Raw genomic sequence first — 56,225 nt, 5'->3', positions numbered from 1 at the left:
TCGATCCTTCACCGCGTTTCGGGCAACGGCCTTGCGGTCGCAGGCTTGCTCGTCCTGCTCTGGTTCGTCGGTGCCATCGCGGGCGGGCCGGAAAGCTACGCCGCGTTCCTCGAACACGCCGATAGCTGGTACGGCATGATCGTCCTGATCGGCATCAGCTGGGCGTTCTTCAATCACATGGCCAGCGGCATCCGCCACCTCGTGCTCGACGTGGGCGCCGGGTTCGAAGTGGATCGCAACAATGCGTGGTCGATCATCACCATCCTGATCGGCATTACGCTGACCGCGGCCTTCTGGGCCGTGATCCTGCTGGTCTGAGGGGAGCATTCACGATGGGTAACGGAACGCACATCGGTCAGGTTCGCGGCCTCGGCTCTGCCAAGCACGGCGCGCATCACTGGCTGGTTCAACGCTTTACCGCGATCGGCAACCTCGTGCTGGTCCTGTGGTTCGTGTTCAGCCTTGCCACGCTGCCGGACTATTCGTTCAGCACCGTTCACGCATGGCTGTCGGGCCCGATCGCCGCGACCGCGATGGTGCTGCTGATCGTCTCTACCTTCTGGCACGCGCGTCTGGGCATGCAGGTGATGATCGAGGACTATGTCCACGGTGCCAACCGCTTTGCCGCGATCGTGCTGCTGAACCTCATCTTCTTCGCCGCCGGTGTCTTCGGCGTCGTTTCCGTAATCCGCATCGCGCTGGGAGCCTGACCCCATGGCTGAAGCCAACACACAGCCCGCCTACAAGATCATCGACCACACCTACGACACCGTGGTGGTCGGCGCGGGCGGTTCGGGCCTGCGCGCCACGATGGGCAGCGCAGAGGCCGGTCTGAAGACGGCCTGCATCACCAAGGTCTTTCCCACCCGTTCGCACACCGTTGCGGCACAGGGCGGCATCGCGGCCAGCCTTGGCAACAACACGCCCGATCACTGGACGTGGCACATGTACGACACCGTCAAGGGGTCGGACTGGCTGGGCGACCAGGACGCGATCGAATACATGGTCCGCGAAGCGCCGCAGGCAGTGATCGAGCTGGAGCATGCGGGCGTTCCGTTTTCGCGTAACCCCGAAGGCACGATCTATCAGCGCCCGTTCGGCGGCCACATGCAGAACATGGGCGAAGGCCCGCCGGTGCAGCGCACCTGCGCCGCCGCCGACCGTACCGGCCACGCCATGCTGCACGCATTGTATCAGCAGTCGCTGAAGTACGACGCGGACTTTTACATAGAGTACTTCGCCATCGACCTCATCATGGTCAATGGCGAGTGCAAGGGCGTGATCGCCATGTGCATGGACGACGGCTCGATCCACCGCTTCCGCGCCCACGCGGTCGTGCTGGCGACCGGCGGCTATGGCCGGTGCTATTACACCGCGACCAGCGCCCATACCTGCACCGGCGACGGTGGCGGCATGGTGCTGCGCGCAGGGCTGCCGCTGCAGGACATGGAATTCGTGCAGTTCCACCCGACCGGCATCTACGGCGCGGGCGTGCTGATCACCGAAGGTGCGCGCGGCGAGGGCGGGTACCTAACCAATTCCGAGGGCGAGCGTTTCATGGAGCGCTATGCTCCGTCGGCGAAGGACCTTGCATCGCGTGACGTCGTGTCGCGTTCGATGGCGCTGGAAATCCGCGAAGGCCGCGGTGTGGGCGCAGAGAACGACCACATCTTCCTGCATCTCGATCACATCGATCCCAAGGTGCTGGCCGAACGCCTGCCGGGCATTACGGAAAGCGGCAAGATCTTCGCCGGTGTCGACCTGACGCGCCAGCCGCTGCCGGTCGTGCCGACCGTCCACTACAACATGGGCGGCATTCCCTGTAACTATCACGGTCAGGTCGTGACCATCGGCGCCGATGGCGATCCCGAAACGGTCGTCCCTGGTCTTTATGCCGTGGGCGAAGCGGCCTGCGTCTCGGTCCACGGCGCGAACCGCCTTGGCTCGAACTCGCTGATCGACCTTGTGGTCTTCGGCCGCGCTACCGGGCACCACCTGAAAGACAACATCAAGCCGCAGTCGGCCCACGACAACCTGCCCAAGGACAGCGCGGATTTCGCGCTGTCGCGGCTCGATCATTTCCGCAACGCCAGCGGCGGTTCGCCCACCGCAGAGGTGCGCGGCGAGATGCAGCGCGCGATGTCGGCCCACGCGGCGGTGTTCCGCACCGACGAATCGATGGCCGAGGGCAAGGAAAAGCTGGGCGCGATCTACAAGCGGATGGAAGACATCCACGTGTCGGACAAGTCGCTGATCTGGAACAGCGACCTGATCGAGACGCTGGAACTGGACAACCTGATCTCTCAGGCGTCGGTCACCATGCATTCCGCCTACAACCGCAAGGAAAGCCGCGGCGCCCACGCGCACGAAGATTTCCCCGAGCGCAACGATGCCGAGTGGATGAAGCACACGGCAACCTGGTTCGACGGCTGGGGCGGCAAAGGCGGCGCGATCAAGATCGACTATCGCCCGGTGCACGAATTCACGCTGACCGACGATGTCGAGTACATCAAGCCGAAGAAGCGCGTATACTAGGGCATCGCGGGGCGGCGTGAAGCACGCGGTCGCCCTTATGCTTGGACTGCTGGCGGCCTGTGCGGTGCCCGATCCGTCGGCACCGCCCGCGCGGCTGGGGCTCGATCCGTTCTACCGACAATATCGCGATGCCGAGGGCATCCCGGTCGTCGCGTCTGAAAAACCGCCCGCCGCCGCGCTGGATCGCGCGCGGGACATCATCGACGGTATGCTGGCCCACCGGCCCGACTTGCGCGATGCGCTGATCGCGCGGGGTTATCGCGTCGCGGTGATCGCCGAGGACGAGGCGCTGCTCGACCTGCCGGAGCATCGCCACTGGACCAAGCCACCGCCAGACGATCCGCGCCTGACCCGCTGCGAAAAGCTGCACTACGAAGAACGGATCGGGCAATTGTCCGACCGGGAGTATTGGGATCAGCGCGCCCGCGCCATCGCCGGGCCGACCACGACCGCCGCTGCCGAGGACCTGCTCGGGTTGCGGTCGTCACGCTGGTATGGCGAGACAATCTTCGTCCACGAGTTCGCGCACAACGTCCTGCTGGCGGCCAAGGTCGCGGACCCCGCGCTCTACGCCCAGGTCGAACAGGCCTATGTCCATGCCCGCGAAACCGGGCTGTGGAAGGACGAATACACCGCGACGACCATCGACGAATACTGGGCCGAAGGATCGCAGTTCTGGTTCAATTCCAACCGGCTGCAAGTCTTTTCCGGACAACGCATCCTGTCCGACGATGACCTGAAAGCCTATGATCCCGCGCTATATGCCGCGCTGGCCAGCGCCTATGGCACCGTCCATCGGCTGAGCGCCGATCCGTTTTACATGGCGGAGGCGCGCATCCCGCCCGGCCCGATCCCCGAAAATACGGCGGAAGTGTGCTGATCGGCACACGCGCCCAAGGTCTTAACGCGATGGAAGGCGGCCTGGTTTATCCGTAGAACGGTGCTGGCGGTGCGTGGGCCGCCTTAGGGGGGAAATCGTCGATGCCATTCGAACATCGCCCGGACGGATCGCTGCGGCTCAACATGGAACAGCCGCTGTATCAGGTGATCGTCGTTATTCTGGTCTGCTTCGGGATCGGATTCATGTTCCTCTATGGCGCAGCGACCAACGTTGCGACCGAGGTCGTCGTGAAGGGCTATGACACCGGTTGGAATATTCCGGTCATCGCATGGCGCATCGGCTTCGTTGCCGGCGCGGTTGTCGCCCTCGGTGCAGGATTTTTCATCCTGCTTGGCCTTGTGCGCGGCGGCACCCCGCATGTGCGTTTGGAAAAGAGCCGGCTGGTCGTCGCGGGGCGCGGCATGGTAAGCGACCGTGCGCTGCGCTGGGACGAGATCGTGGGCATAAAGCGGTTCCGCATCATGCATGGCGATGCGATCACGGTGAAGGCGAAATCGGGCAAGACGATCCAGCTATCCGAACACGTCTTTCCGCATGGCAACGATTTTACAGTCCTGTGCGGCCAGATCGAAAGCCGCGTGCGACAAGCCCAAGCCTGACCCGCGACTTAGCGCCGATACCGCAGCCGCGACCGATCCAGCTGGTCCACGTGCGTCACTCCCATCAGGCGCATGCCGCGTTCGATCTCGTCCTGCATCAGCGTCAGCGCGCGTTCCACCCCGGGCTGCCCCGCAGCGGCCAAGGCGTATAGATAGAGCCGTCCGCCCGAAGCCGCCGTTGCGCCCTCGCACAGCGCTTTAAGGACATGCGTTCCACGTCGGACACCGCCGTCGCAGATCACCTCGATCTCTCCGCCCACCGCATCGACGATTTCCGCCACCTGATCGAAGGGCGCGCGGCTGCCGTCCAACTGCCTGCCGCCGTGGTTCGAAATCCAGATCGCGTCAGCCCCGATCTCTACGGCGCGGCGGGCGTCGGCCACGCTCATCACGCCTTTCAGCGCGAAAGTGCCGCCCCAGTCCTGCCGGATCTTTGCCGCCGTATCCCAGTTCATCGAAACGTCGAGCATCGTGTTGAAATACTCGGCGATGGACACCGCCTTGCCGGTCCCTTCGGAGACATGCGTGTCGAGGTTTGGCAGCGCAAATTTCTGGCGGAACACATAGTCCAGTCCCCAGCGCGGGTGGGTGGCGTAGCTGAACAGCGAGGATGCCGAAAAGCGCGGCGGGGTGGTAAAGCCCGACCGTTGGCACCGTTCGCGCTTGCCGGAAACGATGGTGTCGACGGTCAGCGCGATGGCGTCGAACTTCGCCGCCTTGCACCGTTCGATCATGCTGGCGTTCAACCCCTTGTCCTTGTGGACATAGAGCTGGAACAGCTTGGGCGTGGAAACCAGCGCGGCGATTTCCTCGATGGAAACGGTGGCAAGGCTGGAAATGCCAAACCACAGCCCGAACTTTTCCGCCGCGCGGGCCACGGCGCGTTCGCCTTCGTGATGGAACACGCGTTGCAGCGCGGTGGGCGAGAGGACGAGCGGCAGTGCGCTCTTGCGGCCCATGATCGTGCAAGACGGGTCGATGTCCGCCACGCCCGCCAACACGTTGGGCACAAGGTCGACCTCGTCATAGGCGGCCGTGTTGCGGCCCTTGGTAAGCTCGTCATCCGCAGCGCCGTCGATATAATCGAACACCGGCCACGGCAGGCGCTGTTTCGCCAAAAGCCGCATGTCGGCGATGTTGTGACAGTCTTTCAGGCGCATCCTGCCCGCTATCCTGACGCGTGCAGTTCGTCGGCACAAGTATGTCGTTGGTCGAATGCCGAGGCTGGCTGCGGGCCGCACCATTTACATTCGTAATCGTTATCGCTTACATCTGTAATCGTCATTCATCGAAGCACGAGTCCAACCAGTGTCCAACGCCAGCCAGCCCGAACGCATTTCCGACGCCGAGCAGGCGGTGATGGAGGCGGTGTGGTCCGCCGGTCGCCCCATCGGCGCGGCTGACGTGGCCAAGGCCGTGGGTGAGGAGCGGGACTGGAGCCTTGCGACGGTCAAGACGCTGCTCTCGCGCCTGGTCGCCAAGGATGCGTTGGCCGCGCAGCCGGAGGGGCGGCGCTTTCTCTACACCGCGCGGATCGAGCGGGCGGATTTCGTGGGCCGTGAATCGAAGCGGTTGGTCGAACGGCTGTTCGGCGGCCGCGCCGCGTCGTTGGTCGCGCATCTGGCCGAGGCCGAGGCGCTGAGCGCGAAGGACATCGCGGAGATTGAGGTTCTGCTCAAGGGCCTGAAAAAGGATGCGGGACGATGATGGAGGGCTTTGGGACGGGGCTCATGTTGGGGACTGGTATGGAAACGATCGTGAACTGGGCGACCGACACGTTGTTGTGGACCGGGTTGCTGATGGCGCTGGTGCTGCTGATCCGCCGTCCAGTGGCGCAAGTGTTCGGCGCGCGTGCGGCCTATGCGCTATGGCTTTTGCCGCTGGCGCGGTTCGTGCTGCCGCCGGTGGTCCTGCCCGCTTGGATGCGGCCCGCAGAGACAGCCGCGCCGGTCGCGGCCGGTCCGGTCGTGTTCGACATGCCGGTTGCCGCTGTGCCCGTGACCACGCCCGAACCTGCCGCTTTTGCACTGCTGACCGACCTGCTGGTCGATGCCGGGATCGCGGTCTGGCTGGTTGGGGCGGTGCTGTTCCTCGGCTGGCGGATCGCCTGTTATCGCGCGATGACGCGGCACCTGATGGACGGAGCGCGCCCGGTCGGCCAATTCGGCTCGATCCAGTTGGTCGAAACCCCGGCCGTTTCCGCCCCCGTTGCCTTCGGCGTCCGCCGCCGGGTCATCGCCCTGCCGGCCGCCTTTATGGCCAGCGAGGACATTACCGCCCGAGACCTCGCCATCGCGCATGAGATTGCGCATCATCGCGGCCACGACCTTGTCGCCAACCTTGCGGCTCAGCCCCTGCTGGCCCTCCATTGGTTCAACCCCGTGGCATGGGCCGGATGGCGCGCGATGCGCCGCGATCAGGAAGCCGCCTGCGACGCCCGCGTGATGGCCGGTCGCGCCGGGGAAGACCGTGCGCGGTACGGCGAAGTTATCGCCGCCTGCAGCCGTCAGCAAAATCTCGCACTCGCCGCGCCCATGGCCGGTTTCCGAGAGATCGGACCTGTCTTTGGCGAAAAAGCCATCGTCCACCGACTCAGGAGCCTCGGCATGAATACGACGACCCGTCGCCACCGCACCGGCCTGTTGCTGATCGGCGCCGCCGCGCTGGTCGCTCTGCCGATAACAGCGAAAGTTTCCTATGCCGAGGATGATAGCACGGTCGGCACGACCGACGTGCCCGCATCGTCCGCAGCCGAAGCGCCCAAGGTGGTGAAGAAGTATGTCTTCACGCGTGAGGACGAGAACGGCGAGATGACTTGGGAAAGCAGCGAAGAGCAGAGCGAATTCGACGAGGCGGCGTTCGAGGCGGACATGGCCCGCATGGAGGCCGAGATCGAGCGCGCCGAGGCCGATGCAGAGCGCGCCGGTGCCGAGGCCGAGCACCGCGCCCACCGCATCACGCGCCGTTATGTCCACGCCCCCGAAGCCCCCGTGCCGCCGGTTCCTCCGGTCCCCGGCGTGGCCCCCGTGCCGCCGGCACCTCCGGTTCCGCCGGTGCCGGAAATCGAGCACACCACATCTAAGGATGGCAAAGTGCAGGTCATCCGCATGACCCGCACCGACGACAAAACCGGCAAGCGGATGGAGCGCAAGATGGTGATCGACAGCACTTGCGAAGTCGGCAAAGGCAAAAGCAGGATAGAGGGCAACACCAATCACATCTGCACAGGCGTGCCGCATGACATGATCATCAACACGCTGACTCACGTTCGCGAAGGCTTGGCATCGTCGAACCTGAGCGCCGCCGAAAAAGCCGAGGCGCTGGCGGATATCGATGCCGAGATCGCGAAAGCCCGAGCCGAACGCAGTAAAGGTTGAGGTCTACGCTTTAGATTAACTCTCCATTCATCGACAAAGAAGCACGGTTCGTCGCGTCGATACGTTGGGGAGAATCAACATGGATACCGAATACCGGCGGCAAAGATCGCCGGGAATCAAGCTCTTGTTCGCCGTTCTGGTTGCCGCTGCACTCGCGGTGCCGCTGTTCATGGTCTATGCGCTGGTCTGGGACCGGCAGGAGCAGTCGAACACCGCCCGCGCGACGATAACGCAGGGCTGGGGCGGGGCGCAGGTGGTGACCGGGCCGGTGCTGGTCGTGCCCTATGCGGTTAACGTGACCGAGACCGAGGTGGTCGACAACAAGCGGGTCGACAAGGTCCGCCGCGTCACCCGCGAACTGTTCATTTCGCCGCTCAGCCAGCAGGTGTCGACCAGTCTCGACCCCGAACGGCGGCAGAAGTCGATCTATGAATCGGTGATCTACCGCGCCCAGCTTTCGGGCGAGGCGCAGTTCGTGATGCCCGAGGAAGACCTGAAGCGGCTGGATATCGATGCCGACAGCCTGATGCTGGACCGCGCGGAATTGCACTTCGGCGTATCCGACCCGCGCGGGATGCAGAGCGCGAGCAAGGTCGTGGCCAATGGCGAAGCCTTGGCTGCGCGTCCCGGTGGCGGGCTGGAATCGACGGGCCGCTCTGGCTTTTTCGCGCCGATCGCGTGGGATGCCGCCACGCCGCTTTCGATCGACTGGTCCTATGAATTGCGCGGTAGCGAAACACTGAGCCTGATCCCGCGCGGCGGCGATACCAAGTGGCACGTGAAGTCCGCATGGCCGCATCCCAGCTTTTCGGGCAGCTTCCTGCCCAGCGAGAGCGAGATCGGCGACGATGGCTTTTCGGCCGAGTTTTCCGTCCCCGACCTTGCATTGGGGCAGGGGCTGGTGACGACCGAGGACTATACCGCGCCGTTCATCGCCACCGGCCCGCGCGCCTATGTCGAACCGGCGATGGTCGAGCGCTCCGGCATGGGCGGCCCCAGCATGGCGGCCAGCGTCGCGATGGTGGAGCCGGTGGACCTTTACAGCCGCATCGACCGGTCGGTGAAATACGGCTTCCTCATCATCGGCTTTACCTTCCTTGCCTTCCTGATGTTTGACATCGTCGCGGGCGCGAGCGTTGCCGGGCCGGAATACCTGCTGACCGGGGCGGGACTTGTGCTGTTCTTCGTGTTGCTGCTGGCGTTCAGCGAGGTGATCGGCTTCGCCGCCGCCTATGCCGTGGCCAGCGTGGCGATCATCGGGCTGGTCACGGCCTATAGCGCCGCGGTGCTGAAAAGCTGGGGCCGGGCGAAGTTCGTCGGCGCGCTGCTGGTCGGCCTCTACGCGCTGCTCTTCGTGCTGCTCAGCCTAGAGGCGTGGAGCCTGCTGATCGGTTCGATCCTGCTGTTCTTCGCGCTGGCCGGCGTGATGTACGCGACGCGCAACGTCGACTGGCAGGGACTGGGCCGAACGGCTGAATTCGAAGGCTGACATGGCTTGATGTTGAGAGGGGCCGCGATCCGGGGTGGGTCGCGGCCCCTTTTCGTCTGGAATGGGGTGGAAAGCGGACGCTAGCCGCTAATGGAAAGGCAAGTCTCGCTGGACGCTTTCGCGTATTCAATGAAAGGTGCTTCTCCCGATACCAACGTTCGTGGCAGCATGGAGAAGCCTGAAAGATCGTCCACATCGTAGACGCCGTAGCGTCGACCGTTCACTTCTTGGAAGAAGTTGAGGAAGGTCCCAATGCCGGGTTCATAGAAAGAATAGACATAGCGACCGTCTGCAGCTCTTGCTTGAATAGGCGCATCTGCGGTCAGTACGATGCCCGTCTTATGCCGTTCGAGATGAAAAGGAATTGTTGGAAATTCCGGCTGCAGTATGTGCATCCCGCCTTCGTCCAACAGAATGGGTGGAGCCAAGTCACCGACATAACATCCGTATACCGTGGCATTCTGCGGTGCAGGTGTAGGCTTGTGTAGGGCAAGGAACCCGATTGGAATGCCAACGATGCAAAGGGCAATTGCTGCAGAGAACCAACTAAACTGGTCGGACCGGTTGACACCGAGAGAGTTAATCACCCCCATGACTGCTACGAAGGCAAATGCTGCAAACAGGAGCAATCCCAAAGTCTGATGGCTAAAGAGCGAGCCTGAGACGAACAGGACGGCACCACCGATCCAAGCAGGTATGGCTACAAAAAAGGTAAGGCGCTTTAGCCACCGCGGTCGGGTTGCCCACTTTTCGTAATAAGCCCACATGAGAGCGCCAGAATGTAGCCTCGGCTAGAAATGTGCAACGTCTGTAATCGGGTCGTAAGCTGCCATTACGCTTTACCTACCCCGCCACTCCCGCAAGCAGTTGCTCCGCCACTTCCTGCATCGACCCGACGACCAGCAACTGACCCCCGCCGATGATCCCGACGGTGGTCTGGCCGTTCTCTGCCATGCGCAGGTAGGCGACGTTGCTGGCGACGACGAGGTAGTTGCCGCCGCGCGATTGGAGTTGGACGAATTTCACCGGAAAACCTCCATGGGTCCGGCGGATTGCCGGGCGCCATGAAGTCTCACGAAACTGGTTAGCAAATCGTCAAAATTGCCGCGAACCGGCTTCGATTACCTGCGAATGTCCGCGAAGGTATCGCACTGGTCCTCATCCCCGGTGCGCAGCCCTTTTTGCAGCCACTGCATTCGTTGCTGGCTGGTGCCGTGGGTGAAGTTGTCGGGCGAAACGCGGCCCTTGGTCAGCGCGTCGTCGCCGATGGCGCTGGCGGCCTGCAACCCTTCCTCGATATCGCCCGGTTCGATCAGTTGCGGGTTCTTCGCGGCCCAGACCCCGGCGTAGCAGTCGGCCTGAAGCTCCATGCGGACCTGAAGCTGGTTTGCAGCCTGCGGGTTCTGTTGCTGCATCTGGCGCACCCAGCGCGACGTGCCGGTCAGCGTCTGGATGTGGTGCCCGTATTCGTGGCCGATCACATAGGCGCGCGCAAAGTCGCCGCCCGCGCCAAGCTGCCGGTCAAGCTGGTCGTAAAAGCTGGTGTCGATGTAGATGCCCTGATCGGTCGGGCAATAGAACGGCCCCATCGCGCTCTGCGCCGCGCCGCAACCCGACTGGCCGCGCCCGTCGTAGAAGTTGAGCGTTGGCTGCTGAAATTCGATATTCGCCTGCGCAAACAGCGGTGCCCATGTCTCGTCGAGCGAGGAGAGGGCCGAGCACGTCTCGCGGCTATAGTCGTTGACGGTGCACGATTCCTCGACCGAGCGCCCGCTCGCCTGCGGACTGCCGCCTTGTTGTTGCTGTACCTGATCGACCACGCCCAGGGTCGTCATCGGGTCGATTCCGAAGAAGATCGCGCCAATTGCGGCGATCACGATCGCTCCGCAGCCCAGCTTGCCCCCGCCCCCAAGACCGCCTCCGCCCATGCCGCGCTGGTCCCGCACGCGAATATTCTTGGAAAAATCGTTGAGCCGCACCGTTTGCCCTCCATATACCGGGCATCAGGGCCCACTCTCCAACTGGCAAGGAGAACCAAATGTTCCTCAAAGGCAAGACTGCTCTCATCACCGGTTCCACTTCGGGTATCGGGCTCGCCTATGCGCAGGCGCTGGCCGCCGAAGGGGCGAACGTCGTCATCAACGGGTTCGGCGACGCGGACGAGATCGAGAAGGAGCGGGCGGGTCTTGCCGCCAAGAGCGGCGCGGAGGCGATCTACATCAACACCGACCTGACCACCGCGCAGGGGTGCGAGGAACTGATGCAAGGCGCGTTCGACAAGTTCGGCGCGGTCGACATCCTGATCAACAATGCCGGGATGCAGCACGTTGCCCCGATCGAGGATTTTCCGCCCGAAAAGTGGGACAAGATCATCGCGCTGAACCTGTCGAGCAGTTTCCATACCTGCCGCCTTGCCGTGCCGAAGATGAAGGAAAAGGGCTGGGGCCGGATCATCATGACCGCCAGCGCCCATTCGCTGACCGCTTCGCCGTATAAGGCCGCCTATGTTTCGGCCAAGCATGCGCTGGCAGGCCTGACCAAGACGATTGCGCTGGAACTGGCGCAGGAAAACATCACCGCCAATTGCATTTCTCCCGGCTATGTCTGGACGCCGCTGGTAGAGAATCAGATCCCAGACACGATGAAGGCGCGGAACATGACGCGGGAGCAGGTCATCAACGAGGTGATGTTGGAACGCGAACCGACCAAGAAATTCAGCCAGCCCGAAGATCTGGGTGCACTGGCGGTATTTTTGTGCCGGGATGTGGCGGCAAACATTACCGGCACCAATATTTCTTGTGATGGCGGCTGGACCGCTCAGTAACCGTAAGAACAGGGGCGCGATGGGGGCAAGGGTTGCAGTAACCGGGTTTGCGCTGGGCCTGTTGGCCCTGACGGCGGCCTGCGCCCCGGCGGAACCGTTACCGCCGCCCGCGTCGGCGCGGGCGCTCACCCCCATGGAAGAGGCGCTGATGGCGCATGTTCGCGTGCTGTCGTCAGACGAGTTCGACGGGCGCGCGGCTGGCACGCCGGGCGAGGCGCTGACGCTGCAATACATGCATTGGCAACTGGCGGCGGTGGGCCTGCGGTCCGGCACGCATGACCCCGGCCATCCGTGGCGAGAGCCGTTTTCGTATCAGGGCAAGCGCGGTGGGGCGGTAGAGACCTACAACATCATTGGGCGGCTTCCCGGCACAGAGCCGACGGCGGGCGCGGTCCTTTTGGTGGCGCATTGGGATCATCTGGGCAGCGGGGCGCAATGCCGCCCTGTCGAAGACGACCGCATCTGCAACGGCGCGGTCGACAACGCCACCGGCCTTGCGATGATGATAGAGATTGCCCGCGCGCTGGCCGATGGGCCGGAATTGCGGCGCGACGTCTATTTCCTTGCCACCGGGGGTGAGGAGGACGGCTTGCAAGGCGCGGCCGCCTTCGTTGCCGATCCGCCCGTTCCGATCGAGAAGTTCGTCGCCGCCTTCAACCTCGATACCGAAGGTGTCGCCCCTGCGGGTGCACCGGCGGTCGTGCTGGGCACGCCGGGTCCGCAAGGGATCGGCGCGCTGATGGAGCTGATATCGGCCACTGCGCGGGACGAGGGCGTCGAACTGGTTCGCCCCAGCCGCAAGAACCGGCGCTTTCTGAAACGGCAGGACGGCTGGGCCTTCGACGCGGTGGGCGTGCCTGCCGTGTTCATCAGCGCGACCTTTGCGCAGGATGGCACCATGCGCGCCTATATGCGCGACCGATACCACCGCGCCAATGACGAGGCGGACGGGGTGGAACCGGGCGCGACGGCGGACATGACCGCGTTCCACATCGCCCTTTTGCGCCGTGCGGCGGACCCCGCATGGCTGCCCCGCAGCCCGCTTGCCGAAATAGTGCCCACAGCCCACTAGCCCAATGGCCGCTTGGTGGTTATGTGGCCTGTCTTCGTTGGGGCCGCCCCGAATCTCCCATCCCTCATACGACGACAGGCCATGGCAAACCGATTTTCCGCTAACGACATTCCCCTCGGCCTGACGTTCGACGACGTTCTGCTGCGCCCCGCGGCCAGCGACCTCGTTCCGTCGCAGGCGGACACCCGCACCAAGATGACGCGAGAGATCGGGCTGAACATCCCGATCGTGTCGAGCGCGATGGACACCGTGACCGAGGCCGACATGGCCATCGTCATGGCACAGATGGGCGGCATCGGCGTGCTCCACCGCAACCTGACGGTGGAAGAACAGTGCGCCGCCGTCCGGCAGGTAAAGCGGTTTGAGAGCGGCATGGTGGTGAACCCCATCACCATCGCGCCCGACGCCACGCTGGGCGAGGCTCGCGCGATCATGCAGGCCAACCGCATTTCGGGCATCCCGGTGGTAGAGGCGAGCGGCAAGCTTTGCGGCATCCTGACCAACCGCGACGTCCGCTTCGCCGCGGACGAAGCCCAGCCGGTCAAGGAACTGATGACGGCGGAAAACCTTGCCACCGTCAGCGCGAGCATCGGGCAGGAAGAGGCCCGGCGCCTGCTGCATCAGCGCCGGATAGAGAAGTTGTTGGTCGTCGACGATGCCTATCGCTGCGTCGGCCTGATCACGGTGAAGGACATCGAAAAGGCCGTTACCTACCCCAACAGCACCAAGGATGCCTCGGGCCGGTTGCGCGTCGCCGCTGCCAGTACGGTGGGCGACAAGGGCTTTGCCCGGACCGAGGCGCTGGTCGATGCCGACGTTGACGTGATCGTGATCGATACCGCGCATGGCCATAACAAGGACGTGGCCACCGCGGTCGAGCGGGTGAAGAAACTGTCGAACTCGGTTCAGGTCATCGCGGGCAATGTCGCCACGGCAGAGGCGACGAAGGCGCTGATCGGCGCGGGCGCGGACGGGATCAAGGTGGGTATCGGCCCCGGTTCGATCTGTACCACCCGCATTGTCGCGGGTGTTGGCGTACCGCAGCTGACCGCCGTGATGGAAAGCGCCGAGGAAGGCGACAAGCACGGCGTTCCCGTCATCGCCGATGGCGGCATCCGCACCAGTGGCGACGCGGCCAAGGCGATCGCGGCGGGCGCATCCTCCATCATGGTCGGATCGATGCTGGCCGGAACCGAGGAAGCGCCGGGCGAGACGTTCCTGTTCCAGGGCCGTGCCTACAAGTCTTATCGCGGCATGGGCAGCGTCGGCGCGATGGCGCGCGGCAGCGCGGATCGATACTTCCAGCAGGACGTCAAGGAGCAGATGAAGCTGGTGCCCGAAGGCATCGAGGGTCAGGTTCCGTACAAGGGCCCTGCGCGCGACGTCATTCACCAGCTGGTCGGCGGGGTGAAGGCGGCGATGGGCTACACCGGCTGCACCAATATCGATTCGCTCCGCAAGGATGCCGAATTCGTGCGGATCACCAATGCGGGCCTGCGCGAAAGCCACGTCCACGATGTCGCCATCACGCGCGAAGCGCCCAATTACCCGACAAGCGGCGGCTGATGCCCGACAAGACAGCCGCAGACGCCATGAAGCTGGCGACCAGCGCATGGTGGCTTTGGGCAGAGAGCGGATATGTCATCTGGTCGCGTAGCTGGATGATGATGACCGGCGCACCCGGCGCGCAGGCAGAGGCGCAGCGCATGGTCAGCGAAAAGGTGAAAGCCGCGAACGACCTGATGTGGCAGACGATGACCGGATCGCTGGGCAGCGGGATAGGCGCGGCGCAGAAAAGCGTCGATTTCTATGGCCGCAAGGTTAGCGCCAACCGTCGCCGACTGGCCAAAAAGCCGTGACGCGCCGATGACCCCGGCCGCCCGCGTTCAGGCGGCCATCGAGATTCTCGACGCGGTGATCGCCGCCGCCCGTACCGGCGGGGGCAGCGCGGATCGTATCGTGGCCGAGGGGCTGAAGGCGCGGCGCTACGCCGGGTCGAAAGACCGGCGGGCGATCCGCGAACACGTCTTCGCCGCGATCCGCGCCTGCGGGCCGGTGCCCGACACGGGCCGCGCCGCGATGTTGCGGCTGGCGCAGGTCGCGCCGGACCTGCCGGATTGCTTCGACGGATCCAACTACGGCCCAGTTGCGATTCAACCCGACGAGCCGGTGGCCAAGGGCGGCATCGCGCCCGATTGGCTGGAACTGGCACTGGCGGAAAGCGGCATTGCGGGTGAGGAAGCCACTACCCTGCTGGATCGCGCCCCACTCGACATTCGCGTCAACACTCTGAAGGCCGACCGGGCCACTATCGCCCTGCCCGAACCCGGCGAACCGATCGCCGCGCCGCAGGGGCTGCGCTTTCCCGCCGGGACGCAGGTCGAGCAGTGGGATGCCTATCAACAGGGCTTGATCGAAGTGCAGGACGGGGGCAGCCAACTGGCCTGCCTCGCCGTCGCGGCGCAGCCGGGGGAGACGGTGATCGATCTTTGCGCCGGGGCTGGGGGCAAGACGCTGTCGCTGGCCGCACAGATGGCGAATGAGGGCACGCTGGCCGCCGCGGACACCGACCGCAATCGCCTGTCCCGTCTCGCGCCGCGTGCGGAGCGGGCCGGGGCACGGATTGCCGACATAGTGCTGCTCAATCCGGGGCATGAGGCGGAGATGCTGGCCCAATATGCGGGCAAGGCCGATGCCGTGCTGGTCGATGCGCCCTGTTCGGGAACGGGCACGTGGCGACGCAATCCCGAATCGCGCTGGCGCTTGCGGCCTGCCGATCTGGACCGATTCGCCGCGAATCAGCTGCGCCTGATGGAAATCGCGGCGGGCCTGCTGCGCCCCGGCGGACGGATCGTTTACGTCACCTGCTCGCTGCTGGATGCCGAAGGGGCGGGGCCGGTGAACGAATTTCTTGCCCGCAATCCGCGGTTTTCCGCGCAGCCTGTCAACCTCCCGCTTGGTCGCCCGCATGGCCCCGGCATCCGGCTGACCCCGCACCACGATTTCACCGACGGGTTTTTCATCGCGCGTTTAGGGTCGCTCTGATAGGTTACCGGAATCATGGCATCGGTTAACCCCTCTGCAAGTGCCAGTCCGACCGTTTGGGAGATCGTGATGCGCTTTTCGCCGCTCGCTGCCGCAGTCTCGCTGTTCGTTGCCGTCAGCGCCAGTTCCAGTTTCGGACAGGCCCCGGTGACCAGCAATCCGCACGTGGCAGAGCTGATCGCATCGGGTCGCACCGCGCTGGCGGCAGGCGATATCGATGGCGCGACCGATCGGCTGGAGGCGGCGCTGGCGCTGTCGCCCGGCAATACGGAGGCCTATATGCAACTGGCCGAAGTCGCCCGCGCCAAGAAGATGCAGGGGCAGGCGATCCACTATTACCGCGAAGCGCTGGAGCGTGATCCCGGCAATCTGGCCGCGATTTCGGGCGAGGGCGCGGCCATGGCCGAAAAGGGCGCGACCGCAAAGGCAGAGCAGAACCTTGCCAAGCTGCATTCCATGTGCGGCGAAAACTGCGCAGAGGCGGGCAAGCTGGCTAGCGTAATCGCGCGCGGCCCGCTGCCGCAGGTGAAGAGCGCCGATGCGAGCAGCACGACCGGAAAAGGCGAGACCGTCCGCAATTGACCCGCGCCTGTTACAGGTGCGGGCGGAACATCTCCAGCACGGCGCTGTAAACCGGGCGTTTGAACGGGATGATCATTTCGGGCAGCAATTCCGGATCGGTCCAGCGATAGTCGAGGAACTCAGCCGGATCGTGGACGTTCAGGTCGATGTCCGCATCCTCGCCCAGAAAGCGCATCAGGAACCAGCTCTGCCGCTGGCCGATGAACTTGCCGGACCATAGCTTGCCCTGCAATTCTTCCGGCAGGTCGTAGAACAGCTCCTGCTCGCTGCGGGCGATGATTTCGACCTTATCGCGAGCGATGCCGGTTTCTTCGTGCAGCTCTCTGAAAGCAGCATCGTCCGGATCCTCCCCCGGATCGACGCCACCTTGCGGCATCTGCCACCAGTCGCCTTCCTTCGTGTCGATCCGCTTGCCCACAAATACGCGAGAGGCCCGGTTCACGATCATCAGCCCGGCGCAGGGGCGGTAAAGGGCGGGGTCTGGCGTGGTCATCGATGTCCTTTGATCGGCAATATGTGCGCTTGCGAACATCGGGCCCATCGCGCCCACTTGCAAGCATCTGTGCGCAGCAATCTTGCGGGGGTGGACAGATTTTCTAAATTGAAGTGAGACTGTCAGGCGCCTAGGTGCAAGGCCAATTGATGGGCCGGTTTACATGGTTTCCGGCCATTTAGAGGAAACGAAATGGCGTCCCAACCCAGTCCCGCCACGGCACCCGAAGCCGTCGTTGTCCGTTTTGCGGGCGATTCCGGTGACGGTATGCAGCTGACCGGCGGACAGTTCACGCTCTCTACCGCGCTGGCCGGCAACGACCTTGCGACATTCCCCGACTTCCCGGCGGAAATCCGCGCGCCGCAGGGGACGCTGTTCGGCGTTTCCGCGTTCCAGATCAACTTCGGGTCGACCGCCATCGAAACCGCGGGCGATGCGCCCGACGTGCTGGTGGCAATGAACCCGGCCGCGCTGAAGGTGAACCTTGCTGCGCTGAAGCCGGGCGGGCTGATCATCGCCGATACGGGCGAGTTTTCGAAGCGCAACCTCGACAAGGCGAAGTACGCGGAAAATCCGCTGGAGAACGACAGCCTTGCGAAATGGCAGGTGCTGGCCTTCGACATCAGCGCGCTGACGCTGGAGGCGGTGAAGCCGTTCGGCCTTGGCAACAAGGAAGCGCTGCGCTGCAAGAACATGTGGACGCTGGGCCTTGCGCTGTGGATGTTCGACCGTCCGCGCGAACCGATCCACCAGTGGCTGAAGGCGAAGTTTGCCAAGGCGCCCGATCTGGCCGATGCCAATATCGCCGCGCTGGATGCTGGTCATGCTTATGGCGAGACGGCGGAGCTTTCAGGTCCGCTGAAGCAGGTTCACGTCGATCCCGTTGCTTCGGAACCCGGCCTTTACCGCACCGTTACGGGCGCGGAGAGCATTTCGCTCGGCCTCGTCGCCGGGGCGCAACTGGCCGAATTGCCGATGTTTTTCGGCGGCTATCCGATCACGCCGGCATCGGCGATCCTGCATCACCTTGCGAAGCTGAAAGAGTTCAACGTCCAGACGTTTCAGGCAGAGGACGAGATCGCCGCGATCTGTTCGGCTATCGGCGCGTCCTATGCGGGGCAGCTGGGCGTAACGTCCTCCTCCGGTCCGGGTATCGCGTTGAAGGGGGAGGCGATGGGCCTTGCCATCATGACGGAGCTTCCGCTCGTCATCGTGAACAGCCAGCGTGGCGGGCCTTCGACCGGCCTGCCGACCAAGACCGAGCAGTCGGACCTGTATCAGGCGGTCTATGGCCGCAACGGCGACGCACCGATGCCGGTGATCGCCGCGCGCAGCCCTGCCGACGCGTTCGAATGCGCGATCGAGGCGTGCCGCATCGCGGTGCAGTACATGACCCCGGTCATGCTGCTGACCGACGGTTACATCGCCAATGCCGCCGAACCGTGGAAGGTGCCCGATCCGGCCAGCTATGCGCCGTTCCCGGCCAAGTTCCTGACCGAAAAGAACGGTGATGGCGGCGAAACGCTGCATCCGTACGCCCGCGACGAAAAGGGCGCGCGGCCGTGGATCAAGCCAGGTACGCCGGGCCTGATGCACCGCATTGGCGGGATCGAGAAGGCACAGAACACCGGCCACATCGACTATGCGCCCGACAACCATCAGGCGATGACCGACGCGCGCAAGGCGAAGATCGACGGCGTGGCGAACGCGATCCCCGATCAGGACGTCTGCCTTGGGGGCGAAAGCGGCAAGCTGGTCCTTGTCGGTTGGGGCAGCACGTTCGGCCCGATCCATCAGGCGGTGCGCCGCGCGCGCAAGCGCGGGCTGGACGTCAGCCACGTTCATGTCCGCCACGTCTGGCCGATGCCGAAGAACCTTGGCCCGCTGCTCAAGGGTTTTGACAAGGTCCTGGTGCCCGAAATGAACACCGGCCAGTTCAAGACCGTGCTGCGCGACCAGTTCCTTGTCGATGCCCAGCCGCTGACCAAGACCAGTGGCCAGCCCTTTGCCATCGCCGAACTGGAAGATGCGATCTGCGACGCGCTGGGCGAACCGCGCGCCAGCCAGATCGGCGGCGAAGTCGAAGTCAACGAGACCCAGCTTCCCAGCCCGGAAGCGGCGAATTCCTGAAGGCGTAAATCATGAACGACATGACCCCCGTGCAGACCACGCTCAAGGACTGGGAAACCGACCAGGAGGTACGCTGGTGCCCCGGTTGCGGTGACTATGCGATCCTGAAGGCGGTGCAGCGCACCCTGCCGCAGCTGAACGCCGATCCGGCCAAGACCGTGTTCGTTTCGGGCATCGGCTGTTCCAGCCGGTTTCCGTATTACATGGAAAGCTATGGCTTTCACACGATCCACGGCCGCGCGCCCGCGTTCGTCACCGGCATCAAGCTGGCGAACCCGGACCTCGACGTGTGGATGGTGACGGGCGACGGCGATGGCATGTCCATCGGCGGCAACCACACGATGCATATCCTGCGCCGCAATGTCGACGTGCAGATCCTGCTGTTCAACAACGAGATCTATGGCCTGACCAAGGGCCAGTACTCGCCGACCAGCCGCGAAGGCACGAAAAGCCCGACCAGCCCGGCCGGTTCGGTCGACCGCCCGGCACAGCCTTGCGCCTTTGCCCTGGGTTCGGGGGCGCGGTTCGTCGCAAGGGGCTTCGACGTGTCGAAGAACCTGCCCGAAGTGCTGAAGGCGGCCCATGCCCACAAGGGCGCGGCGTTTGTCGAAATCTTCCAGAACTGCATCGTCTACAACAAAGATGTCTTCAACGACTTCGCAGCGCCCAAGGGGGCGGAGGATCAGCAGTTGTGGCTGGCCGATGGTGAGCCGATGCTGTTCGCGAAAGGCACCAAAGGTCTGGCCCGCGATGTCGAGAACATGACGCTGAAGGTCGTGGATGTGACCGACGGAGACTGGGAAGCGGCAGGCGTGATGGTGCACGATACCAAGAACCGCGCGCTGGCCCACATGCTGGTAGAGCTGCCGTTCGGGCCGTACCCGATGGCGCTGGGCGTGATCTATGACGATCCGCGGCCGGCCTATGACGCGGTTGTGGCCGAAGATCTGGCCAAGGCCCGCGAAGGCAAGACCCCGAACCTTGCCGCGCTGCTCGCCAAGGGGCAGACGTGGACGGTGGACGGCACCGCGCAGGATCCGGTCTAGCTTTGCCGATCTTTGGCCCATGGCGGGCTGCAAACATCGAAGCCGCGCGCTTCCGATGCTCACGTACCTGAAGTACGCTGCGCTTCGGTTCACGCGGCTTCACCGTTTTGCCTGCGGCAGCCTTGCTTCCGCTCCACCCTGAACCAGACCTCGACAAAGCTAGGGGCCTTCTTAGATGGACAACCTGACCCACAGCCTTGTCGGCGCGTTGATCGGACAGGCGGGTTTGAAGCGGAAGACCGGGCTGGGCATGCCCGCGCTGATATTCGGCGCGAACCTGCCCGATCTGGATGCGGGTTGCGTAGTCTATGGACTCGAAAACCTCGCCATGCGGCGGGGGCTGACCCACGGGCCGATCGCGTGGGTGGTGTTGCCGCTCCTGCTGGCGGCGTTCATCTGGTGGTTCGACAGGTGGCAGGCCAGGCGCGGCACGCGGCCCGACGATCGCCTGCCGGTGCGGTTCGGCTGGCTCTACGTCCTGTCCTTTATCGGCTGCCTTAGTCATCCGGCGCTCGACTGGCTCAATTCCTATGGCATCCGCTTGCTGGAGCCTTTTTCCAGCCGCTGGTTTTATGGCGATGCGCTGTTCATCGTCGATGTCTGGATTTGGGTCGTGGCGATTGCCACGCTGACAATTTCGCAGCGGCGCGAGAAGCAGGGGCGGGCAAAGTGGAACCGCCCCGCGCTGGTCGGGCTGGTCGCGATCCTGGCCTATATCAACGCCAACCTGATCATCACCGCCACGGCCGAGGCCGCCGCGCCGCAGCGCGATGCCATTGCCGTGCCGGTGCCGCTTGCGTTTTGGGAACGGGACCTGATCGTCGATACCGATGGGCCGATCTACACCGGGTACGCCTTGCAGCGCTGGTCTTTGGCCGGGGGCACGCAGCCGCCGCAGATGCTGGTCGATCAGCCCGCGTGCCTGCACCCGCTGCAACTGACGCAGTTCGCGCCGAATAACCGGGAACTGGCCGCTTTCCTGTTCTGGTCCCGCGCGCCCTATATCGAGCGGCAGGAACGCGACGGACAGGTCATCGACGTGCTGCGCGATGCGCGCTTCACAGGTTCTGCGGGGTCGCGGTTCCAGGTGCCAGTGCCGGTTCCGGCAGAGGCGGAAAACTGCCTTCAGGAGTGAGGCCGGTTGGCCGCAACCGCGCGGTCTGCGGCGTGTTCGACGGATCTTTGCAACAGCGCGGCGGCCAGAAAGGCCCAGCCCGCACCGCCCAGCCAGCCCGCCGCTACATCGCTGGGCCAGTGGACGCCCAGCCACACCCGGCTCCACGCGATGGCAAGGCTGAGCACGATTGCCGCGCCGATCACCGTCAACCGCACCGATTGCCGTGCCGATAGTGTCGCCAACGCCAGCGCGATGGCGATATAGACCACCGCCGCGTTGAAACTGTGCCCGCTGGGAAAACTGGCCCCGCCTGCCTCGGTCAGGTGGGGCACGATCTCGGGCCGGGCGCGCCCGACCAGCGCTTTCATCCCGCTATTGACGATCCACCCGCCGACGATGGTGACAGCTAGCAACAGTGCTTCACGCCGCAGTTTGAGGAAAAGCAATGCTACGACAGCCACCAATGCGAAGACATGGCGCAGCAGCACGCCGCCCAGCGCCGTGAGGTCTCGCACCATTTCCAGCAACCAGTCCGGCCCGCGCGGGGCCGTGCCCTGTGCGCCGCGCCAGAACAGCAGTCCGGTGTCGTCGAAAGTGCCCGTTCGCCCCGTCGTCACCGCCCAGACCAGCACGGCATATCCGCCCCAGCACAGCGCCGCGATAATCAGCGCCTTGCGGCGATCGATACGCCAGCCGCGGGCGGGCAGGGTGACGGTTTCGGCGGGGACTGTCATTGCAAGTGGGAACCGGTCAGCCCACCGCCCCGTTCCCGAACCACTTGCCCGAATTGCCGATCCGCCACAGAAAGCGTGCATGACTGCCCCCCAAATCGTCTGGTTCCGCCGCGACTTGCGCCTTGCCGACCATCCCGCCCTGTGTGCCGCCGCCAGCGCGGGGCCGGTCATCCCGGTCTATGTGCTGGACGATGAGACTACTGGCGATCGCAAGATGGGCGGGGCATCGCGCTGGTGGCTGCACCATTCGCTGGCCTCGCTCGACAAGTCGTTGGGGCGGCATCGGTCGAGGCTCGTATTGCGCCGGGGCGATGCGGCGAAGGAACTGGCCAAGCTGGCGAAAGAGGTCGGAGCCGGGGCCGTGCACGCAATCCGGCATTACGAGCCGTGGTGGCGCAAGGCGCAGGGCGCGCTGGGGAAAGAGGTCGATCTGGGCCTCTATGACGGCAACTACCTGCTGCCGCCGGGCACGGTCACGACCGGATCGGGCGATCCGTACAAAATCTATACCCCCTTCGCGAAGGCCGCCCGGCAGTGCCTGCCCGCGCGAGAGGTGCTGGACGAACCGTCGTTCTCAAACCCCGACACCTGGCCGAAATCCGACAAGCTGGACGACTGGGACCTGCTCCCGACCAAGCCCGACTGGGCGGGGGGCTTCCGCAAGGCTTGGGACGTGGGCGAGAGCGCGGCGATGGCGCAGATCGATGATTTTGCCGACCGTGTGAAGGACTACGAAGGCGACCGCAACATGCCCTCCATCGATGGATCGTCGCGCCTGTCGCCGCACCTGCATTTCGGGGAAATCAGCCCGACGCAGGTCTGGGACCGGCTGGCGCGCCATTCGGGGCAAGGGGCGGATACCTATCGCGGCGAATTGCTGTGGCGCGACTATGCGCAGACCATTATCTGCCAGTTTCCGGCCTATCCGTCCGAAAGCTATCGCGATTACGACCCGTCGCTGTGGCGCAATCCCAATCGCGGGCACGTGATTGCGGAGGAGCTGGCGGCGTGGCAGCAGGGGCGCACCGGATATCCCATTGTCGATGCTGGAATGCGGCAGTTGTGGGCCACCGGGTGGATGCACAACCGCGTGCGGATGATCGCGGCCAGCTTCCTCGTCAAACACCTGCTGATCGATTGGCGGCATGGCGAGCAGTGGTTCTGGGACACGCTGGTCGATGCCGATTACGGCAATAACGGGGTCAACTGGCAGTGGATTTCGGGCACCGGCGTGGATAGCAACATGTTCGTGCGGATCATGGCGCCCCTGACCCAGTCGGAAAAATTCGACGCGGGCGACTATATCCGCGAATGGGTGCCCGAACTGGCCGACCTGCCCGATGCGCAGATCCACGACCCGGACGACAGGCATCGGCCAGACGATTACGCGGACAAGATTATCGGCCACAAGGAAGCGCGAGAGCGAGCGTTGGCCGCCTATCGCGAAATGAAAGCCTGACGGTTGAACCGGCGGGCGCGGCCCTGCATATTCGGGAACAGAATGGGACAGGGTAATTTTACACGCGGCAGGCACCTGACGGGCGCGGGATCTGTGCTCCAACATGGCGCGGGGCTGTTCGCGCGGCTGCTGGCGGGCAGCGTCGACAAACTGGTAGACCGGATCGACGCGGGCATGGAAGTCGGATCGATCGAGGCGCGTCTGCCCGATGGATCGACGCGCACCGTCGGCGGGCGCAATCCCGGCCTTCACGCCCGCATCACCATACGCGACTGGCGCGCCATCGTGCGGTTGGTCACCGGCGGCTCGGTCGGCTGGTACCGCGCGTGGGAGGCGGGCGAATGGGACAGTCCCGACCCGGTGCCGATCTTTGCCCTGTTCATGGCAAATGCCGACGGGCTGGGCTCGCTTGGCCGCGCCAAGGGGCCGTGGCGCTGGGCCAGCCGGTTCACGCACTGGCTGAACCGCAACACGATCAAGGGCGCGCGGGCGAACATCTCGGCCCACTACGACCTTGGCAACGATTTCTACGGCGCGTGGCTGGACCCTACGCTCTGCTATTCCAGCGCCTTGTTCGCCGGGACGGATCAGGCGTTGGAGGATGCGCAGCAGGCCAAGGTGCGCGCGCTGGCGGATCGGTTGCAACTGTCGCCGGGCGATGACGTGCTGGAAATCGGCTGCGGCTGGGGTTTTCTGGCGCGAACATTGGCGAACCAGCATGGTGCGAACGTCACTGCGATCAGCCTTTCGGACGAACAGCTTGCCCATGCGCGAGAGGTGAACGAGGCCGATGCCACCGCCGTCGATTTCCGCAAGCAGGACTATCGCGACACGCACGGCACCTACGACGCCATCGCCAGCGTCGAGATGGTAGAGGCGCTGGGGCGCGAATACTGGCCGACCTACATGGATTGCATCGCCCGCAACCTGAAGCCAGGCGGCAGGGCCGCGATCCAGTATATCTCTATGCGCGACGACTTGTTTGAAGCCTATGTCAAAAGCGCGGATTTCATCCAGACGTTCGTCTTCCCCGGCGGCTTGTTGATCCGCACCAGTGAATTCCGCCGGTTGGCCGAGGAACGCGGGCTGGAATGGCGCGATCAGGCCGATTTCGGGCTGGACTATGCCGAAACGCTGAAAGTTTGGCGCGAGAATTTCGACCGCGCGGCAGCCAAGGGGATGCTGCCGCGCGGTTTCGACGCCCGTTTCAACAGGCTATGGCGTTTTTATCTGATGTACTGCGAAGGCGGTTTTCGCGGCGGCGGGATCGACGTGCATCAGGTAACGCTGGTCAAACCCGCCTGAATAACAATTACACCACCCGGTGCTTGTTCGCCGCACCGCGATAGCGGCTGACGATGTCGTCATAGACGATCGGACTGAGCAGGTTCTGGAACGCGCAGCCGACAAGGTTCGATTGCCACCAGATCACTTCGCATTGCAGCGCGGCCAGACCGGGCAGTTTCAGCCAGCACAGCGTGCCGACGGCAAGGCGATTGACGCACACGGCGGAAAACCCGCCGAGCGAGAGGTCCTGAACTTCGCTGGAAAAGCCGTGTCCGCCCGCCGGACGCAGCGTGACGGGGATCGTCAGCTGCAAACGCGGAGAGCAGCGATCTTCCTGCGACGCCGAGAAATAGCGATCGTTCATGAAGTATTCGGTCATGTCGGCACTCCCGTGCGTAAAGCCCCGAAGGGGCACCATGGCCGACGCCGCGCGGGGGCGGGACTCGGCCGTTCCTGAGTTCCGCCAGAATGCCGCAAACGCGGTTAAGACTAAGTTACTGCGCGTCCTTAACGGAAAGAATCTTCCCGTTCGGAATTTCTTCACCAAGCATGTTGGCGATGAATGTCGCCACCGTTTCGGGCGGCTGGACGGTTGCCGGATCCTCACCCGGCATGGCCCGCGCGCGCATTTCGGTGCGGGTCGCGCCGGGGTTCACCAGAGCCGCGCGGATTTGCGAAGTATTCTGGTTTTCCAACGCGTAAGTCTGGATCAGGTTGTCGAACGCGGCCTTGCTCACGCTGTATCCGCCCCAATAGGCGCGGGGGGCGGCACCGACCGTGCTGGTCATGCCGATGACCGTGCCGCTCTCGGCCTTTTTCAACATGGGGTGGAACGCCGAAAGCAGGGTCTGCGTCGCCAGCACGTTAACCGTGAGCGCGTTGGCGAATGCCTTGGGATCGAGGTCTTGCACCGCCATGTGCGGCACGAAAACGGCGGCATTGATGACCAGAACGTCCAGCGCATCCCACCGTCCCGATACGGCGGAGGCAAGCCGCGCGATCGAGTCGGGTTCGGCCAGATCCATCGGCGCGATGGTCGCGCTGCCCCCGGCGGCGTGGATCGTGTCCTCTACCTGCTCCAGCTTGCGATCGTCGCGCGCGGTCAGGATCACGTGCGCGCCGCGGGCGGCCAGTTCGATGGCGGTCGCCGCGCCGATACCCCGGCTCGCCCCGGTGACAAGCGCCAGCTTGCCGGCAAGCGGCCCGGTGACGGACTGTTCGCTCATCAGGCTGCCTTCTCGCCCAACAGCGACAGTTGCGGATTTTCCCGCTCGTTTAGATCGGTAAGCCGCGTGGGGTAATCGCCAGAGAAGCAGGCATCGCAATATTGCGGGCACTTTGCCTTGCGCTCTTCCTCTCCCACCGCGCGGTACAGGCCGTCGATGGAAACGAAGGCTAGGCTGTCGGCCTGGATGAAGGCGCGCATCGCCTCTACGTCCATCTGCGCGGCCAGCAGCTTGCTGCGTTCGGGCGTGTCGACGCCGTAGAAGCACGAATGCATCGTCGGCGGGCTGGCGATGCGCATGTGCACTTCGCTGGCCCCGGCATCGCGCATCATCTGCACGATTTTCAGGCTGGTGGTGCCGCGTACGATCGAATCGTCGATCAGGATGATGCGCTTGCCCTGAACCAGCGCGCGGTTGGCGTTATGCTTGCGCGCGACGCTGGACGACCGCTGCCCGTCGCTCGGCTGAATGAAGGTGCGGCCGACATAGTGGCTGCGGATGATGCCCAGTTCGAACGGCACGCCCGATTGCTGGGCATAGCCGATGGCGGCAGGCACGCCCGAATCGGGCACGGGGATGACAAGATCCGCCTCTGCCGGGCTTTCGATGGCCAGTTGCTCGCCGATGGCCTTGCGTACCGAGTAAACGGAGCGGCCGCCGCTGATCGAATCGGGGCGGCTGAAATAGACGTGTTCGAAGATGCAGGGGCGCGATGCGGGCTTGCCGAACGGGCGCGTGCTGCGGATCTGGCCGTCGAAATCCACTTCGACCAGTTCGCCGGGTTCGATTTCGCGCACGAATTCCGCGCCGACGATGTCGAGCGCAACCGTTTCGCTGGCGAAGACCACCGTCTCTTCGATCTTGCCCATGACCAGCGGGCGGATGCCCAGCGGGTCGCGGCAGGCGATCATGCCGTCGTTGGTCATCACGATCAGCGAATAGGCACCTTCGACCAGACGCAGCGCATCGACGAAGCGGTCCAGCATCGTCGGATATCGGCTGGTCGCGACGAGGTGGATGATCACCTCTGTATCGCTGGTCGACTGGAAGATTGCGCCCTTGCGGACAAGGTCGTTCCGCAGGTGCATCGCATTCGAGATATTGCCGTTGTGCGCGATGGCAAAGCCGCCGCTGGCCAGATCGGCATAGAGCGGTTGCACGTTGCGCAGCCCCGCGCCGCCGGTGGTGGAATAGCGGACGTGGCCCGCCGCCATTTCGCCGGGCAGTTCGGCCATCGCTTCGCCGGTCGAAAAATTCTCCGCCACGTGGCCGATGCCGCGCCGCGAATAGAACTCGGTCCCGTCGAAACTGGTGATCCCGGCAGCTTCCTGCCCCCGGTGCTGCAGGGCGTGCAGCCCCAGCGCCGTGACCGCAGCGGCATCGCGCGCGCCGATCACGCCGAAGATGCCGCATTCCTCGCGAAGCTTGTCGCCATCCGTGTCTAGATACGGATGCTGGACGAAGTCCGGTGACGCCATGCCTGTTATGTTCCGCTGTATTGCCGTTTGGGCGTGCGAGGGGACCTATCAGAAAGCACCACTCGCGTCATCTCGCTAATGTTCTGGCGCCTTTGCCGCTGTTTCGGTTCGATTACAACCCACCGTATCGTACGCGCAGCACGCGTATGGGACGGGCAGAGCCTTGCCAGCGGGGGAACCGGGGCCTAGGCACAAACATTAAGCGACGAAAGGCGGGTGACAGACCCGCCCAACAGGCAGACCGATACCCTTGATTCTCTCCCCTTTCGAATGGACCATCGCCAAGCGCTATATGCTGCCCGGGCGGGGTGAGGCGTTTATCGCCATGGTCGCGGGCATTTCGCTTGTTGCCGTGATGCTGGGCGTTGCCGCGCTGGTCATCGTGATGAGCGTGATGAACGGCTTTCGCGCCGAACTGCTTGACAAGATCGTGGGTCTGAACGGCCATGCCGTGATCCAGGCCTATGGCGGGCGGCTGAACGACTGGGAAGACGTGCTGGAAGAAGTGCGCGCGACGCCGGGTGTGACAGAGGCTTCGCCGCTGATCGAACAGCCGCTGCTGGGTACGTACGAGGGCCGGGTCGAGGCGGTGCTGGTGCGCGGTTCGACACAGGAAGCGATCAAGGAGCTGGGCGACAAGAAGCTGCTCGGCAATCTGGACCTGCTGCAACCGGGATCGAACCGCGTCGCCATCGGGTCGCGGTTGGCGCAGAACATGGGCATCCGGGTCGGCGACGTGATCACCGTCATCAACCCGCAGGGCCGCACGACGCCGTTCGGCACTGTGCCGCGAGAGATCGGTTACGAAGTGGCCGCGATTTTCGAGATCGGCATCTACGATTACGACAATGCCTATGTCGTGATGCCGATGCAGGATGCGCAGACGCTGCTGCTGATCGGCGATGCCATCGGCATGATCGAGGTGATGACCGAAGACCCCGACACCGTGGGCGAAACGCTGGCACCGCTGGCGCAGAAGCTGGCGGGCCGGGCGGTGGTCAACGACTGGAAGACGATCAACGCTTCTCTGTTCGAGGCGCTGGCTGTGGAACGCGTGGCGATGTTCGTGGTGCTGTCGATCATCGTGCTGGTTGCGGTGTTCAACATCCTGTCCAGCCTGATCATGCTGGTCCGCGCCAAGACGCGCGACATCGCGATCATGCGCACGATGGGCGCGACGCGGCGATCGATTCTGAAGATCTTCGTCACCGCCGGGTTCCTGATCGGGGCGCTGGGCACCGGGGCTGGGCTGATCCTGGGCTTCGTCGCATTGGAATTCCGCCAGTCGGTGGTGCGGATGTTCGAACTGTTCACCGGTCAGGAATTGTGGGATCCGTCGATCCGGTTCCTGTCCGAACTGCCCGCGCGGACCGATCCGAAGGAAGTGACCATCATCATCGGCATGGCCTTGATTCTCTCATTCCTTGCCACGCTCTATCCTGCGTTCAAGGCGGCAAGCACCGATCCTGTGCAGGTGCTGCGCTATGAGTAATCCCGTCGTCGACCTTCGCGGGCTGACCCGGAGCTTCACGCAAGGCGGTGTCACCATCGATGTCCTGCGCGGCATCGACCTGCAAATCATGCCTGGCGAAATCGTGGCGCTGCTCGGGCCGTCGGGTTCGGGCAAGTCGACGATGTTGCAAGCTGTCGGCCTGTTGGAAGGCGGTTTCGGCGGCGAAATCGCGATCTGCGGCCAGCGGGCGGAGAAATCGAACGGCGATGCGCGCACGGCATTGCGGCGCGATCATCTGGGCTTCGTCTATCAGTTTCATCACCTGCTGCCCGATTTCGACGCGAGCGAGAACGTGATCCTGCCGCAACTTGTCTCGGGCGTGCCGCGCGCAGAGGCGGAGGAGCGGGCAAAGGAACTGCTGACCGCGCTCGGCCTCGGTCATCGCCTCACGCATCGGCCCAGCCAGCTTTCAGGCGGTGAGCAGCAGCGTGTGGCCGTCGCTCGCGCCTTGGCGAACAAACCCGAACTGGTGTTGGCGGACGAACCCACCGGCAACCTTGACGAGGCGACCAGCGACCGCGTGCTGGAGGAATTTCTGCGGCTGGTGCGCGGGCAGGGCAGCGCCGCCTTGATCGCCACGCATAATGAGCGGCTGGCGGCACGGATGGACCGGGTCGTCCGCCTGCACGAGGGCAAGCTGCACTGATCCAGTCAGCAGATGGCGTTCCGGGCTTCCCCGGCCGTGCTGCTCTCGACCCATTGTCGGCCCAGATCTGCGGATTGATAAGGAACAAGGCGCGTTCGCGGTGCGTTCCATAAACATACCGTATTCGCCGTCAGGAGGGCCAAAGAGATGAGCAGCAACCCCACCACTTTCCATGCAGAGCCGTTCGATCCGAACGCCAGCGACTGGGACGACCACGCCGCGCTTCACCGGCGTGAGGATGGCGCGCAAAGCGACATGCTGCGCGGGTTCGACGTGATCCGCGAAGGCACGTTCGCCGAACTGATCCGCTTTGTGATGATGTTGCCAGAGGGCGACCGCACGGGTCTGATGATCCAGAAATCGGGCGACCGCGTGTTCGGCGTCGGCGAGATCGCGGCACTGGCCCGGAGGGACGATTTTCCCAAGGCCTGAAGCTAGCGCCAAAAATCGCGGCAAAACGGGGGATACCTCTGTTGAAACGGCCCGTCCTGCCCTCGCGCGGGGCGGGCCGTTTGTCTAGCGTGGTGTCATGGCTTACGCTCCCTTCGTGCCTCTTCGCGTCTTTTCCAGCTACACGATGCTGGAAGGTGCGATCGATCCGAAGAAGATGGCAAAGCTGGCTAAGGATCGCGGCTTTCCCGCAATCGCCATCTGCGACCGCAACGGACTCTATGGCTCGATCGCCTTTGCGGGGGCGGCGAAAGACGTCGGGGTACAGCCCATCGTCGGCACCTTTCTTGCAGTAAAACGTCCCCCTCGTGATGGTGGTTGCCGCGACGCCATAGACTGGCTGGCGCTTTATGCGCAGGACGAGGACGGGTGGAACAACCTTTGCCACCTCGTCAGCAAGGCGCACCTCGAACGTCCGCTGCACCTTGAACCCCATGTCGAGATTGAGGCGCTGGAGGGTCATACCGGCGGGCTGATCTGCCTGACGGGCGCAGGTGAAGGCGCCTTGGCGCGGCTCTACGCGGCGGAGCAGCACGGCGAGGCGGAGGCTTATGCCGACCGGCTGCAGGCGCTGTTTCCCGACCGTCTCTATGTCGAGATCGCGCGCAGCGGCGCAGAGAACGAGGCGGAGAGCGAGACGTCGCTGATCGACCTTGCCTACGCCCGCAACCTGCCGCTGGTCGGCACCAACCCCGCGCTGTTCGACGAGGCGAGCTTCCACCCCGCGCAGGACGCGATGCTGTGTATCGCCAGCTCCACCTATATCGACACGCCCGACCGTCCGCGCACCCCGCGCGATGCATGGGTCAAGCCCGCCGACGCCATGGCGCAGATCTTCGCCGACCTGCCCGAAACGCTGAACAATTCGATGGTCGTCGCGCAGCGCTGCGCTTTCATGCCGCCCTATCGCAAGCCGATCCTGCCCAGCCTTGCCGGCGACTTGGAGGGCGAGGCGCGTATGATCACCGAGGACGCGCATCGCGGCCTCGAGAAACGGCTCGAACCCTATGGCGAGATGGACGCGGCGGAGCGGCAGAAGTATTTCGACCGCCTGAAGTTCGAGATCGACATCATCGTCGGCATGGGCTTCCCCGGATACTTCCTGATCGTTGCCGACTTCATCAAGTGGGCCAAGGAAAACGGCATTCCGGTGGGGCCGGGGCGCGGGTCCGGTGCGGGTTCGCTGGTCGCGTGGGCGCTGACGATCACCGATCTCGATCCGCTGCGGCTGGGCCTGCTGTTCGAACGTTTCCTCAACCCCGAACGCGTGTCGATGCCCGACTTCGACATCGACTTCTGCGAAACGCGGCGCGGCGAAGTGATCCGCTATGTCCAGAAGAAATACGGGCACGATCACGTCGCGCAGATCATCACTTTCGGCAAGATGAAGGCCCGCGCGGTGCTGCGCGATTGCGGGCGGATTCTGCAGATGAGTTACGGCCACGTCGACCGTCTGACCAAGATGGTGCCGAACCATCCGACCGATCCGTGGACGCTGGACCGTGCGCTGAACGGCGTTGCCGAGTTCGCGGGCGAGTACAAGCGCGACCCGGATGTGCGGCGCTTGCTCGATCTGGCGATGCAACTGGAGGGGTTGCCGCGCAACTCTTCCACCCACGCGGCGGGCGTAGTCATCGGCGACAGGCCGCTGTCGCAGCTCGTCCCGCTCTATCGCGACCCCCGGTCGGACATGCCGGTGACGCAGTTCGACATGAAGCATGTCGAGAGTAGCGGTCTGGTGAAGTTCGACTTCCTCGGCCTGAAGACGCTGTCGGTGCTGCGCAAGGCTGTCGACCTGCTGGAAAGGCGGGGCATTACCATCGACCTCGACGGGCTGCCGTGGGACGATGCGGGCGTGTTCCAGCTCTTGAAACAGGGCAACACGGTCGGCGTCTTCCAGCTGGAATCCGAAGGCATGCGCCGCACGCTGGCGGCAGTGAAACCGACGCGGTTCGAGGATATCATCGCGCTCGTCTCGCTCTATCGCCCCGGCCCGATGGACAACATCCCGCTGTTCGGTCAGCGCAAGAACGGGCAGGCGGAGATCGAGTATCCGCACCACAAGCTGGAAGGCATTCTGGCAGAGACTTACGGCATCTTCGTCTATCAGGAACAGGTGATGCAGGCTGCGCAGATCCTGGCCGGATATTCGCTGGGCGACGCCGACCTTCTCCGCCGCGCGATGGGCAAGAAGGTGCAGGCCGAGATGGACGCGCAGCGCCAGCGCTTTGTCGAGGGGTGCAAGGACGTCAGCGGGATCGAGCCGAAGAAGGCCAACGAGCTGTTCGACTTGATCGACAAGTTCGCGGGCTATGGCTTCAACAAGTCCCACGCCGCGGCCTATGCGCTGCTGGCCTACCAGACCGCGTGGCTGAAGGCGCATTACCCACACGAATTCTACGCCGCGTCGATGTGTTTCGACATGCACCAGTCGGAAAAGCTGTCGGTCTTCGTCGACGACATGCGCCGTTATCCCGGCGGCGGGCTGGAGTGCGCCGGCCCGGACATCAACCATTCGGAGGCAGAGTTTACCGTCGAGCCGACCGACGAGAGCTATCGCGTGCGCTATGCCTTGGCAGGCATCCGCAACGTCGGCGAAAAGGCGATGGACGCGATCGTGGCCGAGCGCGAGGCGCGTGGGCCGTTCGAGAGCCTGAAAGACCTTTTCGAGCGGTTGCCGGCCGGATCGATGAACCGCCGCCAGCTGGAAGGGCTGGCCGGGGCGGGCGCGCTCGATAGTCTTGAGCCGAACCGAGCCAAGGTCATTGCCAATGCCGACATGCTGCTTGCCGTGGCCGACGCCGCGGTGCGCGAGAAAGAGAGCGGGCAGGCGGGCTTGTTCGGGGCGGAAGACCATGCCGCCGCCGACCTGCGGCTGGTCGATGCCCCCGCATGGCCGCGCAAGGACCAGATGGAGAAGGAGCGCGAGAATTTCGGCTTCTACTTCGCCGCGCACCCGGTCAGCCAGTGGCGCGCGGTTGCCAGCGCACAGGGTGCACGCAGCTATGCCAGCCTGATGACGAGCGGGGCGGAAGGCGGCGAGTCTGCTGGAGTTGGGGGCGGAGGCCGCAGTAACGCGGTCATGGCCGTGCTGGTCGAAGGCGCGAACAAGCGCAAGACCCGCAAAGGCAACGATTTCGTGATGGCCGATTTTTCCGATCAGACCGGCCAGTTCAGCGCGTCCTGCTTCGAAGAATCGCTGGTGGATAGTTTCGGCAAGTGGGCGCAGTCGGGCGAATGCGTGCTTTTGCAGGTAGAGCTGGACAAACCCAACCCCGACGAACCGCCGCGCGTTACCGTGCGCGGGGCACGGCCCCTTGCGGCGGTAAAGGGGAGCGCGCGGATGGAACTGCGCCTGACGGTCGATCGGGTGGAGGCGCTGGCCGAGATGGCCACGCTGCTTCCCCGCACTGCCGATGCGAACGGCGAAGTCGTCGCGCGCCTGTTGCTGGGTGAGGGGCGCGAGGCGACGATGCTGCTAGGCCGCGATTTCGCACTGGATGGCGAACTGGCAGACCGGGTGGCGGAAATTCCCGGCGTATCGGCTTGCGATCTTTCGGCCCGCGCCGCGACCGCACTGCGCCGGGTGGCCTGATCCGGGGCGGGCCTACGCATCAGCGCGATCTGTGATCAGCCAGGCGCCTTCAGGTTCGCATCGTTATAGGGTCGGTCGCCAAGCGTTGCGAAAACCAGTTCGCGAAAGGCGCGCTCGCCCAATTCCCTGTTGCGTTCGTCGCCCGGTCCGATGTCGTGCGCGATACGGCCGCAGCGCGTTTTGACCTGCAACGCGCCATGTTCGGTGGGTTTCAGCATGGCGCGGCAATTGACCGTCATATCGGCCCCTTCGGCGCGATAGGCGACGACGCCATCCTCTACCCGCGTGACCGAAACGCGCATGTCGTGAAACGGCGCTTTGCCGCGCCGAATATCGCCTTGGGCCAGCAGGTCGGTCGCCTCGCTCAGCGTCAGCGGGCGTTCGACCGGCGCGACTTCGCCGCCACCGCCGAACGTCATCGGCGGGGCGAGAAACACGGCAAGGCCAATCGCGACCACCGCGGCACCACCGAGAATCATTTCCCGCATAAGCGACACCTCCGTCCTGCAAACGGACCGCCAGTATAAACCGGACAGGTTGGCAAGGCGTTAAGACGGCTTAACCATCGCTAGAACAGCGAAAGCTGACCATCGATCGCGGGCGCGCGAAACTGGGTGCTGTCGAGCCTCGCCTGCCGCTGCGGGATACCCGCGCGCTTTACCGCCAGCCGGAAGCGTTGGCGAAACAGGTCGGCCCATGCGCCCTTGGGTTTGAAGCGGGCATGGAAATTGGGTTCGTTGTCGCGCCCGCCGCGCATCGCCTGAACCGTGGCCATGACCTTGGCCGCGCGGTCCGGGTAGTGGACCGACAGCCATTCGCGGAACAGCGGCGATACTTCGTGCGGCAGGCGCATCATGATCCAATTCGCCGATCCCACTCCGGCCTCACCCGCGCGGGCGACGATGGCTTCCATGAATTCGTCGGTGATCGCCGGGATGACCGGCGCAATCATGCAATGCGCGGGCACTCCGGCATCGACCAGCCGGGCCAGCGCGTCGATCCGCTTTGCCGGGGCGGAGGCGCGCGGTTCGAGCAGACCAGACAGGCGCGGATCGAGGCTGGTGACCGACAGGCTGACCGCGATCAGGCCGTGCCGGGCCATTTCCGACAGCAAGTCCAGATCGCGCAGCACCCGCGCCGATTTGGTGGTGATCGCGACGGGGTGCCGCACTTCCAGGCACAATTCCAACACGGCGCGGGTGATCCGATAGCGCGCCTCTATCGGCTGATACGGATCGGTGTTGGTGCCCATCGCGATGACGGCGGGGGCATAGCCGGGCTTGGCCAGCGTCTTGCGCAGGATCTGTGCGGCATCGGGCTTCGCGAACAGCCTGGTTTCGAAATCGAGGCCGGGCGACAGGTCGTGAAAGGCGTGGCTGGGCCGGGCGAAGCAATAGACGCAGCCATGTTCGCACCCTCGGTAGGCGTTGATGGATCGGTCAAACGGAATATCCGGCGAATTGTTGAACGACAGGATCGCGCGGGGATGTTCCTCGGTCACGGTGGTGCGCAGTTTCGGCGCGGCCCCATCGACCGTTTCGGCATTGTCCAGCCAGTCGCCATCCGCCTCACGCAGGGCAAGGCCAAAGCGTTGCGGCACCGCGTTGGAGGGCGCGCCGCGACCGGAGATGACGCGATTCGACATCCCGGCAAGATGCGCCTAAAACCGGAACATAACAAGAACTTCTCGATTTGTTTACGAGAGCGCGCTATCGCTTGTCGCATGACAGAGACCGGACCCTTCACCTATCGTGTGACAGAGGCAGAGGCCGTTGCGGCGGCGCGCAAGGTCATGCGCAAGCGGCTGTTCAGGCCGCCCACGGTGTGGCTGATTGTCGCGATCGTGGTGGTTGCGGTGCTGCTGCTGATTCTTGACGCGATGGACGGTTATCTCAATGTCGCATCAACGGCTGCGTTGCTCGTCGCACTCCCCGCGCTATGGCTGACCCTGATGTGGCTCGTGCCGAGGCAGGCGCGGCGACAATTCCGGCAGAGCGCGGCCTTGCGCGATGAAAGCATGCTGTCATTCGATGACGAGGCGCTGACCTTCGTCAGCCGACGCGGCACGGTGCGGATGCCGTTTGCCGAATTTTTGGAAGTGTCGGTCACCGACGACCTGATCCTGCTGCACCAGACGGAGATGTTCTACAATCTGGTGCCGCGCCATGCGCTGGGCGACGCGGCGAAAGTGCTGTTGTCGCGGCTTGAGGCGGCGGGCGTCAGGCGGCTTTAGCCCGCCGGATTGGAACCTGGAACCGATGGCGGTTCGTTCGACAGGTCGAAAGCATCGACCATCGCCGTAGCCATGTGCCAGCGCAGCCGCCTGGAAAGACCCTGCGGTGGACTGTGATCCTTGCTCGAAATCGCCTCACCCGCCTCCCTCGTGTGCAGCCAGCGGTCCATCTGCGGCAAGACGGCCCGGGCCTCCAGCACCAGTGAGCGGCAGGCATCGGCATCGTCGGCAATGTGCGCGTACTCGAAATAGCCAGTGCTTTCGCGGGCCATGGTGCGATCCGGCTTGCAGACGTCGATCATCCTGACGGCACTGGCGCGCTGGTCGAAATCGGTGTGGGCGATGGTCCAGTCTGCAGTGTCAAACACCTTTCCGTTCGGATCGGTGAACCGTCCTTTCTCAGCCCATGCGCCGCTGAACGAAAAGCCGCCGCCATACTTGCGGGTATAGAATTGCAGGTAGTGATACTCTGCTGGCGTCTCGCGGCGCCAATCGGGATACTTGCCGACGAAGCCAAGCCTGGCGATTTCCGGTTCAAGCAATTCGCGCATGGCTTTGCGGACCAACCGGGTCGACGGCTTCTTCGCGGCGGGCATGAGCGGTTTCCTTTTCGCCGAGGCCTATTTTTCCCGAAGCCGGGGCATCAGTTCCACGAAATTGCAGGGGCGGTTCCGGCTGTCGAGTTGTTCGGCCAGGATGCCGTCCCACCCGTCCTTCACCGCGCCGTTCGATCCGGGCAGGGCAAAGATATAGGTGCCCCGCGCAACCACTGCGCAGGCGCGCGACTGGATCGTGCTGGTGCCGATGGTGTTGAAACTGATCCAGCGGAACAGTTCGCCGAACCCCGGAATTTCGCGGGTTTTTACGCGGTCCAGCGCCTCTGGCGTGACGTCGCGGCCGGTCAGGCCCGTGCCGCCGGTAATGACTACGGCATCGACGTTCTCGTCCTCTATCCACGCGTGCAGCTGCGCGGTGATCACGCCGACGTCGTCTTTCAGGATCTGCCGGTCGATCAGGGTGTGCCCGGCGTTGTGAATGCGGTCTGCCAGAATGTCGCCGCTGGTATCCTCATCCGGGCCGCGGGTGTCGGATACCGTCAGGAGCGCGATGCGCACCGGCTTGAACTGGCGGCTTTCGTCGATGGCCATCGGTCGCTCCTTATCGCGTCGCGCCGGACAGGACCGGCTTGCCATGCTGCGCCACCGCGCTCGCGTGCTGCGGGCCGGGGAACTTCGGCCACAGGTTCTGCGCCAGTGCCGCACGCACCTCTGAATCCGTGCCTGCCTGCCGGCGGTACATCAGGTAGTTCTTGGTCACGATCGCGACATAGGCGCGCGTTTCCCAATAGGGGATCGATTCCATGTAAAGCAGCGGATCGCCGCCATCGCGCACTTCGGAATTCCATCGCGTGATCGGCGAAAGCCCAGCGTTGTACGCGGCCATGATCTTGGGCAACAAACCCTGCGTCCCGCCCGAATCGCGCAGCATTTCAAGGTTGCGCTGTCCAAAGCTCATATTCGTGGCCGGGTCTTTCAGGTCATAGCTGCCAAGCCCAAGCGAGGGCGCATGATAGCGCGCCGTGCCCGGCATGATCTGCATCAGGCCGACTGCGCCCGCCGGGCTGACCGCCCCGGCCTGAAAGTTCGATTCCTGCAAGGTATGCGCATAGGCCAGCGCAGGATCGACGCGCCAACCTTCACGCGGGGCCCAGCGGGTGACCGGATAGCGGATCGAGGGATCGGGCTTTGCCCCGCGCGGCGCGTTGTACGCCATATAGAGCTGCGTTCCCGGCAGGCCCAATGCGCGGGCGAGGCGGGTCAGTTGCTCGTACTCCGCCGGATTGCCGATCTGCGCCTGGTGCCGCAGCACTTCGTCGGCCAGCCCCTCGCGCCCGATTTCCACCAGCGCGACGGCGGTGCGCACGTTGCTGTCGCCCGCCAGTGTCGACCAGTCGGATGCCGAGAAATCGCGCCCCCGGCTGGCGGTCGGCAGCGTCATGCCCAGTTGTTCGGCGGCGATCATGCCGTACAGCGTTTCGTGATACCCCGCCGCCGCGCGCAAGGCGGGATCGGCCTGTTCCGGCTGGCGACAGCGGGTATAGGCGCGCGCGGCCCAATAATAGGACGCGGCGCGCAATTCCTCGTTCGCGGCGGTTTTCGATGCGTTGGAGAATCCGTCCGCTGCCATCGCGCAATCGCCCAGCCGCCACGCGGCAAGGCCCGCCGTCCACCATCCTTCGCCGACCCACGCGCCGCTGCCCCCGGCGGCCACGGTGCGGGCCAGCGCCAGAGCGGCGGAATCGTTGTTCTCGATATAGTAGGACCATGCCACGCGTTGCCGCCATTCGGCGCGTGCGTCGCTGGACAGCGTGGCGTCTACCCCGTCCAGCAGGATGCGCGCGCCCGACGGGTCGTCGTTCTTGATCCGGTCGAGGATGGCGTTCGACACCTCTGCGGGCATCGTCGCATCGCCAACCTGTCGCGGCAGGATGCGCTTGGCGGGCGTGCGCAGTGAAACCAGCCGCTGCGTCCCCGGCAGGTCGGGCGAATTTTCCAGCCCGCGCTTGATCGCCAGCCGACCGATCTGCCCCGCCTGCGGCAGATCGCGGCCCAACGCCAGCCATGCGTTCAGCCGGTCCAGTTCGATTCTCGGGCTGTTGGGGTGGAGGTAATACTCGGCCAGTGCCAGCTGCTTCATGCTGTCGTCGGGGCGGGCGGCCAGCATCGATTCGACCGCGCCCCAGTTCTCTGCATCGATCTGGGCGAAAACGTTGGCGTAAAACGCACGCTGTTCGGCATCGAGCTGCGCCGGGATGCGTGCGGCGCGCGACAGGGCGGGGATCGCCGCGCTATCGGCCAAGGCGGGCGTGGCCAGCGCGCTGGCGGATGCCAGTGTGGCGCAGGCCATCAGGGAATGGATCAGCTTTGCCATGACAGCCCTTTTTGCGACTTCAAGGTAAAGGCCGGATGAACGAGGCGCGAAGCACCGGCCATTTTCACCGACAGTGAATCCGCAAGGGTGCCGCCGTCAAGCAGGGTGTGCGAAGGCGAGCCAGCGTTGCCAGAAAATCCTTTTATATGAAGGTCTTTCTAGCAACTGGGCGAGTGGATAAGCTGCCAGCAACGGGATTTCCCGTCCGTTGATCGCCAGCGCGCCGGTGCCGTCGCCTTCAAACCGTTCGGGTTTGAGCAAGCCGATGGCTTCGCGCGACAGGACCAAGAGCCTTTCCGGGTCGCCCAATGCGACATGGTGCCGCAGCACCGCGCCCATGCCTGCATTGCCCACCGCTTCCCAATCCGCCGCCGGGGTCGGACGGGGCAGGGCGCTTGCGCGATAGACGGCGTTCGGTGTGAACCCCATCGCCCGTTCTATCGCGTCGAACAGCACGCCTTGCGGGCCGGACAGCAGCGTGTCGGTGTCGCCCCCTTCCGGTTCGGCCACGATTACCATCAGCGGCGCCTTTGCCGTTCCGCGCGGTGCCACGCGGCGTGCGACGGGTCCGGGATCGAGCGCCGGATCGGCCAGCCACCATGCGGCAAACGCATCCAGATCGGCGGGCAGGTCGGTACGATCCGCTGCGATGGCGGGTGTCGCCGGGGCTGCGGGGCCAAGCGGTACGGGCGGCGGGACGTTGACGGCGGGGCGGGTGCGGTCCTTTTCCTTCGGCGCGGTCTTGGCCGCGTTTTCGGCCAGCCAGTCGCGCGGGGCGTCTGCAAACGTCAGGTCCACCCCGGCGTCGCGCCAGAATGCGGAAAGCGCATCGGCCATGTCCTGCCACTCGCTACCGGCCTCGCTCACGCCTCGAAAAAACTCCATCATGTCGCCGATTGCATATCAGGAAAGCCGATATTGACGCGGCGACACCCTTGACGATCCCGCGCCGTGCAATCAAGGCCATGTGCAAAGATTGAAATAGCTATGAGTGCGGGGACACACAAAGACATGAGCGAACGCGAATCCATGCCCTATGACGTCGTCGTCGTTGGCGGCGGCGTGGCGGGCCTTTCGGCGGCCATCCGGCTGAAGCAGACGAACGCGGACCTTGAGGTTTGCGTTCTGGAAAAGGGCAGCGAGATCGGCGCGCACATCCTGTCGGGCGCGGTGATCGATCCGCGTGCGCTGGACGAATTGTTCCCCGACTGGCGGGACGAAGGGTGCACGATGGCGGAAACGCCGGTGACGGACAACCTGCACTGGGTGCTGACGCGCGGCAAGAAATACGCGCTGCCCCACGCCTTCATGCCGCCGCTGTTGTCGAACGACGGCAACTACACCGGATCGCTGGCCAACCTGTGCCGCTGGCTGGCCGAAAAGGCCGAGGAACTGGGCGTGGAAATCTTCCCCGGCTTCCCCGCGGCCGAGGTGCTTTATAACGAAGACGGATCGGTGAAGGGCGTGGCCACCGGCGACATGGGCGTTGCCGCCGATGGCAGCCACAAGGCGGACTATGCCGCAGGCATGGAGCTGCACGGCAAGTACACGCTCTTCGCCGAAGGCGCGCGCGGTTCCCTGACCAAGGAACTGAAGGCGAAATACGACCTGGAGGCGAATTGCCAGCCGCAGGTCTATGGCCTTGGCATGAAGGAACTGTGGGACATCGATCCCGAACTGCACGTTCCGGGCCGCGTCATTCACACGCAGGGCTGGCCTTTGAGCGAGAGCGAAAGCTGGGGCGGCGGATTTCTCTATCATCAGGCGAACGGTCAGGTGGCGCTCGGCTTCGTGGTCGCGCTCGATTACAAGAACCCGTGGGTATATCCGTTTGAGGAATTCCAGCGTTGGAAGCAGCACCCCGAGATTCGCAAGATCCTGGAGGGCGGCAAACGCGTTGCCTATGGCGCGCGCGCCATCAACGAAGGCGGCTGGCAGTCGGTGCCAAAGCTGGGCTTCCCCGGCGGCGCGCTGATCGGTTGTGCGGCGGGCTTCGTGAACGTGCCCCGCATCAAGGGCAGCCACACCGCGATGAAGAGCGGCATGCTCGCCGCCGAAGCGATTGCCGAGGCGATCGCCGCGGGCCGCGAAGGTGACGAGGTCGCGGAATACGAAGCGAACCTGCGCAATTCGTGGATTGCCGAGGAACTGCAGAAGGTGAAGAACGCCGAGCCTGCGGTCGCCAAGTTCGGCGGTACCATCGGTACAATCCTTGCCGGGGCCGACATGTGGATGCGCACGCTGAAGATCGGCCTGCCGATCACGATGGGGCACCATGCCGACTACGAAAGCACGGGCCGCGCCGATCTCTACCCGAAGATCGAGTATCCCAAGCCCGACGGCAAGATCAGCTTCGACCGGCTGTCCTCTGTGTTCCTGTCGAACACCAACCACGAGGAAGACCAGCCCTGCCACCTGAAGCTGAAAGACCCGTCGATTCCGGTCGAGGTCAACCTGCCGGTCTATGGCGGCCCCTCGCAGCGGTACTGCCCGGCGGGCGTTTATGAATTCACCGGCGTGGAAGAGGGCGAGCCGAAGTTCGTGATCAACGCGCAGAACTGCGTCCACTGCAAGACCTGCGACATCAAGGACCCGAAGCAGAACATCGTCTGGACCACGCCCGAAGGCGGCGGCGGGCCGAACTATCCGAATATGTGAGGGAGCCAGTTCATGCGGGCAATTGGCGCTTGTCTTGCTTTGCTCTTATGCTGTGGGTGCCAAGCAAAGCAGCTTAACGGTCGGGATGATTTGACGTGACCCCCAGCTTTCCCCCAGCTGGGATTAGAGCCGGACCGCGTTGTTGCGCATGAGCGCGGTTGAAGCAATGGGCTGCGTAGCGGAGCCCGTAGGGCGTAGCGAAGCTGGCCATTGCTTATCCAGTTTGGCGGCGAACGCCGCCGGGGTGTCGTAGTCGAGGGAAGAATGCGGCCTCTCCCGGTTGTAGTCCTCCACCCAGGCAGCGATCTCGACGCGGGCGTGAGCCATGCTGAGGAACAAAGTCTCATTGAGCAGTTCGTCCCGCATGCGGCCATTAAAGCTCTCGACGTAAGCGTTTTGCATTGGCCTTCCCGGTGCGATGTAATGCCACTCCACACCGATCTCCCCACACCATGCCAGCACCGCATTGCTGGTGAGCTCGGTGCCATTGTCGCTGACGATCATGCCGGGCTTGCCACGCTGCGCGATCAGCTCAGTCAGTTCGCGCACGACACGGCGCCCGGAGATCGACGTATCCGGCACCGCTGCCAGGCACTCCCTCGTCACATCATCGACCACGTTGAGCACCCGGAATCGTCTTCCCGAAGCCATCTGGTCGTGAACAAAGTCCAGGCTCCAGCGCTGGTTCGGCAGCGCCAGCACCGGAGCAGGTGCTCTCGTGCCCACAGCACGCCTGCGACTGCGTCGTCGTCTGACCGCCAACCCTTCCTCACGGTAGAGCCTCTGGGTCTTCTTCCGGTTGATCATGATCCCCTCCCGGCGCAGCAGGATGTGCAGACGGCGATAGCCGAACCGCCGACGCTGGTTGGCCAGCTCGCGCAGCTTCTCACGCAGATCGGCGTCATCGTCCCGGGTGGAACGGTAACGCACGCTCTTGCGATCAGCATCGATGACACGGCACGCCCGCCGCTCGCTCATCCCGTGGCAGGCCTGGAGATGAGCGACAGCTTCCCGCTTGGCGGCGGGCGTCAGAACTTTTTTGCCAGAAGATCCTTCAACGCGGCCTGGTCCAACATGGCATCGGCGAGCAACCGCTTCAGCTTCGCGTTCTCGCTCTCGAGCTCCTTCAGTCGGCGGGCATCGGACACCTCCAGCCCGCCATACTTCGACTTCCAGTTGTAGATCGTCGCTTCCGACACTCCGTGTCGCCGGGCCAGGTCAGCGGTCTTCGCACCCGCCTCAGCCTCCTTCAGCACACCGATGATCTGCTCTTCGGAAAACCTCGTTCTCTTCATCTCGTCCGTCCTTCTGTAAGGGCCGGACTCTAATCCAAATTGGAGGAAAATCAGGGGGTCACGTCAGATTGCACCAAGAAAGCGCTGGATATAGAACGCTATCCTTTGACAGTTGAAATGATCGTTATTGCTGGCCAAGATGGAATCGCTTTCCATCCGCAGCTTTATTTGCCAAATTGTGAATATCCTTTGAATGCTGTATTATCACATGAAACAGAGGCGTATATAATTGAAAATGCGCCAATAAATACTCTGACAGACAAAAATGCCAGCATGAGAAAGGTAATTGAAGCTGACCTTTTCATAAAAGGATTTGAGGGAAGTGAAGGGAGTAAGTGGATTATTGTGGTTCGCGTAGATGAACTTCGCCCAATCAATTCTCCAAGAAATGAATTCGAATCAAGATATTATGAGATTCCCTCGGATTCGACTATCCGCCGATAGTCAGTCACTATAAATCCGAATCTGACCAATTCATGACCCTCACCGAAACCGCCTACGCCAAGATCAACCTTGCGCTGCATGTCCGCAGGCGGCGGGAGGATGGGTATCACGAGCTTGAAACGCTGTTCGCCTTCGTCGATGGCGGCGACCGGCTGGCCGCCGAGTTCGCGGGCGAGGATCGCATCACCGTCTCCGGCGAATTTGCGGGCGCGCTGGATAATCCGTTCGACAACATCCTCGCCCACACGCTGACGAAGTTTCCGCGCGGCGAAGGCTGGCACGTCCATCTCGAAAAGAACCTGCCGGTCGCGGCGGGGCTGGGCGGCGGGTCCGCCGATGCGGGCGCGCTGATCCGCATGATCGCAGAGGCGCAATCGGTGCCGAACGACGTCATGCAACGCGCCGCCGCGCTGGGTGCCGACGTTCCGGCCTGCGTCTGGTCGGACATGAAGATCGGGCGCGGCACCGGGACGGAGTTGGAGCGGGTCGATAACGATCTGAAGGGCACGCCCATCCTGCTGGTAAACCCGCGCGTGCCGGTGCCGACCGGGCCGGTGTTCAAGGCTTGGGCCAAAGACGGGAAGGGCAAGGACGGGGGCGCTTTGCCCACCGGTTCCGCCCGCGAAATCGCCACCAATGGCCGCAACGATCTGGAAGCCCCCGCCATCGCGATTTGCCCTCCGGTGGCCGACATACTCGCCGCGCTGGCCGATACCGCACCGTGGCTGGCGCGGATGTCGGGATCTGGAGCCACCTGTTTCGCGTTATACGCCGACACCGCCGCGCGCGATGCCGCCGCCGCCGATATTGCCGCCCGCCAGCCCGACTGGTGGCAGATGACAGGACTTTTGCGTTGAGCCCCGAAACCCCGACAACGCGCCCGTACCGCCGGATCGGCACCCCGAAGACCGTCGGCCCAGGAAAAACTGGAATCGTCCTTGTCTCCGACCATGCAAGTAACCTCGTGCCGGAAGGTCTGGACCTAGGCGTTCCGCCCGGCACGATGGACATGCACATCGCGGTCGACATCGGGGTAGAGGGCGTAGCCGAACGCATGGCCCGCCGCCACGCCATCCCTGCGCACTTGGCCTGTGTCAGCCGCCTTGTCATCGACCTTCACCGTGAGGAAGATCACCCCAACCTGATCCCGATGGAAAGCGACGGCGTGTTGGTCCCCGGCAACATCGGCGCGGATCGCGCGGAGCGGCTGGCGAAATTCTACCACCCCTATCACGACGCGATGGCGGACTGGCTGGACGAGGCGGACCCGCGCCTGATCGTCTCGCTCCACAGCTTTACCCCGCAGCTGGAAACACAGCCCGACGAGAACCGCCCGTGGGAAGTCGCGCTGCTCTACAATCAAAACGCCGAACCCGCACGCCATGCGATCCGGCTATTTGCCGCGCAGGGCCTGACGGTGGGCGACAACCAGCCCTATTCGGGCCGGGAACTCAACGCGACCATGAACCGCCATGCAGAGGCGAAAGGCCGCGATTACCTTGCCATCGAAGTCCGCAACGACCTGATCGCGACAGAGGCCGGACAGGCGCGCTGGGCCGCCCTGATCGCCGATGTGGCCCAGCGTACGGTGCTTGCGCTCGACGCGAAATAGGGCGCGATAGGCTCCGCTAGGCAGCGTTGGGCGACAGGCATGCCGAAGCGTCTGTCGCCCAATCGATCTCGAACGTTGCCGGAACGTCGATGCGGTTGACGACGGGCCTGTCGCGTTCCGGGTTATAGAAAATCCAGCCCATGCTGTTGTCGAAATCGGCAATCCGACCGTTGTCTTTCGCGGCGCGGGCTGCGGTGATCTCCTGCTCCTCCACGCGGTAAGATCGCACCATGCGGAGAGAGCCGTCTTCGATCGCAAACGCGCGGTAATAGTTGCGACCGAACATGCCCTGATTGAAACTGCGCTTGTGCGACCATTGTTCGGGCCGGGTGTCGGCGGGCAGGCGCACGGTCGTCACATGGCAGGAAAATTCGGGCTTGTTGTAATAGGGTAGCGACTGGTCCTGCTCTGCGGTTCGGACGCGACGCTGGGGCGGGTTAAAGCCGCCACCCGGCAAGGCCAGCGATCGCGCTCCGTCGCCATCGTCATCCCAATCGACCGTGCCCAGCCCGGTAATCTCAAGGATGCTGGCGCCTGCTTTTTCGTCGTAATGCCAATCGACATTCTCGATCGATTGCCAGGTATCGCCAGTCAGGCTCTGGCGAAAGGCGCTCAGCATCTGGGCCTTGGAAACGGCGGATAACTGGACCTGTTGCTCCAGCCCCGCGACGCCGCGAATGATCGTCCTGCTGGTGATCCGCGCCGGTTCGTCGAACCCTTGTCGGGCATCGATTTCATAGATGTTTATCGAATCGGGCAATTCGGCGGGGTGCCAATCGAGATGCTCCAGCCCGCTGCCGTCGCTGGTTAGCGGAAGCACCCAGCGATAGGGCAGCAACGGTTTTTCCGATGGCGGGACGACCGGGGGAAGCGTGCCGTCGAGGTAATGGGTTTTCCCGTCGATATGCGCGCGGACCAGCACATGATCGAACATGCCGGGGCTGGGCAACCGTTCGTCCAAGCCGTCGTCGTTTCCCGAACTGTTGACCATCACTGCCTGCGCATCGATGCCCAGTTCGCGCAACAGGCCCAGCAGGAGGACGGTCTTGCCCTTGCAATCGCCGTACCGAAGGCTCCACGTCTCGCTGGCATCGGCAGGGCGCAGGTTGCCGCCGTTCAGCCCGACGTAGATATAGCGCACGTCCTGCTGCACCAGTTTCAGCGCTGCGCTCGCCTTGGCCAGCTTGCCTCCATCCAGCTTCGCGATCCGCGCGACCTCGCGCATCAACGGTTCACTGCTGCCGATCTGTGAGGTTTCGGAATAGAGTTTGGCGAATCGCCGGGACACGGCGTTCCAGTCGGCAAAGTCGCTGTACTCCGCAAACCGGAAAACCTGATAGCGCGGCGGCGCATCCTTCGGCGCGATCACGACTGGCGGATTGTCGAACTGAAAATCCAGCGCCTGCTTGCCTGCTTGCTGTGCGGCAGTGAAGGCCGGCGTCATCCGCACTGTCGGCTTTTGCCCGTCGTCCCAGCTTAGTCCCAACCGATAACGGCCCGGTCCGGGCTCAGGATGAAGAACCAGAGCTCCCGAACTTGTCGAACCCAGCGTGGGGTCGTCCGTGCGGGTCGTCAGGCTGAATTCCAACTCGTCGCCAACCCGAAGATCGGCAACGCGAAGCACCGCGGTCAGGATGCCGTCGATATGGGCGGCTTCCAACTGATCCTCGCGGCGCAGGATTTCGAAACGCGCGTCTTTCAGGACATCGATCACTTCGCCGTCGCGATGGACCTTTAGCGCGTGGATGACAGGATTTCCGCCAGCAGGATTCCAGGAAATCGACAGATTGCCAAGCTGCAGCGCGTTGGGATGGAGCACCTTGATCCGGTACCCTAGATATTGCGCCTGACCCTTGGCATCGAGGTGCACCAGCGTATCCTGCTGCCTTACGAAAATCGCACCGGTCGGGTTCTCGGGCAGGTCCATCAATTCCGAGGGTTGCACCCATTGCGGCAGTGGGCCGCGTTCTATCTGGCTTTCGTCGGCATGGGCCGCAGTTGCACCGAGAATAGTGGCAAGGCAAAACAGGATCGAACTTCGCAACATAGTCCCCCCAAAGATGCGTTGCGCGGATATGACCTTGAATTTGGCCGATTAGCAAGGCTGTCGGATCAGTCGAACGTCAGTAACCGGTGCCGCATCTGTCCCTGCCGCACGAATGTCACTTCCACCGCGTCGAACTGGCCCAGTTCGGTGCCCAGCGCCGCGATGCGCGCGGGGTCGAGTGGTTTGCCATCCATGTCGAGGATGACATCGCCGACCCGCATCTTGTGGCCTGCCAACATGCCCGCGTTGCTATCTGCAGTAATGACATAGCCGCGGCCCATCCGCCCGGCCGAGGCCGGTGCGAGGGCAAGCGTCTCGGCAAAATCGCGGCCCGTCGTGACGCGGCCCGTGTAGGCGGCATCGGTGGCGCGGACCGTGCCCGGTGCGGCAGGGCCTTGCCCGCCCGGCAGCAGGACGAAACCGTCCCGTTCGGCGGGGCCGTCGGAGCTTAGCCCATCGATCAGCCAGTATCCGCCGACCAGCAGAGTACTCGCCAAAAGGACCAGCCCGGCCAGACGCAATGCGCCTGACCGGGTCGGTTTCCCCGATTGCTCGAACCTGCTCAAAGGTTGCCCGAAGCCCAGGGGCCACGGATCGCGAAAGTGATGCCCGGAGTCTGGACGTTCACGAACAGCGTCTGGCCCGAAGGGTCGAAGCACGCGCCGCAGAATTCCGAACCGCGATAGTCGTCGGCGGGGAACTGGCCGGTGCGACCGATCGAGGCGATGTCGGCATCGTCGAACGCGACGTTGCTCTTGGCGAGGATATAGGCCGCGCCCTGCGCCGAATAGCCCATCAGGCGCTGGCCCGCACCGAAGCCGTCATCGACATCGGCACCATCGTCGCAGGTCACGATGCCGCCGCGCGGCGAGATCGTGATGTTGTCCGGGTTGTTGCCGGCAACGCGCGCCGCCGCTGCGTAAAGCAGGGTCAGCGTGCCGCGTTCGGGGTTGCTGGTGCTGGGCGTGTAGATCCACACCGAGCCGAGGCCGCGACCGTCGCGGTTGCTGCTGTCGCGACCGAAGCTGGTGTCGACGATGGCCAGCGAATCGCCGTGGTGCGAAATGCCTTCGCCGCGGCTCATCGTCAGACAGCCCTTGCTCAGCGCTTCGGCATAGGGGCCGGACATGCCGCCGGTGGGGTTGGCATCGGGTTCGTCGAGGTCGACCCATTCGACGTCGAGCGTCTGACCGACGAAGTTCACGGCGTTGTTGCCGCCCAGTGCCAGCAGCTTCGCCGCCGGAACGCCGACGATGCGCGCTGCCTGAAGCTGGCCGCCCTGCGCCAGCGCGCCGTACTGGCGTGCGGTGTTATTGGGCTTGTAGCGATAGAGGCCCGAAACGTTGCGGGAATCCTCGGTCTCGTAGACATAGCCCGTCACCGGATCGATCGCGACGGCTTCGTGCGCGAAGCGGCCCATGCCGACGATCGGCTCGCCGGTCGTCTGCGACGGGTCGATCGAACATTCGAAGGTGTAGCCGTGCTTTTTACCGCCGTTGCCGGTGTTGTCGAAGGTCGTTTCCTCGCAGGTCAGCCAAGTGCCCCACGGCGTGATGCCGCCGGCGCAGTTGGTGCTGGTGCCGCCCAGCGTGGCATAGTGTTCGACCAGCTTGCCGTTGCGGACGCGCAGCACGTCGCAGCCGCCGCCCTGACCGACGGTGTCGTACTGACCCGGCGCGGCGATCAGCGAGCCGTTGCTGCGTACTTCGTGGTTGCGGATCAGGAACGTATCCTGACCGCCGTTGCCGCCGCCCGAGACGACACCCATGCCGTCATGCGCAACCGCCACGCGGCCGCCGTCGGTCATCAAGTCGCCCTGCCAGCTGAACGTGCGATAGGTGAAGCCGCGCGGCAGCTTCAGCAATTCGAGGCCGGTTTCCTGATCCTTCACCGGGAACAGGCCGCCATAAGGGCTGATCGCGGGTTCAAGCTGTCCCACCGTATCCGCGGCCAGCGCCTGGCGTGCCATAAGCCCGCTCAGCACACCGCCCAGCGCCGTTACCGCACCAGCCTTCGCGCCGCCCCGCAGGATCGCACGCCTGTTCATACCACCGATTTGCACGTTAATTCCTCCATCGCTCGACACCGCGATCGTCGCGGCGATTCGATGGGGCGGAAGCTAGGGGGGTGCGATTACGCTTTACGGGCGGCGGTGTGATGCCCGGATGACGTTGGTTCGGACGATTGTGACAGGCGTGCAGTGGCTTATTGCACGTCTCCGCTGAAGGCGATTTCCTGCAGGCGGGTGCGGGTTTCCTCGAACATGACGTCGATGTCGACTTCCTCGCCGCGCTCGATCCGCTGAGAGATCATGGTCACGGGATAGAGAACGATGGAGGTGCCCGGCCAGTTCAGCGCGGGGACGCGGCCATATTCGTCCTCTATCGTGACCCAGTCGAGCAACAGCTCGTCCGCCAGCGCATCGCCCATCGCGATGCCCAGTGCCTGCAGTTTCCACGTATCTTCGGGTCCGACCCAGCCTTGTGCGATATTGGCGCGCACCACCGCAAGCTTCGCATCGGGATCGGCGTAGTTGTCGTCGGCCTCTTCGCTGAAGTGGCCCTTGATCCACGCACGGGATTCTTCAAGCCACTCTCGCTCTGCGTCTTCCAGACGGTAGCGTGGTAGGTCATTCATCGAATCGGACCCTAACACGATGATGTGGCATCTGCGAAATCTGCGCTGGATCGGGGCAGAGGGCATGGCCGCGGCGGCATTTGTCCCCTAGACTTGACCGCCGCCGCCGCTAGGGACGGGCGGCAAAGCATATCTACCGGAGCCAAATCATGCCCGCCTATCGTTCTCGCACCAGCACCCACGGCCGCAACATGGCGGGCGCGCGCGGATTGTGGCGCGCGACCGGCATGAAGGACGGCGATTTCGGCAAGCCGATCATCGCCATCGCCAACTCCTTTACGCAGTTCGTGCCGGGTCACGTTCACCTGAAGGATCTGGGCCAGCTTGTCGCGCGCGAAATCGAGGCGGCTGGCGGCGTGGCCAAGGAATTCAACACCATTGCCGTCGATGACGGTATCGCGATGGGCCACGACGGCATGCTCTATTCGCTGCCCAGCCGCGACCTGATCGCCGACGCGGTGGAATTCATGGTCAACGCCCACTGCGCCGATGCGATCGTCTGCATCTCCAACTGCGACAAGATCACGCCGGGGATGCTGATGGCGGCGCTGCGGCTGAACATTCCGGTGGTTTTCGTTTCGGGCGGGCCGATGGAGGCTGGCAAGGTCGTCCTGAAGGGTAAGGAAGTCGCCCTCGACCTCGTCGACGCGATGGTCGCCGCTGCCGACGACAGTGTTTCCGATGAAGACGTCGCCGCGATCGAGCGTTCGGCATGCCCGACCTGCGGATCGTGCAGCGGCATGTTCACCGCCAATTCGATGAACTGCCTGACCGAGGCGCTGGGCCTGTCGCTGCCGGGCAACGGCTCGATGCTGGCGACCCACGCCGACCGTGAGAAGCTGTTCCGCGAGGCGGGGCGAACGGTCGTGGACCTGTGCAAGAAGTACTACGAGGAAGAGGACGAGAGCGTCCTGCCGCGCAACATCGCATCGTTCGCCGCGTTCGAAAACGCGATGAGCCTGGATATCGCGATGGGCGGGTCGACCAACACCGTGCTCCACCTGCTGGCCGCCGCGCACGAGGGCGGGATCGATTTCACCATGGCCGACATCGATCGGCTGAGCCGCAAGGTGCCGTGCCTGTCGAAAGTCGCGCCCGCCAAGAGCGACGTTCACATGGAAGACGTTCATCGCGCGGGCGGCATCATGGCGATCCTTGGCGAGCTGGAGCGGGCAGGGCTGATCAACGCCGAATGCCCCACCGTGCACAGCCGGACGATGGGCGAAGCGCTGGAGCGTTGGGACGTGGGTCGGACCAACAGCGATTCTGTCCGCGAGTTCTATGCCGCCGCGCCCGGCGGCGTGCCGACGCAGACCGCGTTCAGCCAGGACCGCCGCTGGAAAGACATCGACACCGACCGTGTTTCGGGCGTGATCCGCAATGCCGACAACGCCTTCAGCAAGGATGGCGGTCTGGCCGTCCTTTACGGCAATATCGCGCGTGACGGCTGCATCGTGAAGACGGCGGGCGTGGACGAGAAGATCCTGACATTCAAGGGCCCGGCCAAGGTATTCGAGAGCCAGGAGGCCGCCGTCGTCGGCATCCTTGGCGACAAGGTGGTGGCGGGTGACGTTGTCGTGATCCGGTACGAAGGACCGCGCGGCGGACCGGGGATGCAGGAAATGCTCTACCCGACCAGCTACCTCAAATCGAAGGGGCTGGGAGCGTCCTGTGCGCTGATCACCGACGGGCGTTTCTCTGGCGGCACCAGCGGCCTTTCCATCGGCCACGCTTCGCCGGAAGCCGCAGAGGGCGGCGCGATCGGCTTGGTCGAGGAAGGCGACATGGTCGAGATCGACATTCCCAACCGGACGATCAACGTCGCGGTGTCGGAGGAGGTGCTGGCCGAACGCCGCGCCGCGATGGAGGCCAAGGGCGATGCGGCATGGGCCCCGGCGCACCCGCGCCCGCGCAAGGTTTCCACCGCGCTGAAAGCCTATGCGCTGATGGCGACAAGCGCCGCGCGCGGCGCGGTACGCGACCTGTCGACCATCACGCGCGTTCGGTAAGATGCTTGCCGCCGATCAGGTGCTGACCGTTCGCCAGATGGTGGCGGCGGAAGAACGGCTTATGGACGGCGGCGCGGATGTTCACGAACTGATGCAGCGCGCGGGGCGCGGCGCGGCGGAATATGTCTGGCGGATTGCGGCGGGTGAGCCGGTTACGGTGCTGTGCGGGCCGGGCAACAATGGCGGTGACGGCTACGTGATTGCCGAGGCGATCCGCGAGCGGGGCGGTAAAGTGCAGGTCGTTGCAGCGCGAGAGCCGGGTACCGATGCGGCGCGGCGCGCCGCATCGCTCTATCGCGGTGCAGTCGTGGGGGCGGGTGAGCCACGGGGCGCGGTGCTGGTCGACTGCCTGTTCGGCAGCGGGTTGAACCGGGCCTTATCAAACGAGTTCGAGAGCTTGTTGAACGACCTTGCCGACCGGCACGGCTGTGTGGTTGCCGTCGATATGCCGAGCGGGATTGATAGCGATAACGGTACGCTGCTGGCCGCGCGGCTGCCGCACTATGCGCTGTGTATTGCATTGGGCGCGTGGAAGCGGGCGCACTTCCTGATGCCCGCGATGGCGTGTTGGGATGCGGCGCGATTGGTCGACATCGGGACGGAGCGCGAGGCGGGCGGGGCGGTCCTGCTCGAACGCCCGCGGATATCGGCCCCGGCGAGCGATGCGCACAAGTATCGGCGCGGGCTGGTCACGGTGGTTGGCGGCGCGATGCCGGGGGCCGCTCTGCTGGCCGCAAAGTCCGCTGCACATGGCGGCGCAGGGTATGTGAAGTTGCTGGCGCGCGATGCAGGGGCAGCGCCCGAATGGCTGGTCGCGCAATCCATTGGCGATGGTGATCTTCCCGATGCGCTGGCGGACGAGCGGATTGCTACGGTGTTGGTCGGACCGGGGCTGGGCCGTGACGACAACGCCAAGGCACGGCTGAACGCTGCACTGGGCAGCGGGCGGCGCATCGTGCTGGATGCCGATGCGCTGGTCCTACTGGGCGTGCCAGCACCGGGTGCGATCCTGACGCCGCACGAGGGCGAACTGGCCGCGCTGGAAAAACGGTTCGGTTTGGCGTCCGATGCGGGCAAGCCCGAACGCGCGGCGGCTCTGGCCAAAGCGACCGGGGCGGTGGTTATCGCAAAAGGGCCGGATACCCTGATCGCCGCGCCTGACGGCCGACTGGCCTTCGCGCCACCCGCGCCAAGCTGGCTGTCGGTCGCGGGCACGGGCGACGTGCTGGCCGGATTGGTCGCCGCTCGCTTCGCCGTTACGCACGACGCGTGGCAGGCGGCGGGCGAGGCGGTCTGGCTGCACGGAGAGGCCGCGCGGACCGCCGGTCTGGCATTCCACGCGGGCGATCTGGCCGAAGCTGTCAAACCCGCACTGGTGTCTTGCCTGTGAAAGCCGACGCATGAGCGAAACCGAAGAAGTCCTGCGCATCGCGGCCAAGGGCGATGGCGTTACCGCATCGGGCCGCCATGTCCCCATGACAGCCCCCGGCGACACCGTAGCGCCAGACGGCGCCGTTACGCCCGGTCCCCACCATGCCACGCCGCCCTGTCGCCATTTCCGGAAATGCGGCGGGTGCCAGTTGCAGCAGTTGGACGAAGACAGCTGGACCGCCTTCGTCCGGGACCGCGTCGCCAATGCCGCGGCGGGGCAGGGATTGGAACCGGCCGAGTTTCTGCCGCCCCACCTCTCGCCGCCGAACAGCCGTCGCCGCGCGACCCTGCACCTCGAAGCACGCGGCAAATCGGCCCGCATGGGTTTTCGCGAAGGCCGCAGCCATGCCATCGTCGACATGGCCGAATGTCCGGTCATGGCCACGGACCTGTTCGCGATGGTCGCGCCGCTGCGTAACCTGTTCGCCAAGTTCGCCCGCAAGCGACTGGCCGCCGACATTCACCTGACGCTGGCGGACCAAGGCGTGGACTGCAACGTCAAGGGCTTCACGCCCGACGGTCTGGCCGAGACCGAGGCGCTGATCGACTTCGCGCAAGCCCACGGCCTTGCGCGTCTGACGATGGACGATGGCTACGGCCCGGAAACGCATTGGGAGCCGGACCCGGTTACCGTCACTTTGGGCGGTGTTCCTGTCAGCCTGCCGCCCGGCAGCTTCCTGCAGCCGACGCAGGAGGGTGAGGCCGCGCTGATCGCCGATGCGCGCGAGTGGCTGGCGGGGGCAAAGACGGTGGCGGATCTGTTTTCCGGTCTGGGCACCTTTGCCTTTGCGTTATCCGATGGCGCGAAAGTTCTCGCCGCAGAGGCCGCGCGCGACGCGCACCTGGCGTGTAAGGGTGCGGCCGGCACGGCGCAGCGGCAGGTGTTCGCCCAGCACCGCGACCTGTTCCGCAATCCGCTGCTGCCCGCCGACCTCGGCAAGTTCGACGCGGTTCTGCTCGATCCTCCGCGTGCCGGGGCGAAGGAACAGGTTGCGCGGTTGGCCGAAAGCACCGTGCCGCGCATCTGCTACATCAGCTGCAATCCCGCCAGCTGGGCCAAGGATGCCGCCACGTTGGTCGCGGCGGGATATCGGCTGGAAAAGCTGCGCCCGGTCGGCCAGTTTCGTTGGTCCACGCACGTCGAGCTGGCCAGCCTGTTCGTGCGCGAAAGCTAGTTGAGGACCGACAGCAGCGCGCGGACCGACAGGATGGCCATTACCAGCGTCGACACAACGTAGATCATCGCCCGCACTTTCACGATATTGATACGCGCCTGATAAACGGAGTGCACCACCCGCAGCGCCAGATAGGCCCAGGCCAGTACCTTGTCGTAACCCGTGGGTCCGCCGATGGAGAGCATGATGACCGCCGCGTAATAGACGGTCGGCTGCTCCATCAGGTGGGCATAGTTGTGCGCTGGCCAGTCGCGGCGGCCGGGCGGTAGCATCTTTTGCAGGTCGCTTCCGCGCAGACCGGGCTCGATCTTCGAAGGGTCGAGCTTCATCGCGGAAAAGGTGCCCGCCCGGTCGACGAGCATCCAGATGGCCATGACCATCGTCCAAACGACCAGCAACGCCGCCGGTATCAGTATCGCCTTGTCGGGCATTTGCGCAGACCTCTTTCCCCGGTTGAGGCGCATGTGATGCGGCGGGCGCGGCCACTTGTCCAGTCCCGCCCGGCCCACAGCGAAACCTGTCCTTGTCCTGCAACGGCAGGGGCCTATATCGGCGACCAACCCCAAAACACACCCCACGATGCGGGAGACGAGATTTGAGCAAGGTTCTGGTTATCGGCGCGGGCGGCGTCGGTTCGGTCGCGGTCCACAAGATGGCCATGAACACCGATATTTTCTCCAGCATCGCGCTGGCCAGCCGCACTGTTTCCAAGTGCGAGGCGATTGCCGATTCGGTGAAGCAGCGCACCGGCGTGACTATCGAGACCTATCAGATCGACGCCGACGACGTTCCGGCGACGACCGACCTGCTGGAGAAAGTGCGCCCTGACCTCGTCGTCAATCTGGCCCTGCCGTATCAGGATCTGAACATCATGGACGCCTGCCTGAATGCGGGTGTCGATTACATGGATACCGCCAACTACGAACCGCGCGATCAGGCGAAGTTCGAATACAAGTGGCAGTGGGAATATCAGGACCGCTTCAAGGAAGCGGGCCTGATGGCCCTGCTGGGCAGCGGCTTCGATCCGGGCGTGACCAGTGTCTTCGCGATGTGGCTGAAGAAGCACAAGCTGAAGACGATCCGCCTGCTCGACATTCTCGACTGCAACGGCGGCGATCACGGACAGGCCTTTGCCACCAACTTCAACCCGGAAATCAACATCCGCGAAGTTACCGCCCCCGCGCGGCACTGGGAGGATGGCCAGTTCGTCGAGACCCCGGCAATGGGCGTACGTCAAGAGTTCGACTTCGAGGCCGTCGGCCCGAAGAACATGTACATGATGTACCACGAGGAGCTGGAAAGCCTCGCCCGCTTCGTGCCCGAAATGGAGCGTGCGCGGTTCTGGATGACCTTCGGCGACGAGTACATCAAGCACCTGACCGTGCTGCAGAACGTGGGCATGACCCGCATCGACCCGGTGATGTACGAAGGGCGCGAGATTATCCCGCTGCAGTTCCTGAAGGCGGTGTTGCCTGAACCCAGCAGCCTTGGCGAGACGACCAAGGGCAAGACCAACATCGGCGATATCGCCACGGGCGAGGCGCTGGACGGCAGCGGTGAAAAGACGTTCTACATCAAGAACATCTGCGACCACGAGGATGCCTATGCGGAAACCGGCAATCAGGCGGTCAGCTATACCACCGGCGTTCCGGCGATGATTGGTGCGGCGATGATGCTGACCCGCAAATGGCGGGGCGAAGGTGTGTTCAACATGGAGCAGTTCGATCCCGATCCGTTCATGGAAATGTTGAACGAACACGGGTTGCCGTGGACGGTCGAGGAACTTGACGGCCCGCTGTCGTTTTAATCGCCATGCGCGCTCTTTTCCTCGCCCCGTTGCTCCTGCTCTCCGCTGCCTGTTCGCAGGCGGTGGCGGATGAACCTATGCCCGCCGACGAAATCGCAGCGCCCGACGCGCAGGGCATGGCGGAAGACGGCGATCCCAATGGCGCGGCGTGCGAAGCGGCGGGCGGTTTTCTGGACCGGCGGGGCAGGGCGCAAACGTTGATGTGCGTCCACCCCTATGCCGACGCGGGCAAGGCCTGCACCGATAACCAGCAGTGCGACGGCAAATGCGTCGCCGCGGTCGACGACGGCCCCGATGGCGAGGTCGTTGGCACTTGTCAGGCGGATGACGCGCTGTTCGGGTGCTATG

The 56,225-nt window shown here is 64.2% G+C and carries 54 protein-coding genes (2 of these 54 cut by a window edge); 33 read left to right on the top strand and 21 right to left on the bottom strand.

The window, feature by feature from the left end:
• The 5 genes from sdhC to AB433_RS11675 form a co-directional block, all read left to right on the top strand.
• Positions 1 to 318: the 3' portion of a succinate dehydrogenase, cytochrome b556 subunit gene (gene sdhC, locus AB433_RS11695; RefSeq protein WP_047821139.1), read on the top strand. Its footprint begins 84 nt before the window's first position; only the last 318 of its 402 coding nucleotides appear in the window; its start codon lies beyond the left edge, outside the window; its stop codon occupies positions 316 to 318.
• 14 nt (positions 319 to 332) lie between these two features.
• The gene (gene sdhD, locus AB433_RS11690; protein ID WP_047821137.1) at positions 333 to 710 is read left to right on the top strand and encodes a succinate dehydrogenase, hydrophobic membrane anchor protein; all 378 of its coding nucleotides are present in this window, start codon (positions 333 to 335) and stop codon (positions 708 to 710) included.
• A gap of 4 nt (positions 711 to 714) precedes the next feature.
• Positions 715 to 2,535 carry a succinate dehydrogenase flavoprotein subunit gene (gene sdhA / locus AB433_RS11685; RefSeq protein WP_047821135.1) on the top strand — a complete coding sequence of 607 codons (1,821 nt, stop codon included), beginning with the start codon at positions 715 to 717 and terminating at the stop codon, positions 2,533 to 2,535.
• 37 nt (positions 2,536 to 2,572) lie between these two features.
• Complete coding sequence (locus tag AB433_RS11680) at positions 2,573 to 3,415, top strand: hypothetical protein (RefSeq protein WP_047821132.1); 843 nt, start codon at positions 2,573 to 2,575, stop codon at positions 3,413 to 3,415.
• A gap of 101 nt (positions 3,416 to 3,516) precedes the next feature.
• Positions 3,517 to 4,035, top strand: coding sequence for a hypothetical protein (locus AB433_RS11675; RefSeq protein ID WP_047821131.1), 519 nt, complete (start codon positions 3,517 to 3,519; stop codon positions 4,033 to 4,035).
• Between the two features lie 8 nt (positions 4,036 to 4,043).
• Here the strand turns inward: AB433_RS11675 and AB433_RS11670 are convergent, their stop codons facing one another.
• Positions 4,044 to 5,195 carry an alpha-hydroxy acid oxidase gene (locus AB433_RS11670; RefSeq protein ID WP_047821130.1) on the bottom strand — a complete coding sequence of 384 codons (1,152 nt, stop codon included), beginning with the start codon at positions 5,193 to 5,195 and terminating at the stop codon, positions 4,044 to 4,046.
• Positions 5,196 to 5,343: 148 nt separating this feature from the next.
• Here AB433_RS11670 and AB433_RS11665 point away from each other — a divergent pair, with 148 nt between their 5' ends.
• The 3 genes from AB433_RS11665 (at position 5,344) to creD (ending at position 8,901) form a co-directional block, all read left to right on the top strand.
• A complete protein-coding gene (locus AB433_RS11665; RefSeq protein ID WP_047821128.1) occupies positions 5,344 to 5,742 on the top strand; it encodes a BlaI/MecI/CopY family transcriptional regulator in 399 nt (132 codons plus the stop codon).
• Positions 5,739 to 7,412, top strand: coding sequence for a M56 family metallopeptidase (locus AB433_RS19530; RefSeq protein ID WP_082134906.1), 1,674 nt, complete (start codon positions 5,739 to 5,741; stop codon positions 7,410 to 7,412). The genes AB433_RS11665 and AB433_RS19530 overlap by 4 nt, the downstream gene beginning before the upstream one ends.
• Before the next feature lie 79 nt (positions 7,413 to 7,491).
• Positions 7,492 to 8,901, top strand: a complete 1,410-nt coding sequence (gene creD / locus AB433_RS11655; RefSeq protein WP_047821127.1) for a cell envelope integrity protein CreD — start codon at positions 7,492 to 7,494, stop codon at positions 8,899 to 8,901.
• 80 nt (positions 8,902 to 8,981) lie between these two features.
• Here the strand turns inward: creD and AB433_RS11650 are convergent, their stop codons facing one another.
• The 3 genes from AB433_RS11650 to ypfJ form a co-directional block, all read right to left on the bottom strand.
• Complete coding sequence (locus AB433_RS11650; RefSeq protein ID WP_047821126.1) at positions 8,982 to 9,668, bottom strand: hypothetical protein; 687 nt, start codon at positions 9,666 to 9,668, stop codon at positions 8,982 to 8,984.
• A gap of 76 nt (positions 9,669 to 9,744) precedes the next feature.
• A complete protein-coding gene (locus AB433_RS11645; protein WP_047821125.1) occupies positions 9,745 to 9,927 on the bottom strand; it encodes a hypothetical protein in 183 nt (60 codons plus the stop codon).
• A gap of 95 nt (positions 9,928 to 10,022) precedes the next feature.
• Complete coding sequence (gene ypfJ / locus AB433_RS11640; protein WP_047821124.1) at positions 10,023 to 10,880, bottom strand: KPN_02809 family neutral zinc metallopeptidase; 858 nt, start codon at positions 10,878 to 10,880, stop codon at positions 10,023 to 10,025.
• A 59-nt stretch (positions 10,881 to 10,939) separates the two neighbouring features.
• On the opposite strand from ypfJ, the gene AB433_RS11635 reads away from it, so the two are divergent.
• The 6 genes from AB433_RS11635 (at position 10,940) to AB433_RS11610 (ending at position 16,424) form a co-directional block, all read left to right on the top strand.
• Positions 10,940 to 11,725: a 3-hydroxybutyrate dehydrogenase gene (locus AB433_RS11635; RefSeq protein ID WP_047821123.1), complete on the top strand. Its 786-nt coding sequence runs from the start codon at positions 10,940 to 10,942 to the stop codon at positions 11,723 to 11,725.
• A gap of 19 nt (positions 11,726 to 11,744) precedes the next feature.
• Positions 11,745 to 12,797: a M20/M25/M40 family metallo-hydrolase gene (locus tag AB433_RS11630; RefSeq protein WP_169749349.1), complete on the top strand. Its 1,053-nt coding sequence runs from the start codon at positions 11,745 to 11,747 to the stop codon at positions 12,795 to 12,797.
• Between the two features lie 81 nt (positions 12,798 to 12,878).
• Complete coding sequence (guaB, locus tag AB433_RS11625) at positions 12,879 to 14,363, top strand: IMP dehydrogenase (RefSeq protein ID WP_047821122.1); 1,485 nt, start codon at positions 12,879 to 12,881, stop codon at positions 14,361 to 14,363.
• Positions 14,363 to 14,656 (top strand): hypothetical protein, encoded by a 294-nt coding sequence (locus tag AB433_RS11620; RefSeq protein ID WP_047821121.1) that lies wholly within the window; start codon positions 14,363 to 14,365, stop codon positions 14,654 to 14,656. The genes guaB and AB433_RS11620 overlap by 1 nt, the downstream gene beginning before the upstream one ends.
• A gap of 7 nt (positions 14,657 to 14,663) precedes the next feature.
• Positions 14,664 to 15,842, top strand: coding sequence for an RsmB/NOP family class I SAM-dependent RNA methyltransferase (locus tag AB433_RS11615; protein ID WP_047821120.1), 1,179 nt, complete (start codon positions 14,664 to 14,666; stop codon positions 15,840 to 15,842).
• Positions 15,843 to 15,857: 15 nt separating this feature from the next.
• On the top strand, positions 15,858 to 16,424 hold the full coding sequence (locus AB433_RS11610) for a tetratricopeptide repeat protein (RefSeq protein ID WP_047821119.1): 567 nt from the start codon (positions 15,858 to 15,860) through the stop codon (positions 16,422 to 16,424).
• Between the two features lie 10 nt (positions 16,425 to 16,434).
• On the opposite strand, the gene AB433_RS11605 is transcribed toward AB433_RS11610, so the two are convergent.
• Positions 16,435 to 16,917 (bottom strand): RNA pyrophosphohydrolase, encoded by a 483-nt coding sequence (locus AB433_RS11605; protein WP_047823942.1) that lies wholly within the window; start codon positions 16,915 to 16,917, stop codon positions 16,435 to 16,437.
• Between the two features lie 192 nt (positions 16,918 to 17,109).
• Between AB433_RS11605 and AB433_RS11600 the strand changes: the two genes are divergently transcribed.
• The 3 genes from AB433_RS11600 to AB433_RS11590 all read left to right on the top strand — a co-directional run bounded on the left by AB433_RS11600 (position 17,110) and on the right by AB433_RS11590 (position 21,228).
• Complete coding sequence (locus AB433_RS11600; protein ID WP_047821118.1) at positions 17,110 to 19,047, top strand: 2-oxoacid:acceptor oxidoreductase subunit alpha; 1,938 nt, start codon at positions 17,110 to 17,112, stop codon at positions 19,045 to 19,047.
• Positions 19,048 to 19,058: 11 nt separating this feature from the next.
• Positions 19,059 to 20,093, top strand: coding sequence for a 2-oxoacid:ferredoxin oxidoreductase subunit beta (locus AB433_RS11595; RefSeq protein ID WP_047821117.1), 1,035 nt, complete (start codon positions 19,059 to 19,061; stop codon positions 20,091 to 20,093).
• Positions 20,094 to 20,268: 175 nt separating this feature from the next.
• A complete protein-coding gene (locus AB433_RS11590) occupies positions 20,269 to 21,228 on the top strand; it encodes a metal-dependent hydrolase (RefSeq protein ID WP_047821116.1) in 960 nt (319 codons plus the stop codon).
• On the opposite strand, the gene AB433_RS11585 is transcribed toward AB433_RS11590, so the two are convergent.
• Positions 21,219 to 21,944, bottom strand: coding sequence for a phosphatase PAP2 family protein (locus AB433_RS11585; RefSeq protein ID WP_047821115.1), 726 nt, complete (start codon positions 21,942 to 21,944; stop codon positions 21,219 to 21,221). The two genes, AB433_RS11590 and AB433_RS11585, sit on opposite strands and share 10 nt — an antisense overlap.
• Before the next feature lie 79 nt (positions 21,945 to 22,023).
• On the opposite strand from AB433_RS11585, the gene AB433_RS11580 reads away from it, so the two are divergent.
• On the top strand, positions 22,024 to 23,403 hold the full coding sequence (locus AB433_RS11580) for a cryptochrome/photolyase family protein (protein WP_047821114.1): 1,380 nt from the start codon (positions 22,024 to 22,026) through the stop codon (positions 23,401 to 23,403).
• 42 nt (positions 23,404 to 23,445) lie between these two features.
• Positions 23,446 to 24,708, top strand: coding sequence for an SAM-dependent methyltransferase (locus AB433_RS11575; protein WP_082134904.1), 1,263 nt, complete (start codon positions 23,446 to 23,448; stop codon positions 24,706 to 24,708).
• A 7-nt stretch (positions 24,709 to 24,715) separates the two neighbouring features.
• Here the strand turns inward: AB433_RS11575 and AB433_RS11570 are convergent, their stop codons facing one another.
• From AB433_RS11570 to purF, 3 genes are all read right to left on the bottom strand, one after another.
• Positions 24,716 to 25,069 carry a PilZ domain-containing protein gene (locus tag AB433_RS11570; protein ID WP_047821113.1) on the bottom strand — a complete coding sequence of 118 codons (354 nt, stop codon included), beginning with the start codon at positions 25,067 to 25,069 and terminating at the stop codon, positions 24,716 to 24,718.
• Between the two features lie 115 nt (positions 25,070 to 25,184).
• Positions 25,185 to 25,916: an SDR family NAD(P)-dependent oxidoreductase gene (locus AB433_RS11565; protein WP_047821112.1), complete on the bottom strand. Its 732-nt coding sequence runs from the start codon at positions 25,914 to 25,916 to the stop codon at positions 25,185 to 25,187.
• Entirely contained in the window at positions 25,916 to 27,394 is a 1,479-nt protein-coding gene (gene purF, locus AB433_RS11560) for an amidophosphoribosyltransferase (protein WP_047821111.1), read from the bottom strand. The genes AB433_RS11565 and purF overlap by 1 nt, the downstream gene beginning before the upstream one ends.
• Before the next feature lie 250 nt (positions 27,395 to 27,644).
• Between purF and AB433_RS11555 the strand changes: the two genes are divergently transcribed.
• From AB433_RS11555 to dnaE, 4 genes are all read left to right on the top strand, one after another.
• Positions 27,645 to 28,886: a lipoprotein-releasing ABC transporter permease subunit gene (locus tag AB433_RS11555; protein ID WP_047821110.1), complete on the top strand. Its 1,242-nt coding sequence runs from the start codon at positions 27,645 to 27,647 to the stop codon at positions 28,884 to 28,886.
• Entirely contained in the window at positions 28,879 to 29,553 is a 675-nt protein-coding gene (locus tag AB433_RS11550; RefSeq protein ID WP_047821109.1) for an ABC transporter ATP-binding protein, read from the top strand. The genes AB433_RS11555 and AB433_RS11550 overlap by 8 nt, the downstream gene beginning before the upstream one ends.
• A gap of 147 nt (positions 29,554 to 29,700) precedes the next feature.
• On the top strand, positions 29,701 to 29,985 hold the full coding sequence (locus tag AB433_RS11545) for a hypothetical protein (protein WP_047821108.1): 285 nt from the start codon (positions 29,701 to 29,703) through the stop codon (positions 29,983 to 29,985).
• Positions 29,986 to 30,082: 97 nt separating this feature from the next.
• Complete coding sequence (dnaE, locus tag AB433_RS11540; RefSeq protein ID WP_047821107.1) at positions 30,083 to 33,598, top strand: DNA polymerase III subunit alpha; 3,516 nt, start codon at positions 30,083 to 30,085, stop codon at positions 33,596 to 33,598.
• A gap of 35 nt (positions 33,599 to 33,633) precedes the next feature.
• Here dnaE and AB433_RS11535 read toward each other — a convergent pair whose 3' ends face one another.
• Positions 33,634 to 34,086, bottom strand: a complete 453-nt coding sequence (locus AB433_RS11535; protein ID WP_047821106.1) for a hypothetical protein — start codon at positions 34,084 to 34,086, stop codon at positions 33,634 to 33,636.
• A gap of 80 nt (positions 34,087 to 34,166) precedes the next feature.
• Positions 34,167 to 35,243 carry a PA0069 family radical SAM protein gene (locus AB433_RS11530; RefSeq protein WP_047821105.1) on the bottom strand — a complete coding sequence of 359 codons (1,077 nt, stop codon included), beginning with the start codon at positions 35,241 to 35,243 and terminating at the stop codon, positions 34,167 to 34,169.
• A gap of 78 nt (positions 35,244 to 35,321) precedes the next feature.
• On the opposite strand from AB433_RS11530, the gene AB433_RS11525 reads away from it, so the two are divergent.
• Complete coding sequence (locus AB433_RS11525; protein WP_047821104.1) at positions 35,322 to 35,831, top strand: YcxB family protein; 510 nt, start codon at positions 35,322 to 35,324, stop codon at positions 35,829 to 35,831.
• Here the strand turns inward: AB433_RS11525 and AB433_RS11520 are convergent.
• From AB433_RS11520 to AB433_RS11505, 4 genes are all read right to left on the bottom strand, one after another.
• Positions 35,828 to 36,427 (bottom strand): hypothetical protein, encoded by a 600-nt coding sequence (locus AB433_RS11520; protein WP_047821103.1) that lies wholly within the window; start codon positions 36,425 to 36,427, stop codon positions 35,828 to 35,830. The two genes, AB433_RS11525 and AB433_RS11520, sit on opposite strands and share 4 nt — an antisense overlap.
• A gap of 24 nt (positions 36,428 to 36,451) precedes the next feature.
• Positions 36,452 to 36,979, bottom strand: coding sequence for a molybdenum cofactor biosynthesis protein B (gene moaB / locus AB433_RS11515; protein ID WP_047821102.1), 528 nt, complete (start codon positions 36,977 to 36,979; stop codon positions 36,452 to 36,454).
• 10 nt (positions 36,980 to 36,989) lie between these two features.
• A complete protein-coding gene (locus AB433_RS11510) occupies positions 36,990 to 38,762 on the bottom strand; it encodes a lytic transglycosylase domain-containing protein (RefSeq protein WP_047821101.1) in 1,773 nt (590 codons plus the stop codon).
• Between the two features lie 96 nt (positions 38,763 to 38,858).
• Positions 38,859 to 39,629, bottom strand: coding sequence for a uracil-DNA glycosylase family protein (locus tag AB433_RS11505; protein ID WP_156170797.1), 771 nt, complete (start codon positions 39,627 to 39,629; stop codon positions 38,859 to 38,861).
• A gap of 144 nt (positions 39,630 to 39,773) precedes the next feature.
• Between AB433_RS11505 and AB433_RS11500 the strand changes: the two genes are divergently transcribed.
• Positions 39,774 to 41,420, top strand: a complete 1,647-nt coding sequence (locus AB433_RS11500; RefSeq protein ID WP_047821100.1) for an electron transfer flavoprotein-ubiquinone oxidoreductase — start codon at positions 39,774 to 39,776, stop codon at positions 41,418 to 41,420.
• A gap of 123 nt (positions 41,421 to 41,543) precedes the next feature.
• Here AB433_RS11500 and AB433_RS11495 read toward each other — a convergent pair.
• Positions 41,544 to 42,715, bottom strand: a protein-coding gene (locus AB433_RS11495; protein ID WP_156170623.1) for an IS3 family transposase whose coding sequence is annotated in 2 segments (ribosomal slippage) — positions 41,544 to 42,463 and positions 42,463 to 42,715 — 1,173 coding nt in all. Because the reading frame shifts where the segments join, the coding sequence is not laid out codon by codon here.
• Between the two features lie 105 nt (positions 42,716 to 42,820).
• Here AB433_RS11495 and AB433_RS20555 point away from each other — a divergent pair.
• The 3 genes from AB433_RS20555 to AB433_RS11480 are packed head-to-tail and all read left to right on the top strand — an operon-like array spanning position 42,821 to position 44,771.
• Positions 42,821 to 43,159 carry a hypothetical protein gene (locus tag AB433_RS20555; RefSeq protein WP_218916946.1) on the top strand — a complete coding sequence of 113 codons (339 nt, stop codon included), beginning with the start codon at positions 42,821 to 42,823 and terminating at the stop codon, positions 43,157 to 43,159.
• 32 nt (positions 43,160 to 43,191) lie between these two features.
• The gene (locus tag AB433_RS11485) at positions 43,192 to 44,016 is read left to right on the top strand and encodes a 4-(cytidine 5'-diphospho)-2-C-methyl-D-erythritol kinase (protein ID WP_047821099.1); all 825 of its coding nucleotides are present in this window, start codon (positions 43,192 to 43,194) and stop codon (positions 44,014 to 44,016) included.
• Positions 44,013 to 44,771 carry an N-formylglutamate amidohydrolase gene (locus AB433_RS11480; RefSeq protein ID WP_221403531.1) on the top strand — a complete coding sequence of 253 codons (759 nt, stop codon included), beginning with the start codon at positions 44,013 to 44,015 and terminating at the stop codon, positions 44,769 to 44,771. The genes AB433_RS11485 and AB433_RS11480 overlap by 4 nt, the downstream gene beginning before the upstream one ends.
• A gap of 16 nt (positions 44,772 to 44,787) precedes the next feature.
• Here AB433_RS11480 and AB433_RS11475 read toward each other — a convergent pair whose 3' ends face one another.
• The 4 genes from AB433_RS11475 to AB433_RS11460 all read right to left on the bottom strand — a co-directional run bounded on the left by AB433_RS11475 (position 44,788) and on the right by AB433_RS11460 (position 49,455).
• Positions 44,788 to 46,818, bottom strand: coding sequence for a DUF3857 domain-containing protein (locus AB433_RS11475; protein WP_245626653.1), 2,031 nt, complete (start codon positions 46,816 to 46,818; stop codon positions 44,788 to 44,790).
• A 65-nt stretch (positions 46,819 to 46,883) separates the two neighbouring features.
• A complete protein-coding gene (locus AB433_RS11470; protein ID WP_156170795.1) occupies positions 46,884 to 47,315 on the bottom strand; it encodes a hypothetical protein in 432 nt (143 codons plus the stop codon).
• A 65-nt stretch (positions 47,316 to 47,380) separates the two neighbouring features.
• Positions 47,381 to 48,880, bottom strand: a complete 1,500-nt coding sequence (locus tag AB433_RS11465) for a PhoX family protein (protein WP_218916945.1) — start codon at positions 48,878 to 48,880, stop codon at positions 47,381 to 47,383.
• 143 nt (positions 48,881 to 49,023) lie between these two features.
• Positions 49,024 to 49,455, bottom strand: a complete 432-nt coding sequence (locus tag AB433_RS11460) for a DUF3806 domain-containing protein (RefSeq protein ID WP_047821096.1) — start codon at positions 49,453 to 49,455, stop codon at positions 49,024 to 49,026.
• A 149-nt stretch (positions 49,456 to 49,604) separates the two neighbouring features.
• Here AB433_RS11460 and ilvD point away from each other — a divergent pair, with 149 nt between their 5' ends.
• From ilvD to AB433_RS11445, 3 genes are read left to right on the top strand one after another with little or no spacing between them, the layout of a single operon-like run.
• Positions 49,605 to 51,464, top strand: a complete 1,860-nt coding sequence (ilvD, locus tag AB433_RS11455; RefSeq protein ID WP_047821095.1) for a dihydroxy-acid dehydratase — start codon at positions 49,605 to 49,607, stop codon at positions 51,462 to 51,464.
• 1 nt (position 51,465) lies between these two features.
• Entirely contained in the window at positions 51,466 to 52,854 is a 1,389-nt protein-coding gene (locus AB433_RS11450) for a bifunctional ADP-dependent NAD(P)H-hydrate dehydratase/NAD(P)H-hydrate epimerase (protein ID WP_047821094.1), read from the top strand.
• Positions 52,855 to 52,864: 10 nt separating this feature from the next.
• Positions 52,865 to 54,070, top strand: a complete 1,206-nt coding sequence (locus tag AB433_RS11445; RefSeq protein ID WP_047821093.1) for a class I SAM-dependent RNA methyltransferase — start codon at positions 52,865 to 52,867, stop codon at positions 54,068 to 54,070.
• On the opposite strand, the gene AB433_RS11440 is transcribed toward AB433_RS11445, so the two are convergent.
• Complete coding sequence (locus AB433_RS11440; protein ID WP_047821092.1) at positions 54,067 to 54,501, bottom strand: MAPEG family protein; 435 nt, start codon at positions 54,499 to 54,501, stop codon at positions 54,067 to 54,069. The two genes, AB433_RS11445 and AB433_RS11440, sit on opposite strands and share 4 nt — an antisense overlap.
• Positions 54,502 to 54,665: 164 nt before the next feature.
• On the opposite strand from AB433_RS11440, the gene AB433_RS11435 reads away from it, so the two are divergent.
• Together AB433_RS11435 and AB433_RS11430 are read left to right on the top strand one after the other, a co-directional pair.
• Positions 54,666 to 55,877: a saccharopine dehydrogenase family protein gene (locus tag AB433_RS11435; RefSeq protein ID WP_047821091.1), complete on the top strand. Its 1,212-nt coding sequence runs from the start codon at positions 54,666 to 54,668 to the stop codon at positions 55,875 to 55,877.
• A 5-nt stretch (positions 55,878 to 55,882) separates the two neighbouring features.
• On the top strand, positions 55,883 to 56,225 hold the 5' portion of the coding sequence (locus tag AB433_RS11430; RefSeq protein ID WP_156170794.1) for a hypothetical protein. 47 nt of this gene lie beyond the right edge of the window; 343 of the gene's 390 nt are visible here — the first part of the coding sequence; its start codon is at positions 55,883 to 55,885; its stop codon lies beyond the right edge, outside the window.

The sequence above is a fragment of the Croceicoccus naphthovorans genome (genome assembly GCF_001028705.1).
Taxonomy (GTDB): Bacteria; Pseudomonadota; Alphaproteobacteria; order Sphingomonadales; family Sphingomonadaceae; genus Croceicoccus; species Croceicoccus naphthovorans.
This window is presented reverse-complemented; position numbering and strand designations above follow the sequence as displayed.

Bases quoted from the DNA above. Each gene is read 5' to 3' on its own strand.
- AB433_RS11475 (WP_245626653.1), bottom strand. From the start codon at position 46,818: ATGTTGCGAAGTTCGATCCTGTTTTGCCTTGCCACTATTCTCGGTGCA.
- AB433_RS11445 (WP_047821093.1), top strand. From the start codon at position 52,865: ATGAGCGAAACCGAAGAAGTCCTGCGCATCGCGGCCAAGGGCGATGGC.
- AB433_RS11680 (WP_047821132.1), top strand. From the start codon at position 2,573: ATGCTTGGACTGCTGGCGGCCTGTGCGGTGCCCGATCCGTCGGCACCG.
- AB433_RS11590 (WP_047821116.1), top strand. From the start codon at position 20,269: ATGGACAACCTGACCCACAGCCTTGTCGGCGCGTTGATCGGACAGGCG.
- sdhA (WP_047821135.1), top strand. From the start codon at position 715: ATGGCTGAAGCCAACACACAGCCCGCCTACAAGATCATCGACCACACC.
- guaB (WP_047821122.1), top strand. From the start codon at position 12,879: ATGGCAAACCGATTTTCCGCTAACGACATTCCCCTCGGCCTGACGTTC.
- AB433_RS11460 (WP_047821096.1), bottom strand. From the start codon at position 49,455: ATGAATGACCTACCACGCTACCGTCTGGAAGACGCAGAGCGAGAGTGG.
- AB433_RS11550 (WP_047821109.1), top strand. From the start codon at position 28,879: ATGAGTAATCCCGTCGTCGACCTTCGCGGGCTGACCCGGAGCTTCACG.
- sdhD (WP_047821137.1), top strand. From the start codon at position 333: ATGGGTAACGGAACGCACATCGGTCAGGTTCGCGGCCTCGGCTCTGCC.
- AB433_RS11520 (WP_047821103.1), bottom strand. From the start codon at position 36,427: ATGCCCGCCGCGAAGAAGCCGTCGACCCGGTTGGTCCGCAAAGCCATG.
- AB433_RS11635 (WP_047821123.1), top strand. From the start codon at position 10,940: ATGTTCCTCAAAGGCAAGACTGCTCTCATCACCGGTTCCACTTCGGGT.
- AB433_RS11630 (WP_169749349.1), top strand. From the start codon at position 11,745: ATGGGGGCAAGGGTTGCAGTAACCGGGTTTGCGCTGGGCCTGTTGGCC.
- AB433_RS11585 (WP_047821115.1), bottom strand. From the start codon at position 21,944: ATGACAGTCCCCGCCGAAACCGTCACCCTGCCCGCCCGCGGCTGGCGT.
- AB433_RS11530 (WP_047821105.1), bottom strand. From the start codon at position 35,243: ATGTCGAATCGCGTCATCTCCGGTCGCGGCGCGCCCTCCAACGCGGTG.
- AB433_RS11545 (WP_047821108.1), top strand. From the start codon at position 29,701: ATGAGCAGCAACCCCACCACTTTCCATGCAGAGCCGTTCGATCCGAAC.
- AB433_RS19530 (WP_082134906.1), top strand. From the start codon at position 5,739: ATGATGGAGGGCTTTGGGACGGGGCTCATGTTGGGGACTGGTATGGAA.
- AB433_RS11510 (WP_047821101.1), bottom strand. From the start codon at position 38,762: ATGGCAAAGCTGATCCATTCCCTGATGGCCTGCGCCACACTGGCATCC.
- AB433_RS11440 (WP_047821092.1), bottom strand. From the start codon at position 54,501: ATGCCCGACAAGGCGATACTGATACCGGCGGCGTTGCTGGTCGTTTGG.
- AB433_RS11485 (WP_047821099.1), top strand. From the start codon at position 43,192: ATGACCCTCACCGAAACCGCCTACGCCAAGATCAACCTTGCGCTGCAT.
- AB433_RS11575 (WP_082134904.1), top strand. From the start codon at position 23,446: ATGGGACAGGGTAATTTTACACGCGGCAGGCACCTGACGGGCGCGGGA.
- AB433_RS11580 (WP_047821114.1), top strand. From the start codon at position 22,024: ATGACTGCCCCCCAAATCGTCTGGTTCCGCCGCGACTTGCGCCTTGCC.
- AB433_RS11605 (WP_047823942.1), bottom strand. From the start codon at position 16,917: ATGACCACGCCAGACCCCGCCCTTTACCGCCCCTGCGCCGGGCTGATG.
- AB433_RS11500 (WP_047821100.1), top strand. From the start codon at position 39,774: ATGAGCGAACGCGAATCCATGCCCTATGACGTCGTCGTCGTTGGCGGC.
- AB433_RS11535 (WP_047821106.1), bottom strand. From the start codon at position 34,086: ATGCGGGAAATGATTCTCGGTGGTGCCGCGGTGGTCGCGATTGGCCTT.
- AB433_RS11600 (WP_047821118.1), top strand. From the start codon at position 17,110: ATGGCGTCCCAACCCAGTCCCGCCACGGCACCCGAAGCCGTCGTTGTC.
- dnaE (WP_047821107.1), top strand. From the start codon at position 30,083: ATGGCTTACGCTCCCTTCGTGCCTCTTCGCGTCTTTTCCAGCTACACG.
- AB433_RS11450 (WP_047821094.1), top strand. From the start codon at position 51,466: ATGCTTGCCGCCGATCAGGTGCTGACCGTTCGCCAGATGGTGGCGGCG.
- AB433_RS11525 (WP_047821104.1), top strand. From the start codon at position 35,322: ATGACAGAGACCGGACCCTTCACCTATCGTGTGACAGAGGCAGAGGCC.
- AB433_RS11650 (WP_047821126.1), bottom strand. From the start codon at position 9,668: ATGTGGGCTTATTACGAAAAGTGGGCAACCCGACCGCGGTGGCTAAAG.
- AB433_RS11595 (WP_047821117.1), top strand. From the start codon at position 19,059: ATGAACGACATGACCCCCGTGCAGACCACGCTCAAGGACTGGGAAACC.
- AB433_RS11610 (WP_047821119.1), top strand. From the start codon at position 15,858: ATGGCATCGGTTAACCCCTCTGCAAGTGCCAGTCCGACCGTTTGGGAG.
- AB433_RS11670 (WP_047821130.1), bottom strand. From the start codon at position 5,195: ATGCGCCTGAAAGACTGTCACAACATCGCCGACATGCGGCTTTTGGCG.
- AB433_RS11620 (WP_047821121.1), top strand. From the start codon at position 14,363: ATGCCCGACAAGACAGCCGCAGACGCCATGAAGCTGGCGACCAGCGCA.
- purF (WP_047821111.1), bottom strand. From the start codon at position 27,394: ATGGCGTCACCGGACTTCGTCCAGCATCCGTATCTAGACACGGATGGC.
- AB433_RS11570 (WP_047821113.1), bottom strand. From the start codon at position 25,069: ATGACCGAATACTTCATGAACGATCGCTATTTCTCGGCGTCGCAGGAA.
- AB433_RS11675 (WP_047821131.1), top strand. From the start codon at position 3,517: ATGCCATTCGAACATCGCCCGGACGGATCGCTGCGGCTCAACATGGAA.
- creD (WP_047821127.1), top strand. From the start codon at position 7,492: ATGGATACCGAATACCGGCGGCAAAGATCGCCGGGAATCAAGCTCTTG.
- AB433_RS11565 (WP_047821112.1), bottom strand. From the start codon at position 25,916: ATGAGCGAACAGTCCGTCACCGGGCCGCTTGCCGGCAAGCTGGCGCTT.
- ilvD (WP_047821095.1), top strand. From the start codon at position 49,605: ATGCCCGCCTATCGTTCTCGCACCAGCACCCACGGCCGCAACATGGCG.
- moaB (WP_047821102.1), bottom strand. From the start codon at position 36,979: ATGGCCATCGACGAAAGCCGCCAGTTCAAGCCGGTGCGCATCGCGCTC.
- AB433_RS11615 (WP_047821120.1), top strand. From the start codon at position 14,664: ATGACCCCGGCCGCCCGCGTTCAGGCGGCCATCGAGATTCTCGACGCG.